General features: G+C 68.9%; 47 protein-coding genes (1 of these 47 cut by a window edge). 22 read left to right on the forward strand and 25 right to left on the reverse strand.

Annotated features, from left to right (window positions below):
• The 11 genes from RCP80_RS25715 to RCP80_RS25765 form a co-directional block, all read right to left on the reverse strand.
• Positions 1 to 545, reverse strand: partial view of a potassium channel family protein gene (locus tag RCP80_RS25715; protein ID WP_308480358.1) — the start only. Its footprint begins 598 nt before the window's first position; only the first 545 of its 1143 coding nucleotides appear in the window; the start codon lies at positions 543 to 545; its stop codon lies off the left edge, out of view.
• Positions 546 to 602: 57 nt separating this feature from the next.
• Positions 603 to 989: a DUF6394 family protein gene (locus RCP80_RS25720; protein ID WP_308480359.1), complete on the reverse strand. Its 387-nt coding sequence runs from the start codon at positions 987 to 989 to the stop codon at positions 603 to 605.
• Positions 990 to 1222: 233 nt separating this feature from the next.
• Entirely contained in the window at positions 1223 to 2314 is a 1092-nt protein-coding gene (locus tag RCP80_RS25725; RefSeq protein WP_308480360.1) for a hypothetical protein, read from the reverse strand.
• 150 nt (positions 2315 to 2464) lie between these two features.
• On the reverse strand, positions 2465 to 3841 hold the full coding sequence (gene dnaB, locus RCP80_RS25730; protein WP_308480361.1) for a replicative DNA helicase: 1377 nt from the start codon (positions 3839 to 3841) through the stop codon (positions 2465 to 2467).
• Positions 3842 to 4367: 526 nt separating this feature from the next.
• On the reverse strand, positions 4368 to 4823 hold the full coding sequence (rplI, locus tag RCP80_RS25735) for a 50S ribosomal protein L9 (protein WP_308480362.1): 456 nt from the start codon (positions 4821 to 4823) through the stop codon (positions 4368 to 4370).
• A 32-nt stretch (positions 4824 to 4855) separates the two neighbouring features.
• On the reverse strand, positions 4856 to 5116 hold the full coding sequence (gene rpsR, locus RCP80_RS25740) for a 30S ribosomal protein S18 (protein WP_308480363.1): 261 nt from the start codon (positions 5114 to 5116) through the stop codon (positions 4856 to 4858).
• Positions 5117 to 5159: 43 nt separating this feature from the next.
• Positions 5160 to 5699, reverse strand: a complete 540-nt coding sequence (locus tag RCP80_RS25745; RefSeq protein WP_308480364.1) for a single-stranded DNA-binding protein — start codon at positions 5697 to 5699, stop codon at positions 5160 to 5162.
• Between the two features lie 90 nt (positions 5700 to 5789).
• The gene (rpsF, locus tag RCP80_RS25750; RefSeq protein ID WP_308483027.1) at positions 5790 to 6080 is read right to left on the reverse strand and encodes a 30S ribosomal protein S6; all 291 of its coding nucleotides are present in this window, start codon (positions 6078 to 6080) and stop codon (positions 5790 to 5792) included.
• Between the two features lie 84 nt (positions 6081 to 6164).
• A complete protein-coding gene (locus RCP80_RS25755; protein WP_308483028.1) occupies positions 6165 to 7805 on the reverse strand; it encodes a glycosyltransferase family 87 protein in 1641 nt (546 codons plus the stop codon).
• Between the two features lie 32 nt (positions 7806 to 7837).
• Positions 7838 to 10390: a transglycosylase domain-containing protein gene (locus tag RCP80_RS25760; RefSeq protein ID WP_373693415.1), complete on the reverse strand. Its 2553-nt coding sequence runs from the start codon at positions 10388 to 10390 to the stop codon at positions 7838 to 7840.
• Positions 10383 to 10817 (reverse strand): DUF5318 family protein, encoded by a 435-nt coding sequence (locus RCP80_RS25765; protein WP_308480365.1) that lies wholly within the window; start codon positions 10815 to 10817, stop codon positions 10383 to 10385. Before RCP80_RS25765 ends, RCP80_RS25760 begins: the two co-directional genes overlap by 8 nt.
• 77 nt (positions 10818 to 10894) lie before the next feature.
• On the opposite strand from RCP80_RS25765, the gene RCP80_RS25770 reads away from it, so the two are divergent.
• The 8 genes from RCP80_RS25770 (at position 10895) to RCP80_RS25805 (ending at position 18514) form a co-directional block, all read left to right on the forward strand.
• Positions 10895 to 11761, forward strand: coding sequence for a DUF1707 SHOCT-like domain-containing protein (locus RCP80_RS25770; RefSeq protein ID WP_308480366.1), 867 nt, complete (start codon positions 10895 to 10897; stop codon positions 11759 to 11761).
• 196 nt (positions 11762 to 11957) lie between these two features.
• Positions 11958 to 12503, forward strand: coding sequence for a PadR family transcriptional regulator (locus tag RCP80_RS25775; RefSeq protein WP_308480367.1), 546 nt, complete (start codon positions 11958 to 11960; stop codon positions 12501 to 12503).
• A 49-nt stretch (positions 12504 to 12552) separates the two neighbouring features.
• Positions 12553 to 13668: an inositol-3-phosphate synthase gene (locus RCP80_RS25780; RefSeq protein WP_308480368.1), complete on the forward strand. Its 1116-nt coding sequence runs from the start codon at positions 12553 to 12555 to the stop codon at positions 13666 to 13668.
• 110 nt (positions 13669 to 13778) lie between these two features.
• Positions 13779 to 14663 carry an Rv0045c family esterase gene (locus RCP80_RS25785; protein ID WP_308480369.1) on the forward strand — a complete coding sequence of 295 codons (885 nt, stop codon included), beginning with the start codon at positions 13779 to 13781 and terminating at the stop codon, positions 14661 to 14663.
• A 110-nt stretch (positions 14664 to 14773) separates the two neighbouring features.
• Positions 14774 to 15439 carry a GntR family transcriptional regulator gene (locus RCP80_RS25790; protein WP_308480370.1) on the forward strand — a complete coding sequence of 222 codons (666 nt, stop codon included), beginning with the start codon at positions 14774 to 14776 and terminating at the stop codon, positions 15437 to 15439.
• A 109-nt stretch (positions 15440 to 15548) separates the two neighbouring features.
• Complete coding sequence (locus RCP80_RS25795; RefSeq protein WP_308483030.1) at positions 15549 to 17261, forward strand: ABC transporter substrate-binding protein/permease; 1713 nt, start codon at positions 15549 to 15551, stop codon at positions 17259 to 17261.
• Positions 17261 to 17995 carry an amino acid ABC transporter ATP-binding protein gene (locus RCP80_RS25800; RefSeq protein WP_308480371.1) on the forward strand — a complete coding sequence of 245 codons (735 nt, stop codon included), beginning with the start codon at positions 17261 to 17263 and terminating at the stop codon, positions 17993 to 17995. Before RCP80_RS25795 ends, RCP80_RS25800 begins: the two co-directional genes overlap by 1 nt.
• A gap of 60 nt (positions 17996 to 18055) precedes the next feature.
• Positions 18056 to 18514, forward strand: coding sequence for a MarR family winged helix-turn-helix transcriptional regulator (locus RCP80_RS25805; protein ID WP_308480372.1), 459 nt, complete (start codon positions 18056 to 18058; stop codon positions 18512 to 18514).
• Between the two features lies 1 nt (position 18515).
• Here the strand turns inward: RCP80_RS25805 and ggh are convergent, their stop codons facing one another.
• Positions 18516 to 19856 carry a glucosylglycerate hydrolase gene (gene ggh / locus RCP80_RS25810; protein WP_308480373.1) on the reverse strand — a complete coding sequence of 447 codons (1341 nt, stop codon included), beginning with the start codon at positions 19854 to 19856 and terminating at the stop codon, positions 18516 to 18518.
• Between the two features lie 76 nt (positions 19857 to 19932).
• On the opposite strand from ggh, the gene RCP80_RS25815 reads away from it, so the two are divergent.
• Positions 19933 to 20598 (forward strand): SDR family oxidoreductase, encoded by a 666-nt coding sequence (locus RCP80_RS25815; protein ID WP_308480374.1) that lies wholly within the window; start codon positions 19933 to 19935, stop codon positions 20596 to 20598.
• Between the two features lie 94 nt (positions 20599 to 20692).
• Here the strand turns inward: RCP80_RS25815 and leuS are convergent, their stop codons facing one another.
• Positions 20693 to 23545, reverse strand: a complete 2853-nt coding sequence (leuS, locus tag RCP80_RS25820) for a leucine--tRNA ligase (RefSeq protein ID WP_308480375.1) — start codon at positions 23543 to 23545, stop codon at positions 20693 to 20695.
• Positions 23546 to 23792: 247 nt separating this feature from the next.
• Between leuS and RCP80_RS25825 the strand changes: the two genes are divergently transcribed.
• Genes RCP80_RS25825 through purU form a run of 3 tightly spaced genes read left to right on the forward strand, consistent with a single transcriptional unit; the run spans position 23793 to position 26057 of the window.
• Entirely contained in the window at positions 23793 to 24761 is a 969-nt protein-coding gene (locus RCP80_RS25825) for an LpqN/LpqT family lipoprotein (RefSeq protein ID WP_308480376.1), read from the forward strand.
• 35 nt (positions 24762 to 24796) lie between these two features.
• Positions 24797 to 25150 (forward strand): hypothetical protein, encoded by a 354-nt coding sequence (locus RCP80_RS25830; protein ID WP_308480377.1) that lies wholly within the window; start codon positions 24797 to 24799, stop codon positions 25148 to 25150.
• Positions 25151 to 25163: 13 nt separating this feature from the next.
• A complete protein-coding gene (purU, locus tag RCP80_RS25835) occupies positions 25164 to 26057 on the forward strand; it encodes a formyltetrahydrofolate deformylase (RefSeq protein ID WP_308480378.1) in 894 nt (297 codons plus the stop codon).
• A 107-nt stretch (positions 26058 to 26164) separates the two neighbouring features.
• Here purU and RCP80_RS25840 read toward each other — a convergent pair whose 3' ends face one another.
• Positions 26165 to 26770: a YqgE/AlgH family protein gene (locus tag RCP80_RS25840; protein WP_308480379.1), complete on the reverse strand. Its 606-nt coding sequence runs from the start codon at positions 26768 to 26770 to the stop codon at positions 26165 to 26167.
• Between the two features lie 102 nt (positions 26771 to 26872).
• On the opposite strand from RCP80_RS25840, the gene RCP80_RS25845 reads away from it, so the two are divergent.
• Positions 26873 to 28150, forward strand: a complete 1278-nt coding sequence (locus RCP80_RS25845; protein ID WP_308480380.1) for an MFS transporter — start codon at positions 26873 to 26875, stop codon at positions 28148 to 28150.
• Between the two features lie 4 nt (positions 28151 to 28154).
• Positions 28155 to 28928, forward strand: coding sequence for a TIGR03084 family metal-binding protein (locus RCP80_RS25850; protein ID WP_308480381.1), 774 nt, complete (start codon positions 28155 to 28157; stop codon positions 28926 to 28928).
• Positions 28929 to 29056: 128 nt separating this feature from the next.
• Here the strand turns inward: RCP80_RS25850 and RCP80_RS25855 are convergent, their stop codons facing one another.
• Positions 29057 to 29563: a pullulanase gene (locus tag RCP80_RS25855; RefSeq protein ID WP_308480382.1), complete on the reverse strand. Its 507-nt coding sequence runs from the start codon at positions 29561 to 29563 to the stop codon at positions 29057 to 29059.
• 7 nt (positions 29564 to 29570) lie between these two features.
• Positions 29571 to 31067, reverse strand: a complete 1497-nt coding sequence (locus RCP80_RS25860) for a CCA tRNA nucleotidyltransferase (protein ID WP_308480383.1) — start codon at positions 31065 to 31067, stop codon at positions 29571 to 29573.
• Between the two features lie 127 nt (positions 31068 to 31194).
• Between RCP80_RS25860 and RCP80_RS25865 the strand changes: the two genes are divergently transcribed.
• From RCP80_RS25865 to RCP80_RS25900, 8 genes are all read left to right on the forward strand, one after another.
• Positions 31195 to 31998 (forward strand): NUDIX hydrolase, encoded by an 804-nt coding sequence (locus tag RCP80_RS25865; protein WP_308480384.1) that lies wholly within the window; start codon positions 31195 to 31197, stop codon positions 31996 to 31998.
• Complete coding sequence (locus RCP80_RS25870; protein WP_308483031.1) at positions 31995 to 34325, forward strand: hypothetical protein; 2331 nt, start codon at positions 31995 to 31997, stop codon at positions 34323 to 34325. Before RCP80_RS25865 ends, RCP80_RS25870 begins: the two co-directional genes overlap by 4 nt.
• Positions 34322 to 37903 (forward strand): murein biosynthesis integral membrane protein MurJ, encoded by a 3582-nt coding sequence (gene murJ, locus RCP80_RS25875; RefSeq protein WP_308480385.1) that lies wholly within the window; start codon positions 34322 to 34324, stop codon positions 37901 to 37903. The genes RCP80_RS25870 and murJ overlap by 4 nt, the downstream gene beginning before the upstream one ends.
• 74 nt (positions 37904 to 37977) lie before the next feature.
• The gene (gene sigM, locus RCP80_RS25880; protein WP_308480386.1) at positions 37978 to 38553 is read left to right on the forward strand and encodes an RNA polymerase sigma factor SigM; all 576 of its coding nucleotides are present in this window, start codon (positions 37978 to 37980) and stop codon (positions 38551 to 38553) included.
• Between the two features lie 4 nt (positions 38554 to 38557).
• On the forward strand, positions 38558 to 39097 hold the full coding sequence (locus RCP80_RS25885; protein ID WP_308480387.1) for an RsmA family anti-sigma factor: 540 nt from the start codon (positions 38558 to 38560) through the stop codon (positions 39095 to 39097).
• Between the two features lie 150 nt (positions 39098 to 39247).
• Positions 39248 to 40219 (forward strand): thioredoxin-disulfide reductase, encoded by a 972-nt coding sequence (gene trxB / locus RCP80_RS25890; RefSeq protein WP_308480388.1) that lies wholly within the window; start codon positions 39248 to 39250, stop codon positions 40217 to 40219.
• Positions 40216 to 40557 carry a thioredoxin gene (gene trxA, locus RCP80_RS25895; RefSeq protein WP_308480389.1) on the forward strand — a complete coding sequence of 114 codons (342 nt, stop codon included), beginning with the start codon at positions 40216 to 40218 and terminating at the stop codon, positions 40555 to 40557. Before trxB ends, trxA begins: the two co-directional genes overlap by 4 nt.
• Before the next feature lie 160 nt (positions 40558 to 40717).
• Entirely contained in the window at positions 40718 to 41929 is a 1212-nt protein-coding gene (locus tag RCP80_RS25900) for an N-acetylmuramoyl-L-alanine amidase (protein ID WP_308480390.1), read from the forward strand.
• Here the strand turns inward: RCP80_RS25900 and RCP80_RS25905 are convergent.
• The 9 genes from RCP80_RS25905 to rpmH all read right to left on the reverse strand — a co-directional run bounded on the left by RCP80_RS25905 (position 41926) and on the right by rpmH (position 48229).
• Complete coding sequence (locus RCP80_RS25905) at positions 41926 to 42678, reverse strand: acetyltransferase (protein ID WP_308480391.1); 753 nt, start codon at positions 42676 to 42678, stop codon at positions 41926 to 41928. The two genes, RCP80_RS25900 and RCP80_RS25905, sit on opposite strands and share 4 nt — an antisense overlap.
• A gap of 206 nt (positions 42679 to 42884) precedes the next feature.
• Positions 42885 to 43874 carry a ParB/RepB/Spo0J family partition protein gene (locus RCP80_RS25910; protein WP_308480392.1) on the reverse strand — a complete coding sequence of 330 codons (990 nt, stop codon included), beginning with the start codon at positions 43872 to 43874 and terminating at the stop codon, positions 42885 to 42887.
• Between the two features lie 2 nt (positions 43875 to 43876).
• Positions 43877 to 44839, reverse strand: a complete 963-nt coding sequence (locus RCP80_RS25915) for a ParA family protein (RefSeq protein WP_308480393.1) — start codon at positions 44837 to 44839, stop codon at positions 43877 to 43879.
• Positions 44836 to 45537, reverse strand: coding sequence for a 16S rRNA (guanine(527)-N(7))-methyltransferase RsmG (gene rsmG, locus RCP80_RS25920; protein WP_308480394.1), 702 nt, complete (start codon positions 45535 to 45537; stop codon positions 44836 to 44838). Before rsmG ends, RCP80_RS25915 begins: the two co-directional genes overlap by 4 nt.
• A gap of 49 nt (positions 45538 to 45586) precedes the next feature.
• A complete protein-coding gene (locus RCP80_RS25925) occupies positions 45587 to 46180 on the reverse strand; it encodes a Jag family protein (protein ID WP_373693416.1) in 594 nt (197 codons plus the stop codon).
• 63 nt (positions 46181 to 46243) lie between these two features.
• Positions 46244 to 47410, reverse strand: coding sequence for a membrane protein insertase YidC (gene yidC, locus RCP80_RS25930; protein ID WP_308480396.1), 1167 nt, complete (start codon positions 47408 to 47410; stop codon positions 46244 to 46246).
• The gene (gene yidD / locus RCP80_RS25935) at positions 47403 to 47714 is read right to left on the reverse strand and encodes a membrane protein insertion efficiency factor YidD (RefSeq protein WP_308480397.1); all 312 of its coding nucleotides are present in this window, start codon (positions 47712 to 47714) and stop codon (positions 47403 to 47405) included. The genes yidC and yidD overlap by 8 nt, the downstream gene beginning before the upstream one ends.
• Complete coding sequence (gene rnpA / locus RCP80_RS25940; RefSeq protein ID WP_308480398.1) at positions 47711 to 48067, reverse strand: ribonuclease P protein component; 357 nt, start codon at positions 48065 to 48067, stop codon at positions 47711 to 47713. The genes yidD and rnpA overlap by 4 nt, the downstream gene beginning before the upstream one ends.
• A gap of 18 nt (positions 48068 to 48085) precedes the next feature.
• The gene (gene rpmH / locus RCP80_RS25945; protein ID WP_005142265.1) at positions 48086 to 48229 is read right to left on the reverse strand and encodes a 50S ribosomal protein L34; all 144 of its coding nucleotides are present in this window, start codon (positions 48227 to 48229) and stop codon (positions 48086 to 48088) included.
• Positions 48230 to 48781 lie beyond the last annotated feature (552 nt).

The raw sequence follows: 48781 nt of genomic DNA on the forward strand, positions 1-48781 counted from the left end.
TCCGCAGTCAGGGCGTCGATGACGACCGAATTCACGCGACGTTGCCGGATGTCGACCACCACGAACCGCCGACGCTGCTCATCCAACCCCAAACTCACCATTCGGCCGGCCTGGCCGTAGCCGAGGATCAGCCAGAACGGCTCCCTGAGTCGGCGGACCTGCCGACGGAACCGCTGCTCCGACACGGCGTCTTGGAACGCTGTGTCCCTGAACGCCGAGAGCAGTGCACCGATCGCGTACGCCCACGCAATCACCAACATGAAGATGGACAAGATGAGCCACATCCGCTGTGGACAGCTGAACGAATACGGGACCTCGCTGTAGCCGACCGTCGTCAGCGTGATCGCCATCTGATAAAAGGAGTCGAATAACGTCAGGTACTGCGGCTTGCCGTCGACCTCCGGGCCCGGCATCAGCATCACGCCCGCGACGTTGAAGCTGAACGTCACGATCACGAAGATGAACGGTGCCCGCATCCGGCGCAGGAGGACGAACACGGCGTCGGTCGTCTCGACCCCGGTCGGTACCTCCACCGGCTTGCGCACGCGCGGCTCGACCTTCCGCGGCCGGAAGTTCAAAAGGTGAATCGGTTGGGCCATCGGTCAACGGCGCCGGAAGGAGGCGGTTTCGACCACCAACAGGACCACGGACACCAGGTTGGCCAACAGTGCCCCACCGGATAGCGAGACCATGCTCGCGGTGTGCTCGACATTGAGTCCCTCAGCGGACACCTGGGTGGCCCACACCCAGACCGCGGCAGCCGCGATCAGTTGCAGCACCGCGACCAGACTGGTGGCCAAGTGGACCGCACCGATCTGGGTCCGGTCTCCGAACTTCAGCACGGTCGCGATCAGATTGACGATCACGGCTGCGAAAAGTTCGAAGACGTTATGGATGCGCGCATCGGAGATGTCGCCCACGAAGAAGCCGAAGTTCAAGGTGGCCGCCAGCACCACGAAGAAGCCGAACACCACCTTCTCGAGGTTCACCCTGCGCAGCCTATCGAGGATTCCGGCAGTTGGGGGGCCAGGGTCCGCCTTCGTAGCTCATCGTCACCGCGTTCAGGATGGCTCGTCGCTGGGCCTCCGAGAGGCTTCGGAGCAGATCGGCACACCAGACGAGGACGTATCCTTGGAGCGATCGCGGCAGCCGCTGTCCGCGGAGGTCACCGGATCCGCGTGTCATCGTCGCCTCCTTCCGCACCTTGCATGACGCCACGGCCTCATCCTGCTCGACTGCCTGCACCATTCCGCGCTCCCCCGCGAAACCGCAACGGGATCGCGTACGTCCTGGCCCACCGCGCCATCGTTGAGGTACTGACCCCATGTTCACAGGCCAGGTCTGGAAGCGGTCGGCCATGGGTCACGTACTCGGTGTAGAGCCAGTCGCGTTCGATGGCGTGCTTGGTTGTTCGTCCGACGTCGCGTAGGTCAATCTTGTAATCGTCCGCAAGGCGGGCCATGGTTTGTCGGCTCACGCCCGCGTCATGGGCGATGTCACGCAAGCTCTTTCGCTGGGTTTCGTAGTGGTCGATGAATCGCTGCCGAGGATAGGCGTGCTTCGCGGCGACTTGCTCGTCGGGCAACCCGAATACTTTGGTGGGTACGAACTTTTCGTAGCTGCGTAGGCCGAATAGACCAAGGCCATCGAGCCATTCTGCTATTGGGTTGCGCTTGCCGTGGTTCAGGCGATAGGGAGCTGGCAGCCGAAGTGTCGTCACGCGTGCAGCTGCGTACTCATCCCGGATCGATGTTATGCCGAAGTGGGCCGCTGCTATGGTCACCGCGGCGAGGTTCGCCTCATCGATGGACGCATACCGGATCGGCTGCCGTCTCACGCAGGACCCGTCACCGATCATGTGCGCCAACATGATCACCTCTGAATCGTACATACGCTGCGGGTGCGTCGGCTCGTCCAACCGGCGTAGAACCGCAATTCTGCTACCAGTGGCCAACTCCGGCACCGGCGCCCAGCCATCGATCTTCAGGATCTGTTGACTCGCCGGCAGTTCCAGCTGACGCCCAGACGCCAGTTTCAGCCGGCGCACTTCTCGATCGCCGACCGAGAATCGGCCCGGCACCTTCTGGCGGATGAGGCGCAACCGCTCGTCTACCGACCACAAAAGTGGTTGCTCACCGGTGCGCATCAAGTCGTGCAGGGGGACGTCAAACCCATTGTCAGCTCGGGCAACTCGCATCTGCAGAGGCATGGTGGCGCATGGAGGTCGCTCCGGGGCGGCGCACGACGCCCGTTCCTCATGTACCGTCTCGAGGTCCAGCTCACCAGCAATGCTCGAATCATCATGCGATGTCATGGCTCGAACTTACCGAGCGCCACCGACAGGATCTGCACCGAAAGCTCAATGCCATCAACTAGTTTCAGTCTCAGACACCGGGTCGGTTGCTGACAAATAGAGCGGAGGGGGCACCCATCTCACCAGCGCCTGCCGTAGCCGCTGCGGCTCCTACCGCGCCATATTCGTAAACCGCGACAAGTGCAGCTGATGCGCCACCGTGATTGTCGCCGTAGGTCCGTTGCGATGCTTGCCCAAAATGATGTCGGCTTCGCCGCCTCGTGGGTCGTCGCGATCGAACGCATCGGGCCGGTGAAGCAGCATCACCATGTCCGCATCCTGTTCCAAACTACCGCTTTCGCGCAGGTCAGAGACCTGCGGACGCTTATCGGTACGTTGCTCGGGCCCACGGTTCAGCTGGCTGATCGCCACCACCGGGACCTCGACCTCTTTGGCCATCAACTTGAGTTGGCGGGAGAAGTCCGAAACTTCCTGCTGACGGGACTCGTACTTCTTGCCGGAGCTCATCAGCTGCATGTAGTCGACCACAATGAGCCGCAGATCCGATTTCTGCGAAAGACGTCGCGCCTTGGCCCGGATCTCCATCATCGTCAGGTTCGGCGAATCGTCGATAAACAGTGGCGCTTCACTGATTTCGCTCATCCGCCGCGCCAGCCTGGTCCAGTCGTCGTCGCTCATCCGGCCCGATCGCATATCGGCGAGCTTGATCTTCGCCTCGGCTGACAGCAGCCGCATGACGATCTCGGACTTACTCATCTCCAGCGAGAAGATGACGCTCGACATCCGGTGCTTGATCGAGCAGGAGCGCATGAAATCCAGTGCAAGCGTGGATTTCCCAACACCAGGTCTAGCCGCAATGATCACCATCTGCCCGGCATGCAAACCGTTGGTGACCTCGTCGAGTTCGGTGAACCCTGTCGGCACGCCCCGGGCGACGCCACCGTTGGAGGCAATCGCGTCGATCTCGTCCATCGTCGGCTGCAGCAGGTCTTCGAGCGGGACAAAGTCCTCGGTGGTGCGCCGGTCGGTGACGTCGTACATCTCGGCCTGGGCGCGGTCGACCACCTCGGCCACATCGGCGCCCTCGGCCCCCGCGTAGCCGTACTGGACCACGCGGGTGCCGGCCTCCACCAGCCGGCGCAGCAGCGCCTTCTCCGCCACGATGCCGGCGTAGTAGCCGGCGTTGGCCGCCGTCGGCACCGTCGAGATCAGGGTGTGTAGATACGGCGCCCCTCCGATGCGGCGCAGCAGGCCGCGGCGGTCCAACTCGGCGGCCACAGTGACGGCGTCGGCGGGCTCACCGCGCCCGTAGAGGTCCAGAATCGCGTCGTAGACGTTCTGATGCGCCGGACGGTAGAAGTCCCCGGGGCGCAGCCGCTCCAGGACGTCGGCGATCGCGTCCTTGCTCAGCAGCATGCCGCCAAGCACCGACTGCTCTGCCGCCATGTCCTGCGGCGGCTGCCGACCGAAGTCCTCGCTGGGAGGCGCGTCCATCCCCTGTTGTCCGCGATCGTCAACTACGGCCATACGGCTTCCGCGCCCCCTACCCTCATGCAACCAAACACCTGTTCGACACCATGGAGTGACGGTAAACCCGGCCGCCGACAGTGTGCACCGCCAGACTCCCTGGGACCCGACCCCGCGCCGCTTCGCGCCGAGTTGACCGTAGACGTTGCTGAGGGGCAGCGGAACCAGGCCTGTTAGCGAACCTGTGCACTGCGTGTGGATAGCTGTGCGCAACCATGTTAGGGGGGTGGGGAGAACCTGTGGAGCAATGTTCAATTTTGGAGCATCACTGCAGTTACGCGCACCATACGACGTGTTCCAGGCTGTGGATGAGAATCGCTACGGCGTGTCGGGTCAGGTTGCGGTCTCGGGCGTGTTGTGTTGCGCGGAGCAATGCGTCAGGTAAACAGCAGGTGAGGTTCGCTGCGCACAACAAGCGAAGGGCAGTTCGCTAGCAGATACAGCAACTCCCCGGTGGTCGGCCACGAGGGCGACCACCGGGGAGTATTGACACTGCAGCTTAAAAGCGGCGACGTCGACGGGTCGATTACCCGGCGACGACGTCCAACGTCACGGTGGCGGTCAGACCCGTGTGCAGGTCCACCTCTACCGGGTAGGTGCCCAGAGTCTTGATGTGGCCCTTGGGCAGCGGCACGGCGCGCTTGTCCAGGCTGGGTCCGCCGGCCTTCTTGATGGCCGACACCACGTCGCCGGCGGTGACCGAACCGAACAGCTTGCCGGAATCGCCGGCGGTCTTCACGGGCAGCGATACCGAGCCCAGGCCCTCGAGCGCGGCCTTGAGTTCCTTGGCGTGGTCGAGGTCGCGCACGGTCTTGATCTCTTGCGCCCGACGAATCTCGTCGGCCTGACGCTGGGCGCCGCGGGTGGCCAGAATGGCCAGTCCGCGGGGCAGCAGGAAGTTGCGGCCGTAGCCGTCCTTCACCTCAACGGCGTCACCCGGCGAACCCAGATGGTCCACCTCAGCGGTGAGAATGAGCTTCATAATCTGGTGTTTCCGTTCCTGACGAGTCGCGCTCAGCGAGTAGTTGAAGTGAAGGGCAGCAGCGCCACCTCGCGGGCGTTCTTCACGGCGATAGCGACGTCGCTCTGATGCTGCACGCAGTTACCGGTCACCCGACGGGCACGGATCTTGCCGCGCTCGGAGATGTAGGTGCGCAGCAGTTGGGTGTCCTTGTAATCAATGATCTGGTTCTTGCCCTTTTTGGAGCAGAAGATGCATTTGCGTGTCTTGATCGGCTTTTCGGGCGCGGGACGACGCTTATTGGTCTTGGCCATCGTTGTTCTCTTTCTTTACTGCTAAAGGTGTACGTGCACGTATTTAGAAGGGGGGCTCGTCGTCGGCCCCGCCGAAGGAACCCGATGCCGGGGCGCTGCCCCAGGGGTCCTCGGCCGGTGCTGACGCGCCGCCGCCACCGCCGTTGGCGGCCGCCGGACGAGACTGTCCGCCGCCACCGCCGCCGCCGAATCCGCCTCCGCCGCTACCGCTACCGCCGCGGCTGGCCTTGTTGACCTTGGCCGTCGCGTAGCGCAGCGAGGGGCCGATCTCGTCGACCTCGAGTTCCATCACCGTGCGCTTCTCGCCCTCGCGGGTCTCGAACGACCGCTGCTTGAGCCGGCCCTGGACAACCACGCGAGCACCGCGGGTCAGGCTCTCGGCGACGTTCTCGGCCGCCTCACGCCAGATGCTGCACCGCAGGAACAGCGCCTCGCCGTCTTTCCACTCGCCGCTTTGACGGTCGAACATGCGCGGCGTCGAGGCCACCGTGAAGTTGGCCACGGCAGCACCCGACGGGGTGAAACGCAGTTCGGGGTCGGCGGTCAGGTTTCCGACGACGGTGATAATGGTGTCACCAGCCACGGGGTCCTCCTCAAGTCCTAATGGAGCATCGGCATGCGTCTAGGCATTCGCAGGCGAGCCTACGGAAGCACGGTGACGCGCACCGGGCGATCAGCGCTTGTCGGTCCGCATCACTTTGGTGCGCAGGACCGCTTCGTTCAGGCCCAGCTGACGGTCGAGTTCGGTCACCGTGGCGGGTTCGGCCTTCACATCGATGATCGCGTAGATGCCTTCGGCATGCTTGGCGATCTCGTAGGCGAGCCGGCGCCGGCCCCAGATGTCGACCTTGTCGACCGAGCCGCCATCCTTGCGGATGACGTTCAAGAACGTTTCCAAAGACGGAGCTACTGTGCGCTCGTCAAGTGTGGGGTCAAGGATGACCATGATTTCGTATTGACGCATGGGAACCTCATCACCTCCTGTGGTCGTAGCGGCCACGGCGTGTTCCGTGGCAGGAGAGTCGCCTGCGTCGGCAACCGGCTCAGGCTACAGGAACGGGCGCTGCGCTGGGAAATCGGCGATCGGCGCCGAATCCTGGCGCACGCGCGGCCGCAGCCGGCGCGGTAGCCAGCGCGGCGGCGCATCGGGCGCGCGGTCGAAGACGCCGCCGGCCGGGTCGTCGACGCGGCCGGACCAGCGCACCAGATCCAGCTCGGGCCGGTAGATCTGCCGGATCACCAACACACACAACGCCAGCACCGCGATGTCGCGCAGCAGCACCGTCGTGGTGAACCACTGCTCGGGTAGCCCCCGGTTGGCCTCGCCGTACAGGTAGTACATCCGCGGCACCCACACCAGCGCGTCGATGGTCATCCACGCCAACAGGATTCGCCGATGCGGCAGCGCGAGCACCGCCAACGGCACCAGCCACAGCGAGAACTGCGGGCTCCACACCTTGTTGGTCAACAGGAACGCGGCCACCACCAGGAACGCCAGTTGCGCGACCCGTGGGCGTTGCGGCGCGGTCAACGCGATGTAGCCGACCCCGACGCAACACAGCACGAACAGCACCGCGACCACGGTGTTGAGCACCACCGGCGGTTCCCAGAACCCCAGGTCCGGGTCGAAGCCCCGCCACCCGGTGAAGGACTTCACCACGTTGTAGAGCGAGTCCATGTCGTCGCCGCGGCGGGTGTTGAGCCGGAAGAACTCCGACCAACCCCGCGGGAACATCACCATGATCGGGAGATTGACCACCAGCCAGGCGGTGATCGCGGCCAGCGCCGCCCGGCCCACCCCGGCGAGCCGGCCGGTGCGAATCCCGAGCACCAACAGCGGCCCCAACAGCAGCAGTGGATACAGCTTTGCGGCCACCCCCAGGCCGATCAGCGCGCCGGCCAGGGCCGGTTTTCGCCGCGCCCAGGCCAGCATCGCCGCCGTCGCGAAAGCCACTGCCAGCGCGTCGAAGTTGGTGAAGATCTGGAAGATCACCAGCGGGGTGGCCGCCACCAGAGCGGCATCCCAGATCCGCCGGCCGGCCAGGCGCGCCGTGGCCCACACCGTCGCGAGCCACGCCAGCGCCAACCCGAGGGCGGCAATGTCGAAGAACACCACCACCTCGGCGACCATCGGCAGCGCGATCGTCGCGCTCAACGCGGTGTAGGTCTTGGCCAACGCCATCGACACGTACTGGTAGAGCCCGGTGAGCACCGGATATTCCATGTAGCGCACGGCCGGGGTGCCGTCGTACTGCACGCGTTGCTCGCCGGTGCTGTCGGTCTCCAGCCAACTGGACTTGTAGGGAAACTTGCCCTGGCTCAACAACTCTGCGCCGTAGAGCGGCACGGTGTCGGAGTAACACAGCTGATAGTAGGCGCGCTGATTGTCCCAATTGGCCACCCGCTGCGCGGGGTTGCCGTCGCCGATGGTCTGCAGGCACGGCGCCTTGGTGGCCCACCCCAACGCCAGGAACACCAGCGCCAGCGCGAACAGCACCCGCAGCGGCGTCAGGAAACGGGCCCGGCCGATCAGCGCGTGCCGGCCCACCGGCCCCCCGACGACATCCGAGAGCGCCGCCCCCAAAGGGTCGGTGCGGCTTGGCAAGTCACGGTCGGCGGCGCTGCGAAGATCGCTGGCCAAGGGCAGCGGTGAAACCGTTGCACCGTCCCGTTCCGGTGGTTCCTGCAGAACGGGTTCGTCAGCGTCCTGGCGCCCCTGGGTCACGGTGGCGGCGGCGGCGGGGGCGGTACGGGGGCGTTCGGGTCAAACGGCGCGCCGGGCGGTGGCGGCGGCAGCGGCGGTCCGGCCGGCACCGTCGTCGGCGGCCCGATCGGGATGGTGATCCCGGGCGCCACTTCGATGCTCGGCTGGATCACCTGCCCCGGCTGCGGTGGCAGCGGCGTCGGCGGCTCGTCGGTGGCCGGGTCCCGGGGCGGCGGCGGGGCCGCCGGCACGCCCGCATACCCCCCGATCGAATCGGGCTTGGGGAACGTCTCCTGGTCGGTGCCCTGCAGCGCGCCGTCCATCGTGTCTTTCCAGATATCGGACGGGATGCCCGAGCCGTACACCGAACCGCCCCACTGATTCACCAGCGGCTTGGTGCCCTCGGTGGTGCCGACCCACACTGCCGTCGACAACGACGGGGTGTAGCCGACCATCCAGGCGTCGCGGTTGTCGCCGGTGTCGCCGAGCTGATTGGTGCCGGTTTTGGCCGCCGACGGACGCCCGCCGGCCAGCGCGTGGCCACCCGAGTACGCGGCGATCGGCTGCATGGCGGAGGTGGCGTTGTCGGCGACGGACTCGTCGATGCGCTGCTCGCCGCTGTTGTCCTGGCCGCCGGCGTCGAAGAGCACGTCGCCGTCGGAGTTGACGACCTTCTGCACGAAGTGCGGGGTGCGGTACACCCCGGATGCGGCCAGCGTGGCGTACGCCGAGGCCATGTCGATGACCCGCGACTGGTACTGGCCCAGCACGACGCCGTTGTTGGGCGGGCCGCCCTGGCCGTCCTCGCTCAGGGTGTGCTCGACGCCGGGAAAGCTGGTGGCGATGCCGGCGCGGTGCGCCGCGTCGGCGACATCCGCGGGTCCGTTCTCGAGTTTGAGCATCAGTCGGTAGTAGCTGGTGTTCAGCGAGCGCTTGAGCGCCTCGGCGATATTGCAGGTGCCGCAGCTGCCGCCCTCGACGTTGCTGATCTCGATGCCGTTGACGGTCAGCGGGGAGCTGTCGATCTGATAGCCGAGGCCCATACCCTGTTCGAGCGCGGCGACGAGCGCGAACACCTTGAACGCCGACCCAGTGGGCAGACCCGCCTGCGCAAAGTCGAACCCGTTGGCGTCCGAACCGCCGTAGTAGGCCCTGACCCCGCCGGTCTTGGGGTCGATCGAGACGACCGCGGCGCGCATGTCCCGGTCCTGGCCCTCCAGCGCATCGGTCACCGCCTCCTCGGCCGCGGCCTGGGCCTGCGGGTCGATCGTGGTGGTGATCTGCAGGCCCTCGGTGTTGAGTTGCTGCTCGCTGATGTTGAACAGATCCAGCAGTTCGCGGATGACCTGGCGTTCGATCAGGCCGTTGGGCCCGGTGGTCTGGTTGGCGTTGCGCGCCAGATCGGGCGGCACCGTCGCCGGGAACACCTGCTCGGCGCGGACCTGCGGCGAGAGCGCGCCGATCTCCACCATCCCGTCGAGCACCCAGTTCCAGCGGTCGGCGGCACCCTCGGGGTCGACGGCGGGGTCCAGCGTCGACGGCCGCTGAATGAGCGCCGCGAACAGCGCACCCTCGGCGATGGTCAGTTCCTCGACGGGCTTGTCGAAGTACGCCCGCGAGGCGGCCGCGATCCCGTAGGCGCCGCGGCCGAAATAGATGATGTTCAAATACGATTCGAGGACCTGGTCCTTGGACCACTCGCCGGACATCTTGGTGGAGATGACGAGTTCCTTGGCCTTGCGCACCAGGCCGCCGACGCCACTGCGCTGATCGCCGACGAGCGCGTTCTTCACGTACTGCTGGGTGATGGTCGAACCGCCCTGCACGTCCCTGCCGAGGATGTTGTTGCGGAAGGCGCGGGCGAACCCGGTAAAGGAGAAGCCGGGGTTGCTGTAGAAGTCCCGGTCCTCGGCGGCCATCACGGCCTGCCGGACGTGGACCGGGATCTGGTCGATCTTGACGTCGACCCGGTTGCCCTCCGGGGGCACGATCTTGGCCAACTCGGACCCGTCGCTGGCGACGATCGTCGACACCTGGTTGGTGCGGATGTCGCCGGGCTTGGGGACCTTGACGATGGTGTAGGCCATCCCGAAGGTGATCAACGGCAACAGCAGGAACAGCACCGCGCACACCGTGGCGCCGCGGCGCACCCAGCGCCAGTTGATCTGCAGGGGCGGGCGGCCCGGTCCACCGCCGTCGCCGCCGGAGCCGCCCCGGCCGGGTCGGTCCTTCGGCGGCTTGGGCGGGGGTGGGGCGCCGTCGAGGGCGGCCTTGACCACGTCGATGGGGTCGCGCCAGCGCGGGTCGGAATCCGCCCGCACCGGGGGGATCACCGCGGTGGGCCGCAGATCCGGCGGCGGGCCCTCGCGGCGCGCGGCGTGCCGCCCACCGCCGGTTCGGGGCGGGCCGGCAGGTTCAGCGGGGCCACGGCGCTCGGCGGGACCGCGGCGCTCGGACGGCGCGGGCTGCTGCCACGGCGGTCGGTGGCTGTCGGTGCGGCGCTCATCGGCAGGCGGTGCCCCCTTGGGAGCATCACTGGCTGACCGGTCGTGGCGCCCTTCGCTATTCACTGGCCGTGCGCGCGCTGTCGCGCGCCGTCCGGGTGCGGCGCTTGGCGGGGGCGCTCTTCGGCGTCCGCGGCGCGCCAAGCACGTACGACTTGACCAAGTGGTTCCAGCTGCAGGTTCGGCATACTTCCACCACGTGTACAGCAAATTCGTCGAATCGCGTAGCCAGCAGCACTAGTTCCTCGGCCGAGCGCGCCGAACCGGACACCGCACCGAGGTGCTCGCCGAACACCCACGACACCAGCGTCAGCTGCTCCTTACGGCAAATCGGGCACATGACCGAGCTGGGTTTTCCGTGATATTTGGCGGCCCGCAGCAGGTAGGGGTTGGCGTCACACACCTCGGTGACGCCGGTACGGCCGGAATACACCTCGGCCAGCAGTGATCGCCGCCGCAAGGCGTAGTCCACCACCTGTCGCTGCAGTCGCACGTTGACCAGAGTACGTCGGCCCGCTATTCGCCGAGGCTCGACGGGCCGCACGCCGCCTCCGCGGACAGCGCGTCAACATGGCGTCGACCTCTTACGATCGTGGGGTGGCGACACGTCAGACGGCCAATACCCGCGCTAAGGACAGTGACCGAAACGACACCTGCAAGGTGCTCGACAGCGCGCTGGCGGACGGCCAACTCTCCGGTGAAGAGCACCGTCAACGCGTCGCGTCCGCGACCTCGGCGGCCACCCTGGGCCAGCTCGCCGCGCTGGTCGACGATCTGCAGAATGCGAACGCTCCGGTTCAGCTGCCCTCGCTGCAGCGGCCGGCGGCGCGCGGCCGGGGCGCCCTGGCGGCGGTGGCCGCGGTGCTGGTGCTGCTGGGCATCGGCATCGGGTGGGGGTTCTTCGGGGGCTCGGGGTCGACGCCGGGGGCCGCGGCCGGCGATCCCGGCGCACGCCCCGACGGCATTGCCCCCGTCGTCCTGACACCGCCGCGGCAGCTGCACTCGCTGGGCGGGCTGACGGGGCTCTTCGAGCAGATGCGGCAGAAGTTCGGCGACACCATGGGATACCGCGCGGTGATCTATCCCGACTACGCGTCGGTGAACCGTCTCGACCCGACCGAGGAACGCCGTGAGCTCTCCTACTCCTACCGCGGCGGGTGGGACGACCCGTCGTCGTCGGCCAAGAGCGACAACGCCCGCCTGGTGGATCTCAGCCGGTTCGACCACCGGGCGATCGTCGGGGTGCTGCGCGGCGCGCCGGAGACGCTGGGCCTCAAACCTGCCGACGTCACGACCAGCTACCTGATCGTTGACCCGTCCGGCGATCCCGCGACGCCGGAGGCGGTGGAGATCTCGGTGTACATCTCCAGTGAATTCGGGTCCGGCTCGATCGAACTGAATCCCGACGGCAGCCAGAAGCGGATTTCCTACCCCTGAGCTGTGCGATTTACCCGCACCGAGCGTGCGTAGTACCGGGGATTTTGCGGCGTGTCGGGCCGGGGACGCGCCCGCTCGCGGAGTTTTTCGGGGGTAGCCACTTGGTTTTCAATATATCGGCGCGATACAGTTTTGCGAGGTGTCGATCCGCCCTAACGGCGTGACGTATCCACAACTGCTGCGGGAGGTGATTTGAGTGCTCGAACTTGCCATCTTGGGCTTGCTGCTTGAATCGCCGATGCATGGTTATGAGCTGCGCAAGCGGCTGACCGGCCTGCTCGGGGCGTTCCGGGCGTTCTCGTACGGCTCGCTGTATCCCGCGCTGCGGCGCATGCAGGCCGACGGTCTCATCGTCGAGGACGCCGCCCCGGAGGGCACCACGAAGCTCCGCCGCGCTCGTCGCGTCTACCAGCTCACCGACACCGGCCGGCAGCGCTTCACGGAACTGGTCGCCGATACCGGCCCGCAGAACTACACCGACGACGGCTTCGGTGTGCACCTGGCCTTTTTCAACCGCACTCCCGCCGAGGCGCGGATGCGGATCCTGGAAGGTCGACGCCGCCAGGTGGAGGAACGCCGCGAGAGCCTCCGGGAGGCGATCGCGCGGGCCAGCAGTTCGTTCGACCGCTACACCAAGCAGTTGCACCAGCTCGGTCTGGAATCCAGCGAGCGCGAAGTGAAATGGCTCAACGATCTGATCGCCGCTGAGCGCAACACCCAGACCCGTACCGATCAACCCTGACCGCTGAGCAGTACCGAACTACGGCAGTACCGGATAAAGGAGAACACTCATGAGTGAGAACAACGCGACTGCGGCGTCAAATGCGTCCCAGGATGTGCGGGTCGCCATTGTCGGCGTCGGTAACTGCGCGTCCTCGCTTGTGCAGGGCGTGCAGTACTACGCCGACGCCGACGCCAACGCCAACGTCCCGGGTTTGATGCACGTCAAGTTCGGCCCGTACCACGTGCGCGACGTCAAGTTCGTCGCCGCGTTCGACGTCGACGCCAAGAAGGTCGGCTTCGACCTCTCCGAGGCGATCTTCGCCTCGGAGAACAACACCATCAAGATCGCCGATGTGCCGCCGACCGATGTCGTCGTGCAGCGCGGTCCGACCCTGGACGGCATCGGCAAGTACTACGCCGAGACCATCGAGATCTCCGACACCGACCCGGCCGACGTGGTCAAGGTGCTCAAGGACGCCAAGGTCGACGTCATGGTGTCCTACCTGCCGGTGGGCTCCGATGACGCCGGCAAGTTCTACGCCCAGTGCGCCATCGACGCCGGGGTGGCCTTCGTCAACGCGCTGCCGGTGTTCATCGCCTCCGACCCCGTGTGGGCCAAGAAGTTCGAGGACGCCGGTGTGCCGATCGTCGGCGACGACATCAAGAGCCAGATCGGCGCCACCATCACCCACCGCGTGATGGCCAAGCTGTTCGAAGACCGCGGCGTGACGCTGGACCGCACCTACCAGCTCAACGTCGGCGGCAACATGGACTTCAAGAACATGCTCGAGCGCGAGCGCCTCGAGTCGAAGAAGGTCTCCAAGACCCAGGCCGTGACGTCGAACCTGACCGGGGCACTGGCCGGCAAGGTCGAGGACAAGAACGTCCACATCGGCCCGTCGGACCATGTCGCCTGGCTCGACGACCGCAAGTGGGCCTACGTGCGCCTCGAGGGTCGCGCCTTCGGCGACGTGCCGCTGAGCCTGGAGTACAAGCTCGAGGTGTGGGACTCGCCGAACTCGGCGGGCATCATCATCGACGCGGTGCGCGCGGCCAAGATCGCCAAGGACCGCGGCGTCGGCGGCCCGATCATCCCGGCCTCGGCCTACCTGATGAAGAGCCCGCCCAAGCAGCTCGCCGACGACGTGGCCCGCGAAGAGCTCGAGCGCTTCATCGCCGGATAATTCTGCGGCGTTGAGCCTGTGCTCACCGATTGCGTCACGCGCTTGAATCCAAGGCGCATTTCTGGACGGTGGGCGCAGCCTCATTGGGCGACACGGGCTATAAAGACGTGGTGTACACCGACGACGATTTGCCGGATCTCGACGAATTCGCCCTGCTGCCGGAGAACGCCGAGCAGCTCGGTATCCGCGACCTCCCGCCCGTGCGGCGCCTCGAGCACGGCCCGATCAGCGCGCTGAAGTTCGGTGACCAGCCGCCGCGCGTGCTGTTCCTGCACGGCGGCGGCCAGAACGCCCACACCTGGGACACCGTGGTGCTGGGTCTCGGACTGCCCGCGGTCGCGGTGGACCTGCCGGGCCACGGCCGTTCCGCGTGGCGCGAGGATGGCGACTACGGACCGAAACTCAACGCCGAGACGCTGCGCCCGGTGCTGCACGAGTGGGCCGCCGGCGTCGACCTGGTGGTCGGCATGTCGCTGGGCGGGCTGACCGCATTGCGCCTCGCTGCCACCGAACCCGCGCTGGTCCCCCAGTTGGTGCTGGTGGATGTGACGCCCTCGGCCCCCGAACGCCACGAGCAGATGACCAAGGCCCAGCAGGGTGCGGTCGCGCTGGTCCGTGGCGAACGGACCTTTCCCAGCTTCGCCGCGATGCTCGACGCCGCGGTCGCGGCGTCGCCGCACCGGGACCGCAAGTCGTTGCGCCGCGGGGTGTTTCACAACTCCAAGCGCCTGGACGACGGCACCTGGACGTGGCGCTACGACTCGTTCCGCAAGGGTGACGGGTTCGAGGGACTCTGGGACGACGTCCCGGCCATCACCATGCCCACCACCCTGGTGCGCGGCGCCAACTCATACTTCGTCAACGACGAGGATGCCGAGTCGTTCGCCAAGGGCGCGCCGGGCTTTCGGGAGACCATCGTGGTGCCCGACGCGGGACATTCGGTGCAAGGCGATCAGCCGCTGCGGCTCATCGAGATTCTGCGCGGCCTGCTCTGATCGGTTGCCGCGGCGCCAAATGCCGTAGCCGCCTGCGGCCGCGCTCGTGCGGTTACCTTGGTGAGGTGATTTGCCCCACCCGCACCATCGCCGAACGCTGAGATCCGGCCATGCCGAAGAACTATGGGATCAAGGACAAGGATCAGGTGGTCGCCCACGTGGTGAACCTGATCCTGACCGGCAAGCTGCGCACCGGCGATCGCATCGACCGCAACGAGGTGGCCGAGGACCTGGGCCTGAGTCGAGTTCCCGTGCAGGAGGCCGTGGTTCAGCTCGAACATGACGGCATCCTCACCACGCGGTACCACCGCGGTGCGTTCGTCGAACCCTTCGACGAGGACACCATCGTCGAACATCACGAGCTTTACGGTCTGCTCAACGGGATGGCCGCGGCACGCGCCGCCGCCCACCCCAACCCGGCGCTGCTCGAACGCCTCGAGTCGCTGCTGCGGCAGCTGCGGCTGCTCGGCGAGAATCGGTCGTTTCAGGAACTCGGCCACGAATACCGCTGCACGATCAACGAGGGCTACGCCGGACCGCGACTGCGCGCGCTGATCCGCTCGTCGCAGAACTTCGTCCCGCGCAGCCTCTGGAGCGCCTACGACGAGCGTCGCGGCGAGCTGATGGGCTTCTACGAGGCCGAGACCGAGGCGATCCGCCGCGGCGACCCCGACGCCGCCCGGGCCGCCAACCACGGCGCCGCCGCGGCCATGGCCGAGATCATGATCGCCGAACTGCGCCGACGCGGCGTCCTGGGCGACTTGCGGTCGCCCTGAAAAGAAGAGCCCGACACCCCGGCGCCCGGCGGGCTACGTTCGTGCCATGAGATTTGCCTTCCCACGACTGCCGGCGCTGGGCGTCGTGGCGCTGCTGGGGCTCGGCCTGATGCTGGCCCCGCCGGCCGCCGCGGACCAGTGCGCCCCGCCCGGTGTCGGCAGCGCCAGCGCGCTGCCCACCAACCTTGCCGCCGCGGCCAAAGGCCCCGACGAGGACAGGTACACGACCGCGACGGTCGCGCCGCTGGACTCGATCGACGTCGCGACCCTGGGCCTCGGCACCCCCGGCACGCTGACCGTCGGAACCCTGTCGGACGCACCGCCGAGCATCTGCATCAACGCCCAGGGCCAGTTCACCGGATTCGACAACGAACTGCTGCGCGCGATCGCCGAGAAGCTGGGCCTGCAGGTCAACTTCGTCGGCACCGACTTCTCCGGCCTGCTGGCACAGGTGGCGTCGCGCCGCTTCGACGTGGGCTCCTCGTCGATCACCACCACCGAACCCCGGCGACGCACCGTCGGATTCACCAACGGCTATGACTTCGGCTACTTCTCGCTGGTGGTGCCCCCCGTCTCCCCGATCACGAGCTTCTCGCAACTGACCGCCGGCCAACGCATCGGCGTGGTGCAGGGCACCGTCCAGGAGTCCTATCTGGTGGACACCCTGGGACTGGATCCGGTGAAGTTCCCCGACTACAACACCGTCTACGGCAGCCTCAAGACCCGCCAGCTCGACGCCTGGGTGGCGCCCTCGCAGCAGGCCGTCGGTACCGTCCAACCCGGTGACCCCGCCGTCATCGTCGAAAACACCTTCAGCCTGGACAATTTCGTGGCCTACGCGGTCGCTCAGAACAACACCCCACTGATCGACGCGCTCAACGCGGGTCTGGACGCGGTGATCGCCGACGGGACCTGGGCACGCCTGTACTCCGAGTGGGTCCCCCGCGCGTTGCCGCCGGGCTGGAAACCCGGCTCCAAGGCCGCCCCCGCGCCACAGCTGCCCGATTTCGCGACGATCGCCGCGGGCCAAGCCCCCGCGGCCGAATCGTCCGCGCCGAAATCCACCCTGTCGCAACTGGGTACGGCGTTCTTCAGCTGGGAGCTCTACAAGCAGGCGATACCCGACCTGTTCAAGACCGGGCTGCCCAACACCCTCATCCTGACCTTTTGGGCAGCCGTGATCGGCCTGGTGTTGGGCATGGTGTTGGCCATCGCCAACATCTCCCGCTCCCGGCTGCTGCGCTGGCCCGCGCGCGTCTATACCGACATCTTCCGCGGGCTGCCCGAGGTGGTGATCATCCTGATCATCGGCCTCGGATTCGGCCCCGTCGTCGGTGGACTCACCGGAAACAACCCCTACCCGTTGGGAATTGCGGCGCTGGGGCTGATGGCGGCCGCCTACGTCGGGGAGATCCTGCGCTCGGGCATCCAGAGTGTGGAAGCCGGGCAGATGGAGGCCGCGCGGGCACTCGGGTTCAGCTATTCGTCCTCGATGCAGCTGGTGGTGGTGCCGCAGGGGGTGCGTCGGGTGCTGCCCGCGCTGGTCAATCAGTTCATCTCGCTGCTGAAGGCCTCTTCGCTGGTGTACTTCCTGGGGTTGATCGCCAGCCAGCGCGAGCTGTTCCAGGTGGGCCGAGATCTCAACGCGCAGACCGGAAGTCTCTCGCCGCTGGTGGCGGCGGGATTGTTCTATTTGTCGCTGACGATTCCGCTGACCCATCTGGTCAACTACATCGACGCCCGGATGCGGCGGGGCCGCACCTCCGCCGAGGCCGAGGACCCATTGGGCCCGACGCCGGCGACCACCCAGGAGATGATCTGATGACCGGAGAGGCAGTCTCGCTGGCGGGCAGGGATATTCATCTGGCCTTCGGGCCCAACAAGGTGTTGCGGGGCGTGCACCTCGATGTGCCCGCGGGCAGCACCACCGCGGTGATCGGGCCGTCGGGTTCCGGCAAGTCCACCCTGCTGCGCACCCTGAACCGGCTTTACGAACCCGACAGCGGCGACATCCTGCTGGACGGCCGCTCGGTGCTGCGCGACGACCCGAACCAGTTACGGCAACGCATCGGCATGGTGTTCCAGCAGTTCAATCTGTTCCCGCACCGCAGCGTGCTCGACAACGTGAGCCTGGCCCCGCGCAAGCTCAAGGGACTGTCCGGCGAGGCCGCCGAGGACCTGGCGTTGGCCCAGCTGGAACGGGTTGGGCTGCGACACAAGGCCGAGGTGCGCCCCGGCACCTTGTCCGGCGGTCAGCAGCAGCGGGTCGCGATCGCGCGGGCGTTGGCGATGTCGCCGCAGGTGATGTTCTTCGACGAGGCGACCTCCGCGCTGGACCCGGAGCTGGTCAAGGGCATCCTGGCGCTGATCGCCGAACTCGGCGCGGACGGGATGACGATGGTCGTGGTGACCCACGAGATGGGGTTTGCCCGATCCGCGGCCGACGCGGTGGTCTTCATGGACCACGGCGCGGTGGTGGAGGAAGGGCCACCGGAGCGGATCTTCGAGGGCGCCGAGACCGACCGACTGCAGCGCTTTTTGTCCCAGGTGCTGTGAGGGCCGCAATTTGACGGACGTGGAGTCCTGTCAGTCGCAGACAGGTTAGACTAGCGAACTATGCCCGAAGGCGATGCCACCCTCCCCGAGGTGACCCAGCTTGCCGAGGGTCTGCACCGTACGCTGGCAAAGCTGTTCACCCTGCTGCGCCGCGGTGATACCCATACCGAAGCGGCCGGTGAACTGACCCTGGCGCAGCTGTCCATCCTGGTCACGCTGCTCAACCAGGGTCCGATCCGGATGACCGAATTGGCGGCGCACGAGCGCGTCCGGACACCGACGACCACCGTGGCGATCCGCCGGCTCGAGAAGCTCGGACTGGTCAAGCGCACCAAGGACCCCTCGGACCTGCGCGCCGTCCTGGTGGACATCACGCCCAAGGGTCACGCCCAGCATCAGGAGGCGCTGGCGCACCGGTATGCCTCGCTGGCGGCCCTGCTGCGGCAACTCAGTCCGCAGGACCTCGAAACGCTCGACGCGGCGCTGGGGCCCCTCGAACGGTTGGCCGGCGGCGAGTAGCTCAACCCAGCCAATCCAGCACGGCCGCAGCGGTCCAGGATTGCTGCATGCTGCCCAGGGGTTCCCCGGTGAACGGTTCGTAGTACTCGGCGAAGGTGCCGTCGCTGGCCTGACGCAGACCTTCCCGGCGCAGCATCGACGACCGCTCGACCCAACCCCGGCGACCGAACGCCCACGAGAACAGCCAGGTCATCACCGGCCACACCGGTCCGCGCCAGTATTCGCGGGCCCGGAAATCGCGCGACACCGGTGACGTCGACGGGATCAGCGCGTACTTGAGGTCCGGGTGTCCGCAGAACCGCGGCCCCTCCATCAGCTTCAGCAGGGCCCGCTCCCGATCGTGCGGCAGCCCGCCGCACAGCAGCGGCGCGAACTGTGCCGCCGTCTCGGTGGCCACCCAGCGCTGCGCATGCACGTCGTAATCGCGGGCGCCGCCGGTTCTTTCGTCGCACCCCTCGATGACGCCGGCCCGGAACCGGTCCGCCCACCCGTACAGTTCCCGCACGTCGCTGCGGGAGCGCTGCTGTTCCTCGCCGATCTCGGCCAACACCGTACAGGCCACCGAGAAGATCGCCGAGACGAACACGTCCTCCACCGCGAAACTCATGACCTTGGGCAGTAATTCGTCGTCGTAGCGAGCGGACTTCATCTCCTCGAGCAGCCACAGGTAGCGGTCGTACTCGCCGTCGGAGGGACGTTGGGTGGCGTCGGTGATGATGCTGTTGTCTTCGCGCTGATACTCGGGCACAGCGCCGGGAATCACGTTGGCGTAGGCGGCATCCCAGCGCGGCGAGTTGTCCATCCCGGATTCCCAACCGTGGTACAGGGTGATCCGGCCGCGCGAGTTCTGATCGCGGCACTCGGCCAACCACCGGTGCCAGCGGACCAGGTCCTCCCAGCGGCGGTCCAGGAACGCGTCAGCCACCGCGCGGCTCGAGCGGCCGCGGCGGCGCGCATGGTCGAGGATGCGCTGCACGGCAATCGCGTGCACCGGCGGCTGGGTGATCCCCGAGGTGTGCCGGGTCCGCGGCGCGTGGGCGGCCAGCGCCGAACAGGCCCACCGCGCCGGGCCCGGGAAGTACCCGTCGACCCCGTTGGCGAACACGATGTGCGGGATCATGCCGTTGCCCCACTGCGCAGACAGCAACGTGTCCAACTCGACGACCGCGCGTTCGACACTCAGCGGGGCCAACCCGACCGCCACGAAGGCGGCGTCCCAGCTCCACATGTGCGGATACAACAGGGGGGCCGCGGTGGTCATGCTGCCCAGATCGTTGCCGCGCAGCAGGTAGGCGGCGCGGGCCGCGAGCTGCGTCGGCGTGAAGCTGGGGTCGGGGGCCATCCGACCATTCTGCGGCGTGGTGCACCGACTCGCGCGTCGAGGGACCCTGCGCGGCGCGCTGGGTAGGGTGGCGCCCATGCCGACCGCATTGATCACCGGTGCCTCCCGCGGCCTGGGTGCGGCGATCGCCTCCGCGCTGGCGCCCACCCACACCGTGCTGCTGGCCGGGCGACCGTCGGCCGAACTCGACGCCGTCGCCGAGCGCCTCGGCGCGCCGACCTGGCCGCTGGAGCTCACCGATTCCGAGAGCATCGAGGCCGGTGCCGAGGTGCTCGCCGAACTCGACGTGCTGGTGCACTGCGCCGGCGTGGCCTACCCGGGCCGGGTCAGCGAATCGTCGGTGGAGGAGTGGCGCGCCACGTTCGAGGTCAACGTCACCGGTGCCGTCGCCCTGACCCTGGCCCTGCTGCCGCAGTTGCGGGCGGCCGCCGGTCAGGTGGTGTTCATCAACTCCGGTTCGGGCCGCAACCCGTCCCCGGGGCTCGCGTCCTACTCGGCGAGCAAGTTCGCGTTGCGCGCGTTCGCCGACTCGCTGCGCGCCGACGAGCCCGGCCTGCGCGTGACCACGGTCTACCCCGGTCGGATCGACACCGACATGCAGCGCGACCTGACCGCCTACGAGGGGCGCGACTACGACCCGGCGCGCTTCTTGAAGCCGGAGACCGTCGCGCAGGTGGTTGCCAACGTCGTCGCCACACCGCCAGACGGCGACGTGCATGAGGTGGTCATCCGACCGCGCTAGTTTGCCCGATCCCGCCGCGCAGGTCGACGAAGGTGCGCAAACCACGTAAATCCCGCGGCGTGTCGGCCGGGGACGCGCACGGTCGCGGTAGAAATTAGGCGACGATGTTGACCAGCCGGCCGGGAACCACGATGACCTTCTTCGGGGTGGCGCCGGCCAGGAAGGCCGCCACCTTCTCCTCGGCGACCGCGGCGGCCTCCAACGCCTTGGCGTCCGCGTCGGCGGGCACGGTGATGTGGCCGCGGACCTTGCCGTTGACCTGCACCGGGTACTCGACGGTGTCCTCCACCAGATAGGACTCGTCGGCAACCGGGAACGGCCCGTGCGCCAGCGAGGTCTCGTTGCCGAGCCGACGCCACAGCTCCTCGGCCAGGTGCGGGGCCAGCGGTGCGAGCATCAACACCAGCGGCGCGATCGCCGCGCGCGCCGTGACGCCCGTCTTGGTGAGGTGGTTGGTGTACTCGATCAGCTTGGCCGCGGCGGTGTTGTTGCGCAGGTTCGCGTAGTCCTCGGACACCCCGGCAATCGCGCGGTGCAGCGCGCGCAGGGTCGCCTCGTCCAGTTCGTCGTCGGTGACCCGGCCCGCCCCGGTGTTCTCGTCGACCACCAGCCGCCACACCCGTTGCAGGAACCGGGAGGCGCCGACGACGTCCTTGGTCGCCCACGGCCGGGACGCCTCCAGCGGACCCATCGACATCTCGTACACGCGCAGGGTATCGGCGCCGTAGTCGTCGCAGATCTCGTCCGGGGAGATCGAGTTCTTCAGGCTCTTGCCGATCTTGCCGAACTCCTGGAACACCTCGATCTCGCCGTCGTCGGTCGCCAGGATGAATTTGCCGTCGCGCTCGACGACGTCGGCGGCGGGCACGTAGGACCCGCGCGCGTCGGTGTAGGCGTAGGCCTGGATGTAGCCCTGGTTGACCAGGCGGCGGTATGGCTCGCTGGAGCTGACGTGGCCCAGATCGAAGAGCACCTTGTGCCAGAACCTGGAGTACAGCAGGTGCAGCACCGCGTGCTCGACACCGCCGACGTAGAGGTCGACCCCACCCGGGTCGTCCGGTCCGTGCTCGGCCGGCCGCGGGCCCATCCAGTAGCGTTCGTTCTCCTTGTCGCAGAACGTATCCGGGTTGTTCGGATCGCAGTACCGCAGTTCGTACCAGGAGCTGCCGGCCCACTGCGGCATGACGTTGGTGTCGCGGCTGTAGGACTTCAACCCGTCGCCCAGGTCCAGGTCCACGTGCACCCAGTCGCCGGCCTTGTTCAGCGGCGGTGACGGCTCGGTGGACGCGTCGTCGGGGTCGAACAGCACCGGCGAATAGTCCTCGATGTCCGGCAGTTCCACCGGCAGCGCCGAATCGGGCAACCCGTGCGCGCGACCGTCGGCGTCGTAGACGATGGGGAACGGCTCGCCCCAGTAGCGCTGCCGGGCGAACAGCCAGTCCCGCAGCTTGTACTCGACGCGCTGCTGCCCGCGGCCGTCGGCCACCAGCTTGTCGGTCATGGCGGCCTTGGCCGTCGCGACGTCCATCCCGTCGAGGAATCCGGAGTTCACCAGGGTCCCGTCACCGGTGTGGGCGCCCTGCGAAATGTCGCCACCGGCAACCACTTCCACAATGGGCAGGCCGAACTCGGTGGCGAAGTCCCAGTCACGCTGATCCCCGCTGGGCACCGCCATGATGGCGCCAGTGCCGTAGCCGGCCAGCACGTAGTCGGCGATGAAGATCGGCACCGGGGCGTCGTTGGCCGGGTTGACGGCCGTGGTCCCCAGGAACACGCCGGTCTTGGTCTTGTTCTCCTGGCGCTCCAGATCGGACTTGGCGGCGATGGCCCGGCGGTAGGCGGCGACCGCCTCGCCCGGGGTGGCCGCGCCGTAGGTCCAGCGTTGATCCACCCCGTCCGGCCAAGTCTGCGCCACCAGGCGGTCCACCAGCTCGTGCTCGGGTGCCAGCACCAGGTACGTCGCGCCGAACAGCGTGTCGGGCCGGGTGGTGAAGACCTCGATGTCGCCGGCCGGCGAACCGAACTGGACATTGGCCCCGGTGGAGCGGCCGATCCAGTTGCGCTGCATGCTCTTGACCTTGTCCGGCCAGTCCAGCACCTCGAGATCGTCCAGCAGCCGATCGGAGTAGGCTGTGATGCGCATCATCCACTGCCGCAACCGCTTCCGGAAAACCGGGAAGTTGCCCCGTTCGCTGCGACCGTCGGCGGTGACCTCCTCGTTGGCCAGCACCGTGCCCAGGCCCGGGCACCAGTTGACCATCGAGTCCGAGCGGTAGACCAGCCGGTGGGCGTCCACCACGTCGGCCCGCGCCCCGGTGTCCAGCTCGGACCACTGCCGGCCGTCCTCGAGAGTCCTTGCTCCGGACTCGAACTCGGCGATCAGCTCGGCGATCGGCCGGGCCCGTTGCGTCTGCGGATCGAACCAGGCGTTGTAGATCTGCAGGAAGATCCACTGCGTCCACTTGTAGTAGTCCACGTCGGTGGTGGAGAAGCTACGCCTAGCGTCGTGACCCAGCCCGAGCCGGCCCAACTGCCGTCGAAAGTTGACGATGTTGGCCTCGGTCCGGATCCGCGGATGCGTGCCGGTCTGGATGGCGTACTGCTCGGCCGGCAGGCCGAACGCGTCGAATCCCAACGCGTGCAGCACATTGCGGCCGGTCATCCGGAAATAGCGGGCGTAGACGTCGGTGGCGATGTAGCCCAGCGGGTGACCGACATGCAGGCCGTCCCCGGACGGGTAGGGGAACATGTCCTGGACGAACATCTTGTCCTCGGGCACCGGTGCGCCGTCGGCCGGGGCCAGCGACCCCACCGGGTTCGGGACATTAAATGTGCCCAGTTCCTGCCACCGCTGCTGCCAGTCCTGCTCGATCCGGCCCGCCAGTTCCGCGTTGTAGCGAAATTGGGGTGCGTCGGATTCAGTTCCAGGTATCTGGGGTTCGGTCACCCAGACAGGGTATAAGGGCAGCGCCGCGGGCCAAAAAGGGCCGAATTCCAGTGATCTTGGCAACAGCTTGGTCTCGGTTGCGTTGCGAGGGCATCAGGGGTTGGTTCCAGGTGTGTTCCAGCTGTCGTCGAGCCGCGTTCGGGGCGCTGAGGCGGGGTTACAGTCGGCCCCTACAGGGGGTGGCGTGCGCCCCGAATTCGAATGATGCGGAAGTCAGCTTCCGCCACCTGGAAGGACGGGCGACATTATGTTCTCCAAGGTTCGTAGCTGGCGAGTGGTGGCGGGCGGTGCCGCCGCCGCCGTCGCCTGCGTAATGGGTTTTGCCGGCACCAACGCCGCCGCCGACCCGGTGCTGCCCGCGCCGCCGGCACCCGCGCCGGTCACCGTCACCCAAACCGTCACCGCGGCGCCCGTGGCCACCGGTTCGACACCCTCGGCGGCGCTCCCGCAGGCACCCGTCTCGATGCTGGCCGCCCCCGCACAGCCCACCCTGGTCCCGGCCGCCTCCGGAACGCTGCGGGAGTACTTCGCCGACCGGGGCGTGGCCCTGGAACCGCAGGATCCGCGCGTGTTCGAGGCGCTGCACATCACCTTGCCGATGCCGCCGGGCTGGACCCAGGTGCCCGACCCCAACGTCCCCGACGCCTACGTCGTGATCGCCGATCGCGCCAGCGGCGGCCTGTACACCTCCAACGCGCAGGTGGTGATCTACCGGCTGGCCGGCGAGTTCGACCCCAAGGAAGCCATCACCCACGGCTTCATCGACAGCCAGCAGTTGCCCGCGTGGCAGTCCACCGACGCGTCGCTGGCCGACTTCGGCGGGTTCCCGTCGGCGCTGATCGAGGGTTCCTACCTGGAGAACGACCTGCCGTTGAACACCTCGCGGCGCCACGTCATCGCCAAGGCCGGCTCCGACCACTATCTGGTGTCGCTGGCGGTGACCACCTCGGTCAGTCAGGCCGTGGCCGCCGCGGATGCCACCGACGCGATCGTGAACGGGTTCCGCGTCACCGATCCGGCCGCGCCGACCGCCGCGCCCGTCGCTGCTCCCGCGGCTCCCGCCGCGCCCGCGGCGGTCGCTCCGGGTGCGGTGGCTCCCGCAGCGGTGGTCCCCGGGGCGCCGGCCGTGGCTCCGGTGGCTCCCGTCCCGGCCGCACCCGCGGCGCCGGTGGCGGCGCTGCCCGGTCTGCCCGTGCTCCCGGCACCCACCGGCTAGCACCGACCCGCCGCCGCCTCGTTAAGGTGGCCCCTATGTTGATCGCCGGTGTGCTGTGCTTGTGCGCGGCCGTTCTCTCGGCGGGTTTCGGGCTGTGGACGCTGACCCGGCCGGCCGGCGAGGACGTATCCCAGCAGGTCCGGCGTGCCGTGGCACCCACCCAGCTGGCCGCCGCGGTCATGCTGGCCGCCGGTGCCGCCGTCGCGCTGGCGGGCCTGGGCTCGACCGCCGTGGTGGTGTTGATCGTCTGTGTCCTCGGCGCGGTCGGCACCGTGGCGGCCGGATCCTGGCAGGGCGCCCGATTCGCGGTCGCGCACGCCGCCACCAGTCCGCCCCCCTCGGACGACTGCGCCGGCAGCTGCGCGGCCTGCACCCTGTCGTGTAGCTGAGAGGCCCGCGGATATGAGCACGGACGGTTTCCCCTCGGCCACCTCGGTGCCCGCCAAGGACGTCGGCCGGCTACTGCTGCGCTGCGACGACCGCCCCGGCCTGGTGGCCGCCACCAGCTCGTTTCTGTCCGACGCCGGGGCGAACATCATCTCGCTGGACCAGCACTCCACGACGCAGACCGGCGGAACGTTCTTCCAGCGCACCATCTTTCACATGGCAGGCCTCGCGGCGGCGCGCGATGACCTGGAGCGGGACTTCGCCGAGCAGGTCGCCGCGAAGTTCGGGATGGACTTTCGGCTGACCGAGGCCGCCAAACCCAAGCGGGTCGCGATCATGGCGTCCCGGGAGGACCACTGCCTGCTGGACCTGCTGTGGCGCAACCGCCGCGGCGAGCTGGACATGTCGGTCGTCATGGTGATCTCCAACCATCCCGATCTGGCGGATCAGGTCCGTCCGTTCGGGGTGCCCTTCATGCACGTGCCGGTGCACAAGGACCGCCGGGCCGACGCCGAGGCCCGGCAGCTGGACCTGCTGCGCGGCAACGTCGACCTGGTGGTGCTGGCGCGCTACATGCAGATCCTGTCCGGGGGCTTCCTCGCCGAGATGGACTGCCCGCTGATCAACATCCATCACTCGTTCCTGCCGGCATTCGTGGGACAGGCGCCGTACCGCAAGGCCCGCGAGCGCGGGGTGAAGTTGGTGGGCGCCACCGCGCACTACGTCACCGAGGAACTCGACGAGGGGCCGATCATCGAGCAGGACGTCGTGCGGGTCGACCACCGGCACAGCGTCGACGATCTGCGTCGCCTCGGGGCCGACGTGGAACGCGTCGTGCTGTCGCGGGCCGTGCTCTGGCACTGCGAGGACCGGATCGTCCAGCACGGGAACCAGACGATCATCCTCTGAGTGGCGCGGACGGTTTCACGAGCGGCACAGCCCTGACCGCGACCGGCCACTGTGGTACGAATCCGGCGGATTCTGCGTACAAGGATCGACGCTCGCGCCAGGAATGCTCAGTTGCGGCTGGTGTCGATCGGGTGCGTCGCCAACATCGACAGCGGCATCGGCTGGCGCCGCAGCACGCGCGACCACAGATCCACCTTGGGTTCGACCAGAACGTCGGAGGGCAGCGCCGACAACACGATCCAGTCGTCGCGTTCGATCTCGCCCTCGAGCTGACCGATCGTCCACCCCGAGTAGCCCGCGAAGATCCGAACGCCCTCGAGCACCGGGGCCAGCACATCCGGTTCGGCGTCGAGATCGACCATCACGATCCGGCCCGACACATGCCGCAGGCCGGGCACGTCCTGGGAGTCCACTCCGACCCGCAGCGTTCCCAGACACAGTGCCGCATCCCGCTTCACGGGGCCGCCGACGAACATCGTCTTGGGCTTGGTGGTGAGCTTGGCCCATTGCGGCAGCACGTTGTAGACCGCCATCTCGCTGGGCCGGTTCAGAATGACGCCCAACGTGCCGCCGTCGTTGTGTTCGACGACGTAGATCACGCTGCGGCGAAACGTCGGTTCCAGCAGATCGGTGTTGGCCAAAAGCAGCGTCCCGGCGCGCACGCGGTGTGCGGCCGGGGCTACGAAGTCCTCCGGATCCTCTGGCTGACCCATCCCACCATCATGGCATCCATCACCCCGGCTGTGGCCAACAAGCGCACCGGCGCGGGCATATTTGTAGGGTGACACTTTGCGGATCGCCAGAAAGTGGTCGGTGTGGGTGACCCTCGTGTCTCGCCGGCCGTTTGGCGTTCCGTCCGCGCCCTCCCGAATTTCCGGCGTCTTCTCGAACTGCGCGTAGTCAGCCAATTCGGCGACGGCCTGTTCTCGGCCGGGCTGGCCGGCGCTTTGCTGTTCAACCCCGAACGCGCTGCGACCCCGTGGGCCATCGCCGGCGCCTTCGCGGTGCTGTTCCTGCCCTACTCGCTGCTGGGACCGTTCGCCGGCGCGCTGCTGGATCGCTGGGATCGTCGGCTGGTCCTGGTGGGCGCCAACCTCGGTCGGCTGGTGCTGATCCTCGGGGTCGGGCTGCTGCTGGCGACCCGCGCCAGCGACCTCGCGGTGCTGTGCGGCGCGCTGTTGGTCAACGGTTTCGGCCGCTTCGTCGGCTCGGGCCTGTCGGCGGCGCTGCCGCATGTCGTCCCCCGCGATCAGGTGGTGTCGATGAACTCGGTCGCGATCGCCGCCGGGGCGTTGGCCGCGTTCGCCGGCGCCAACTTCATGCTGGTGCCGCGCTGGCTGATCGGGGCGGGCGACACCGGTTCGGCGGCCATCATCTTCATGGTCGCGGTTCCGGTGACCCTCGCCCTGCTGCTGGCGCTGAGGTTCCCGGCCCGGGTACTCGGCCCCGACGACACCGTCCGCACCGACCACGGCTCGGCGGTGCGCGCGGTGGCCAGCGGCTGGCTGCGCGGCGCCCGGACCGTGTGGGCCGTGCCCCCGGTCGCCGCGACGCTGGCCGGGCTGGCGGTGCACCGAATGGCGTTCGGCATCAACACCTTGCTGGTGCTGGTCATCGTCCGGCACACCGATGTCCCGACCGTCGGGGTCGCCGGGTTGGGCACCGCGGTGGTGTTCGTGGCCGCCACCGGCACCGGCTCCTTCCTGGCCACCGTTCTCACGCCGGCAGCGGTGCGGCGTTGGGGCCGGTACACCACCGCCAACGCCGCGCTGGCCGCCGCGGCGCTCGTGCAGGTGGCCGCGGCGACCCTGCAGCTGCCCGTGCTGGTGCTGTGCGGCCTGGCCCTGGGCGCGCTGGGCCAGGTGGTCAAGCTGTGTGCGGACAGCGCCATGCAGATCGACGTCGACGACCCGCTGCGCGGACATGTGTTCGCCGTTCAGGATTCACTCTTCTGGGTCTCGTTCATCGCCGCGGTCACCGCCGCGGCCGCCGTCGTCCCGCCCGACGGGCAAGCTCCCCTGCTGGCGCTGGCCGGCTCACTGCTCTATCTCGGCGGGCTTGCCGTGCACGCGGCCGTCGGGCGTTTACGGTGAGGTCATGGGTTCCGCCGGAGCGATCATCGATGACCTCGTCGCCGAGAGCACCGAACTCGACGCCCTGGTGGCGCCGCTGGCAGCGGACGACTGGGCGCGCCCGACCCCGGCGCCGGGCTGGACCGTCGCCCATCAGATCGCGCACCTGCTGTGGACCGACCGGGCATCGCTGGTCTCGGTCACCGACGAGGCGGGTTTCGGCGACGTGCTGGCGTCGGCCGCGGCCAACCCCACCGGGTTCGTCGATGCGGCCGCCGAGGAACTCGCCACAATGCCGCCGCCGGAACTGCTGGCCGACTGGCGCCGCACCCGCACGCTGCTGCACGACGCGCTGCGCACGGTGCCCGACGGCCGCAAGCTGGTCTGGTTCGGCCCGCCGATGAGCGCCGCATCGATGGCCACGGCGCGGCTGATGGAGACCTGGGCCCACGGTCTCGACGTCGCCGATGCGCTCGGGGTCCAGCGCGAGCCCACCGCGCGGCTGAAGTCGATCGCGCACATCGGGGTCCGGACCCGCGACTACGCCTACGCCGTGCACGGCGAAACCCCGCCGGGCGCACCGTTTCACGTGGAACTACGCGCGCCCGACGGCGACACCTGGACGTGGGGACCGCCGGACGCCGCACAGCGGGTGACCGGATCGGCCGCGGATTTCTGTGCGTTGGTCACGCAGCGCCGACCGCGGCGCGAACTCGATGTGGTCGCCCACGGCCCCGACGCCGAGCACTGGCTGACCATCGCGCAGGCCTTCGCGGGGCCGCCCGGGCCGGGACGCTGAGCGCGCCAGCGCGACTGCGGAGCCGGACCGCATCAGGCTCCGCGTGGGCCGCTGAGCGCCCGCGCGAAGCGGAGCCACGCCGCATCAAGCACCGCGCGGGCCGCTGAGCGCGCCAGCGCTCGGCCTCGCTACAGCGCGCCCGCGTCGTCGGCGGCGCCGTCGCCGTCGGAATCCACCAACTTGATGTCCATCCGACCGTCCCCGTCGACGTCGACGAAGCCGACCGATCCGTCCTCGGCGATCACCCGGTCGGCCAACCCGTCCCCGTCGCCGTCCCACAGCCGGTCGTCGGCCAGCCCGTCGGCGTCGAAATCGACCAGCGGACCGCCGGACTGTTCCACGCCGTCGAGGCCGTACCAGCGCAGGCCCGTGCCGGTGCCCGGCGCCGCGGCCGCCACCGCCCAGGTCCCGGAACCGTCATCGGTGAACCACTCGCCGGCCGGTCCGGCGTAGTTCAGCACGGCGTGGTCGGCCAGCCCGTCGGCGTCCAGGTCGACCAGCGCGTCGTCGAACGTCCCGTCGCCGTCGAAATCCACCGCGACCCCGTCCAGGATGCCGTCGCTATCGGCGTCGACGTCGGGTTCGGCGGTCCACATCGAAGCGGTGCCGTCGTCGGCACCCATGCAGTACTCCATACCCGGATCAGACGGGCGAGCCGCCCGCGGCGTTCCACCATTTCAACAATTCGTCGACGGCCTCGTCGTGGCTCAGCGGCCCGCGCTCCATCCGCAGTTCCTTGAGGTGGTTCCACGCCCGCCCGACCTGCGGACCGGCCGGGATGTCGAGCAGCTTCATGATCTCGTTGCCGTCGAGGTCGGGCCGGACCCGCTCGAGGTCCTCCTTGGCGGCCAACTCCGCGATGCGTGCCTCGAGGTCGTCGTAGTTGGCCTGCAGCCGCGCCGCGCGCCGCTTGTTGCGGGTGGTGCAGTCGGCGCGGACCAATCGGTGCAGCCGCTCCAGCAGCGGCCCGGCATCGGTGACGTAGCGACGCACCGCCGAATCCGTCCACCGCCCGTCGCCGTAGCCGTGGAAGCGCAGGTGCAGGTACACCAGCTGGGACACGTCATCGACCATCTGCTTCGAATACTTCAGCGCGCGCATCCGCTTGCGGGCCATCTTCGCGCCCACCACCTCGTGGTGATGGAAGCTCACGCCGCCATTGGGTTCGTGGCGCCGGGTCGCGGGCTTGCCGATGTCATGCAGCAGCGCCGCCCAGCGCAACACCAGGTCGGGCTCGCCACGCTCCAACTCGATGGCCTGGCGCAGCACCGTGAGCGAATGCTGGTAGACGTCCTTGTGCTGGTGGTGTTCGTCGATGGCCATCCGCATCGCGCCGACCTCCGGCAGCACCTGCTCCCCCATCCCCGACTCGACCATCAGGTCGATGCCGTCGGTCGGATGGGCCCCGAGGATCATCTTGTCCAGTTCGGCGGCGATCCGCTCGGCGGTGATCCGACCCAACTCCGGGGCCATCTGCTCGATCGCGGTCCGCACCCGCGGCGCGACCGTGAAACCCAGCTGGGACACGAACCGCGCCGCGCGCAGCATTCGCAGCGGATCGTCGCCGAAGGACACCTCGGGCGCCGACGGGGTGTCCAGCACCCGGGCGCGCAGCGCGGCCAGACCGCCCAGCGGGTCGACGAACTCGCCGATGCCACCGGGCGCGTCGGCCTCGATCCGCACCGCCATCGCGTTGACCGTGAAGTCGCGGCGGATCAGGTCGTCGTCGAGGCGCTCCCCGAAACGCACCTGCGGATTCCGGGACACCCGGTCGTAGGTGTCGGCGCGAAAGGTGGTGATCTCCACCCGGTTCTGGCGGCGGGCGGCCCCGACGGTGCCGAACTCGATGCCGGTGTCCCACATCGCGTCGGCCCACGGCCGGACGATGCCCTGCACCACTTCGGGGTGCGCACCGGTGGTGAAATCCAGATCTGCGTCCGGGCCCAGGCGTCCCAGCAGCGCGTCGCGGACGCTGCCGCCCACCAGGTACAGCTCGTGGCCGGCGGCGGCGAACAGCGCCCCGAGTTCGCGCAGCGGCTCGTCGTGCCGGCGCAACGCCACCACGGCGCGCGCGAGCAGCGCGGCGTCGTCCTCGGTTGGAGGATCGGCGGCGGCGGCGCTCGGACGGGGCTCAGACACGTTCGGTGAGCCTAATGCGCCGCGACGACCTCGGTCTAATACCTCCTCGACTACGGGCCGGTCTCGATATCGCAGCAGCGGCGAGTGGCGGCATGGGGCCACCTCCGTGGCAGCTACTATCGCTTGGGTGTCCGACGGCGAACAGGCCAAACCACGACGGCGCCGAGGTCGGCGCCGTGGTCGTCGTGCCGCCGGACCCGCCCAGCCCGCCGGCGACGGTCATCCCGACAGCCACCTCGACGCCGCTGTCCCGCCCGCGGTGAGCACCCCCAAGACCACCCCGAACATCGCCGCCGCCAAGCGCCCGTCCGCACCGTCGCAGGGCAAGAACCGCCGCGCGCGTCCGCCCCGGCTGCGCACCGTGCACGAGACGTCGGCCGGTGGGTTGGTGATCGACCGCATCGACAGCCCGCCCGCCGAGCAGAGCGCGGCCCTGATCGGACGCATCGACCGGCGCGGCCGGATGCTGTGGTCGCTGCCCAAGGGACACATCGAGCAGGGCGAGACCGCCGAGCAGACCGCCATCCGGGAGGTCGCCGAGGAGACCGGCATCCAGGGCAGCGTGCTGGCCGCGCTCGGCAGCATCGACTACTGGTTCGTCACCGAGGGCCGGCGCGTGCACAAGACCGTGCACCACTACCTGCTGCGGTTCACCGGCGGCGAGCTGTCCGACGAGGACGTCGAAGTCAGCGAGGTGGCCTGGGTTCCGCTGCCGGAACTGCCGGCCCGGCTCGCCTACGCCGACGAACGTCGGCTGGCCCAGGTCGCCGGCGACCTGATCCACCGGCTGCAGACCCATGGGCCCGACGCGCTGCCGCCGCTGCCGCCGAGCGCGCCGCGGCGCCGACCGCAGACCCACTCGCGCACCCGCGACCGCCACAGTGACGAATCCGCTTCGGGACGGACGAACGGTTGCGGACAGTCGCCATGAACGCGCTGCGGCGCCGGCCGAGCGCGGCCTCCCGCATCGTGACCATGCTGGCAATCCTGGCGATGCTGCTACTGCCCGCCGCGCTGCCCGCGGCCGCCGCCCCCGGCGAAGCCTCGGAGCAGCCCGCCCCGTTCCTGATCATCAGCATCGACACCGTCAACCCCGACGTGGTCACCACCGCGAGCAGTTCCACCGTCACCGTCACCGGTTCGGTCACCAATGTCGGTGACCGGATCGTCCGCGACGTGGTGGCCCGCCTCGAGCACGCGCCGGCCGTCGGCGCCGCCGAGGCGTTGCGCACCGACCTGACCGGACCGACCGATCAGTTCGGGCCGGTCGGCGAGTTCGTCACGCTGTCGGACCAGCTGGCGCGCGGGCAGCAGGTGCCGTTCCGGTTCAGCTACCCGCTGCGCTCGGACGCCGAACCGGCGCTCGGGGTCGCCGACCCCGGGGTGTATCCGCTGCTGATCAATGTCAACGGCACCCCCGACTACGGCGCGCCGGCGCGCCTCGACGACGCCCGGTTCCTGCTGCCGGTCCTCGGGGTGCCCCGGGAGGATTCCACCGGCGACACCGGACCCGTCGGCACCGACGCACTCGAAGCCGTCATCCCCCCGGACACCAGCAAGCCGGTGCAGACGACAATGCTGTGGCCGCTGGCCGACCGGCCCCGGCTGGCGCCGGGCGTACCCGGCGGAACCGCCCCGGTGCGGCTGATGGACGACGACCTGGCGACGTCGCTGGCCGCCGGCGGTCGCCTCGACACGCTGCTGGGCGCCGCGGAGTTCGCCACCAGCGATCCGGTGGACCCGGGCGGCGAGGTGACCCGCGCCCTGTGCCTGGCCGTCGATCCCGACCTGCTGGTCACGGTGAACGCGATGACCGGCGGTTACGTCGTGGCCGACGCCGGCGACGGGCTCGGCACCGCGAGCCACCCCGGTACCGGGCAGGCCGCCGCGATCGCCTGGCTCGACCGGTTGCGGGCCCTGGCCGCGCGCATGTGTGTGGTGGCCGCGCCGTACGCCCAGGCCGACCTCGACGCGCTGCAGCGGGTCAACGACCGCGGCCTGAGCGGCTTCACCACCGTGGGCGCCGCCAACCTGGTGGACGGGCTGCTGGGCGTGCGGTCGGTGCGCGGCGCAACACTCGTGGGCGACGGCACGCTGAGCCGCCGCACCGTGGAACTGCTCAGCGCCCAGGGCAATACCGTGGCCATCGCGGCGGGCGATTCGACCGCCACCGATCCGGCCGACCTGACGGTGCGCCGGCTCTCCCCGCAGGTGGTCGTCGCGCCGTTCGACCCGGCCGTCGCGGCCGCGCTCGCCGCCGCGGGCGAAGCGCCGGTGGAACCGAACTACCTCGACGAGTCACTGGCGGTGCCGCCGCGGGACGACTCGCGCACCGCGCGGCGGCAGGACGCGCTCGGCGCCATGCTGTGGCGCAGCCTCGACCCGCAGGCCGAGCCACGCAGCCAGATCCTGATGCCGCCGCTGACCTGGGACCTGGCGCCCGATGACGCCCAGGCGATCCTGACCACGTTGGCGACCACGATCCGCTCCGGCCTGGCGACCGCGCGGCCGCTGCCCGCCGTCGTCGCCGAGGCCGCGGGGCTGCCCGCGACGCCGGATCCCGACGCGGTCTCGCGAATCGACCCGCAGGTCCGGTTCGACGACGGCGTCGTCAACACCATCGCGGGTCAGGTGGGTCGGCTGTGGGGCCTGACCGCGGCGCTGACCACCAACAACCAGACCGGCCTGACGGGGCTGCAATACACCGCGCCGCTGCGCGAGGACATGCTGCGTGCGCTGAGCCAGGCCGAACGCCCCGAGGTGCGCAACGAACTGGCCGCGCAGCGGCTGGCCGTGGTGGGCCGCACCGTCCACGACCTGTTCGGGGCCGTGACGGTGGTGAACCCGGGCGGCTCCTACACGCTGGCCACCGAGCGCAGCCCGCTGCCGCTGGCGCTGCGCAACGACCTGGCGGTGCCGATCCGGGTGCGCCTCGCGGTCGACGCCCCGCCCGGCATGTCGGTCACCGACATCGGCGAACAGGAACTACCGCCCGGCTACCTGCCGATCCACATCCCGGTCGAGGTGCACTTCAGCCAGCGGGTGGCCGTCGACGTGTCGCTGCACACCCCCGACGGGCTGACGCTCGGTGAACCGGTCCGGCTGTCGGTGCACTCCAACGCCTACGGCAAGGTGTTGTTCATCATCACCCTGGCGGCCGCGGCGGTGCTCATCACGCTGACCGCGCGCCGACTGTGGCACCGTTTCCGAGGTCAACCCGACCCCGCCGACCTGGATCGACCAGAACCCACACCATGAACGCACCGCAGGACGCCCGCCGCAGGCGCCCCCGCTCCACACCGCTGCCGCCACCACCGGCGGCCGCCGCGGGCTCGGGTCGGCCGGTGCGCCCGGAGTTGACCGACGCGGCCGTCGTGTCCCGGTCGTGGGGCATGGCCATTGCCACGCTGGTCAGCCGGATCACCGGCTTCATCCGCATCGTGTTGCTGGCGGCCATCCTGGGCGCGGCGCTGTCGAGTTCGTTCACGGTCGCCAATCAGTTGCCCAACCTGGTGGCCGCGCTGGTGCTGGAGGCGACGTTCACCGCGATCTTCGTGCCGGTCCTGGCGCGGGCCGAGCGCGAGGACGCCGACGGCGGCGCCGCATTCGTCCGGCGGCTGGTCACGCTGGCGACCACGCTGCTGCTCATCACCACGGTGTTGTCGGTGGCCGGCGCCCCGCTGCTGGTGCGGCTCATGCTGGGCAGTCACCCGCAGGTCAACGAGCCGCTCACGCGGGCGTTCGCCTATCTGCTGCTGCCGCAGGTGATCTTCTACGGGCTGTCGTCGGTGTTCATGGCAATCCTGAACAATCGCAATGAGTTTCGGGCACCGGCCTGGGCGCCGGTGATCAACAACGTGGTGGCCATCGCGACGCTGGTGCTCTACCTGCTGGTGCCCGGTGAACTGTCGGTGGATCCGGTGCAGATGGGCAACCCGAAACTGCTGGTGCTGGGCATCGGCACCACGCTGGGGGTGGTGGCGCAGACCGCCGTGCTGTTGCTGGCGATCCGCCGGGAACGGATCAGCCTGCGCCCGCTGTGGGGCATCGACGCCCGCCTGAAGCGCTTCGGCGCGATGGCCGCGGCCATGGTGCTCTACGTCCTGATCAGCCAGATCGGGCTGATCGTCGGCAACCAGATCGCCAGTGGGGCCGCGGCTTCCGGGCCCGCGATCTACAACTACACCTGGCTCGTGCTGATGCTGCCGTTCGGGATGATCGGCGTGACCGTGCTGACCGTGGTGATGCCGAGGCTGAGCCGCAACGCCGCGGCCAACGACTCCCCCGCCGTGCTCGCCGACCTGTCGTTGGCCACCCGGCTGACGATGATCACCCTGATCCCGATCGTCGCGTTCATGACCGTCGGCGGGCCGGCGATCGGTTCCGCGCTGTTCGCCTACGGCAATTTCGGGTCGGTGGACGCCAACTATCTCGGCATCTCAATCGCGTTGTCCGCGTTCACCTTGGTGCCCTACGCCCTGGTGCTGCTGCAACTGCGGGTGTTCTATGCGCGGGAGCAGCCCTGGATCCCGATCGCGATCATCGTGGTGATCACCATTGTCAAGATCGTGGCCTCGGTGCTGGCCCCGCACATGACCAGCAACCCGGACCTGGTGGCCGGATTCCTGGGTCTGGCCAACGGCCTCGGCTTCCTGGTGGGCGCGGTGGCCGGCTATGTGCTGCTGCGCCGGACGCTGCGCCCGCCCGGTGGCCGACTGCTGGGCGTGGCGGTGGTCCGCACCATCCTGGTGACCATCACCGCGTCCCTGCTGGCGGGTTTGCTGGGCTATGTCGCCGATACGTTGCTGGGCCTGGCGGAACTGACCGAGGCGTGGGGCGGGGCGGGCTCGCTGCTGCGGCTGGCGATCATCGGCGCCCTGATGCTGCCGGTCGTCGTCGCGGTGCTGGTGCTGGCGAAGGTGCCCGAGGCGCTGGCGGCGAAGACCGCGGTCTTGACCCGGTTACGGCGCGGTCACGCGGTAGCCGCAACTGGATCCGGTGTCTCCCACTCGGATCCGAGCCGTGCCGCGGTCCAGTACCCTGAGCAGAGGAATTCGCCCCCGCCGGCGTCGTGGCCGACCCACGCAGCAACCCGGCCGGGGACGCCGGCAGAGGTTGCCGGGGCTGGAAACGCAGGAGGACCGGTGGTGGACGATGACCCCGCGGGCAGCCCCCTGACCGACGCCGCCGGCGACCGTCCCCGGCAGGCCGCCGCCGATTCCGGAGCCGATGGACCACCGACGGCCGCGGGCCCGTCGTCGGAGCCGCCGCAGCGACCCCACGCCGACTTCGCCGGTGATCCCAGCCGGGAACCCATGGCATTCGATCCGCCCAGCGAACGCTCCGTGGATGCCGGCACCGATGACGTCTACCTGATCCCCGGCGCCAGCATCGCCGACGGCCGCTACCGACTGCTGGTGTTCCACGGCGGCCCCGAACATCTGCAGTTCTGGCAGGCGCTCGACACGGCGCTCAATCGCCAGGTCGCGTTGACGTTCGTCGATCCCGAGGGGGTCCTGCCGCCCGGTGAGGTCCGTGAAATCCTTTCCCGCACAATGCGGTTGAGCCGGGTCGAAGCGCTCGGCATCGCCCGCGTGCTGGACGTCACCGACACCGGTTCCGGTGGTCTGGTGGTCTCGGAGTGGATTCGGGGCGGCTCCCTACAAGAGGTCGCGGACACCTCGCCGTCGCCGATCGGCGGTGCCCGCGCGGTCCAATCGCTGGCTGCCGCAGCCGAATCCGCGCACCAGGCCGGGGTCGCGCTGTCGATCGATCACCCCAGCCGGATCCGGGTCAGCGTGGAGGGCGACGTCGTCCTGGCGTTCCCGGCCACCATGCCCGAGGCCACCCCCGAGGACGACATCCGCGGCACCGGCGCCGCGCTGTACGCGCTGCTGGTGAACCGCTGGCCGCTGCCGGAGACCGGTGAACCCAGCGGGCTGGCACCGGCGGACTTGGACGCCGCCGGCCAACCCGTCGAACCCCGCTCCGTCGACCGCGCGATCCCGTTCCAGATCTCGGCGGCCGCGGCCCGTTCCGTGCAGGAGGGTGGCGGGATCCGCACCGCCCCAACGCTGTTGAACCTGCTGCAGCAGACCACCGCGGTGGCCGACCGCACCGAGCTGATCGAACCGATCGATCAGGACCGGTCTCAGGTCGGCACCGAGGTCACCCTCGACGAGGAGACCGCCGCGCGGCGGCGGCGCGCCCTGCTGATCGGTGGCGGCGTCGCCGGCGCCATCGTGCTGGTCGCCCTGATCGTGCTCGCGACCCTGCTCGGTCGCATCTTCGGCGATGTCGGGGGCGGCCTCGACGGCGATCAGTTGGGCCTGAACCCGCCGACCACCGCCACCGCCGGGGACGACGGCACCACCACCCCGGCCGGCACCGCGGTCAAACCCGCCGGCGTGACGGTGTTCTCGCCCGGCGGCGGTGCCGATGCGCCGAGCCTGGCCGCGCTGGCGATCGACGGCGACCGTTCCACGGTGTGGCCCACCGACACCTACTCCGATGCGGTGCCGTTCCCCGACTTCAAATCCGGCGTCGGGTTGCTGCTGACCCTGCCGGAGCCGACGAAGATCGGTGCGGTCACCGTCGATCTGTCCAGCACCGGCACCCAGATTCAGATCCGGTCGTCGTCGTCGGCGAATCCATCCACACTCGAGGACACCACCGCCTTGACGGACCCGGCCACCATGCGCCGCGGCACCAACACCATCGAGGTCGACTCGTCCGAGCCGACATCCAATGTGCTGGTGTGGATTTCGACCCTCGGCAGCACCGATGGCGAGAGCCGCACCGACATCGCCGAGGTCACCGTCCACGCCGCGGAATGATCTGACCGGGGGTTGTCCACACCCGGCCAGGCGGCGAAGTGCCGCCGGTCGCCGCGGTCCCTACCGTCCACCCGGTGGTCAGCGACAGCTCCGAGAACACCCCGCGCTCCGATGCCGAACTGCTCACGGCGCACGTCGCCGGTGACGCGGGGGCGTTCGCCGAACTGTTCACCCGGCATCGGCGCCGGCTGCACCGCCTGGCCGCCGCGCGCAGCCCGACCCCCGAGGACGCCGCCGACGCGATGCAGGACGCGATGCTGGCCGCGCACCGCGCCGCGGACAGCTTCGGGCACCGCGCCACCGTCGGCAGCTGGCTGTACCGGATCGTGCACAACGCCTGCATCGACCGGGGCCGCGCCCTGGCGGCCCGGCCCGAGGTGTGGTTCGACGAGGACGAGCACCCCGTGGCCGACTGGACGCCCCGGCTGGAGACCACGCTGCTGGTCCGCTCCGCGCTGCGGGGGCTACCCGCCGACCAACGCGCCGCGGTGCTCACGGTCGACCTGCACGGCTACACGGTCGCCGAGGCCGCGCGGCTGCTGGGGGTCCCGGAGGGCACCGTCAAGAGCAGGCGGGCCCGGGCCCGCAGCCGGCTGCGGCAGGCACTGGCCCCCCGACCACACCGGGACGGCGAGGTTACCGGAGACTGATCCGGTGCCGTCCACCCCGCCCCAGCAGGGCGATCCCCGACCGCACCGGGTCACCGGCGTCGGCTCCGGAGGCGCCGGGCACAGCGCGCGGCCGGCGCCCCGCCCGGCCCGGCGGACCGCCGCGCTCCTCGGCGGCGCGGCGGCGCTGGTGGCCGTCGGGGTCGGCAGCGCGGCGCTGCTGATGTCCCCCGGCCCGGTGCCGTCGACGCCGACATCGGCCCAGCACATCACCGTCACACCGACCGTGCCGCTGTCCGAACCGGACATCGTCGCCCTGCTGCACCGCCCGCCCGATTTCGGGGCGCTGACGGTGCCCGGTCGTCGGGCGTCCTGCCTGTCCGGCCTCGGCTACCCGGCCGCCACCCGGGCGCTGGGCGCCCGCCCGATCGAGGTCGCCGGAGCACCCGGAATCCTGCTGGTGCTGCCGGGCGGCAGCGCCACCGAGTTGACCGCCGTCGTCGTCGCGCCGAACTGCAACGCCGCCGACACCGGTTTGTTGGCCCAGACCACGGTGGCCCGGCCCGACCCGGGCGATCCGCCCTGACCGCGGGCGACCAGGCCCGTCACCGCCGCCGGCGTGCGACGATCGATGTGCCCAGCGACGCCGCGGAACAGCCGCGCCTACGCTGGTGTTACTAGACAGTGTTCCGGCCCAGCACCCGAGGCCGCTCCGAGAGAACCCAGAAAGGCCCGCATGAGCGCCAGTCCGACCGTCCACGAGGTCATCATCATCGGCTCCGGCCCGGCCGGCTATACCGCGGCGATCTACACCGCCCGCGCCCAGCTGGCACCCCTGGTATTCGAGGGCAGCGCCTTCGGCGGTGCCCTGATGACCACCACCGAGGTGGAGAACTACCCCGGCTTCAAAGACGGCATCCAGGGCCCGGATCTGATGGACCAGATGCGGGAGCAGGCGCTGCGGTTCGGCGCGGACCTGCAGATGGAGGACGTCGAAGCGGTGTCGTTGACCGGCCCGGTGAAGTCCGTGACCACCGCCGGCGGCGAGACCTTCCACGCTCGCTCGGTGATCCTGGCCATGGGTGCCGCCCCCCGCTACCTGGGGGTTCCCGGTGAGCAGGAGCTGCTCGGGCGTGGCGTCAGTTCGTGCGCGACCTGCGACGGGTTCTTCTTCAAGGACCAGGACATCGCCGTGATCGGCGGTGGCGACTCCGCTATGGAGGAGGCCACCTTCCTGACCCGGTTCGCCCGCAGCGTCACCCTGGTGCACCGCCGCGACGAGTTCCGCGCCTCCAAGATCATGCTCGAGCGGGCCCGCACCAACGACAAGATCACCTTCCTGACCAACACCCAGGTGCTCGCGGTCGAGGGCACCGACACCGTCACCGGCCTGCGGGTTCGCGATACGGCCAACGGCAGCGAATCGGTGCTGCCGGTCACCGGCGTCTTCGTCGCAATCGGCCACGATCCGCGCTCGGAGCTGGTCCGCGACACGCTGGATCTCGACGCCGACGGCTACGTGCTGGTGCAGGGTCAGACCACCGCCACCTCCGTCGAGGGCGTGTTTGCCTCGGGCGACCTGGTGGACCGCACCTACCGGCAGGCGATCACGGCCGCCGGCAGCGGCTGTGCGGCGGCCATCGACGCCGAACGCTGGCTCGCCGAGGCCAGCGACGAGAACATCGATCTGATTGGAGCTCAGCAATGACAACTTCCGACAAGCACGCCACCATCGAGGTCACCGACGGCTCGTTCTCCGAGACCGTCCTGAAGAGCAATACCCCTGTGCTGGTGGACTTTTGGGCCACCTGGTGCGGTCCGTGCAAGATGGTCGCGCCGGTGCTGGAGGAGATCGCCGCGGAGAAGGGCGGCCAGCTGACCGTCGCCAAACTCGACGTGGATGCCAATCCGAACACGGCCCAGAGCTTCTCGGTGGTGTCGATTCCGACGCTGATCCTGTTCAAGGACGGCGAGCCGGTAAAGCGGATTGTCGGGGCCAAGGGCAAGGCTGCGCTGCTGCGCGAAATCGCCGACTTCGTTAGCTGACCGTTTGCCAGCGGCCGCGGCCACCCGGCCGCGGCGACGCTCGCATTGGCCTGGCGTTTTCCCGATTCCGGCGCAGGTCTGCGACAATAATCGCAGTCTGCCTTGCCATGGTCGGCGTCCCCGAGGGACTCCGACCGCCGTGACCGAAGGGCCCTAACTCATGTCGAGTCCCCGCCACGGAGCCGCTCCTGACGTGCTCCGTCTCGGAGACCGCGGCCTCGCTGTGACCGAGATCCGCGCCGCGTTGGCGGCGCTGGGTCTGATCGACAGCCCGGACGCCGACTTGACCACCGGAAAGCATGTCGCGGTGGACCTGTTCGACGCCGAGTTGGATGAGGCGGTGCGCGCCTTCCAGCAGCACCGCGCCCTGCTGGTCGACGGGATCGTCGGCGAGGCCACCTACCGGGCCATCAAGGAGGCGTCCTATCGCCTGGGCGCCCGCACGCTCAACCACCAGTTCGGCGCCCCGATGTACGGCGACGATGTCGCGACGCTGCAGGCTCGCCTGCAGGACCTCGGTTTCTACACCGGTTTGGTCGACGGGCATTTCGGGCTGCAGACCCACAACGCCCTGATGTCCTATCAGCGCGAGTACGGCCTGGCCGCCGACGGTATCTGCGGCCCGGAAACCCTGCGTTCCTTGTATTTTCTGGGCTCGCGGGTCACGGGCGGTTCCCCGCACGCGATCCGCGAGGAAGAAATGGTGCGCCGGTCCGGCCCGAAGCTGTCCGGGAAACGCATCATCATCGATCCGGGCCTCGGCGGGCACGATCTGGGCGTGCTGACCCAGGGTGCGGGCGGCCCGATCAGCGAAGCAGACATTTTGTGGGACTTGGCAAGTCGGCTCGAGGGCCGCATGACCGCCATCGGCATGGAGACCTTCCTGTCCCGGCCGGCCAACCACGGTCCCTCCGATGCGCAGCGCGCCGAGACCGCCAACGGCGTCGGCGCCGACCTGATGATCAGCCTGCGCTGCGCCACCCAGCCCAATCCGGCCGCCAACGGTGTGGCCTCCTTCTACTTCGGCAACTCGCACGGGTCGGTGTCCACCATCGGGCGCAATCTCGCCGATTTCATCCAACGAGAAGTGGTCGCGCGCACCGGTTTACGCGATTGCCGCAGCCATGGCCGCACCTGGGAGCTGCTCCGGTTGACCCGGATGCCCACGGTGCAGGTCGATGTCGGCTACATCAGCAATTCGCGGGACCGCGCCATGCTGGTGTCGACCCAGACCCGGGACGCGATCGCGGAGGGCATTCTTGCCGCCGTGAAGCGGTTGTACCTGCTCGGCAAGAACGACCGGCCGACGGGCACCTTCACGTTCGCCGAATTGCTGGCCCACGAACTGTCGGTGGAGCAGGCCAGCCGCTAGACCGGTACCTGCTGGGCGCCGCCGCCGGCGGCTGCCGCCCCGACGGGCTGTTGCAGCTCCGCGGAATTCAACAACCGCTCCAGCGCCGCCTCGACCTCGGCCTTCCAGCCCAGGCCCCGGTCCAGCTCGAGCCGCAGCCGCGGGAAGTACCGGTGCGGTGCGACCTCCACGAACCCGACCTCCTGCAGGAAGTCGGCCTCGATCATGCAGTGCTCGAACGAGCAGTCGCCGAGAGCCTCGATCGCCGACCGCGTCTCGGGGTCGGCGGTGGCGAGATCGATCAGATCCGCGTCGGCGGTGCGGCCGAAGGCCTCCAGTGCGCGCACCCCGCGTCGGATGAGTTCGGCAATGACCTGGGCGATCAGCGTGTGCGGCAGACCGTCGGACTCGTAGCCCGGTTCCAGGCCCATCGAGGTGAGCAGCACGGCGTCGGCGCTGACCGGTCCCGTCGGCAACCGCTGCGCGCGCGGCACCGCGTGCGGCGGGGCATAGAGGATGTAACCGACGCACGGTGCCTCCTCGGCACCGCCCGCCTCGACCGGCGGCGGCCCGACGGAGGCCACCTGTCCGCAGGAACCCCACTCGAGCATGACCATCGACAGCCAGGCTTCCTTCTCGAATTCGGGGTCGGTGAGATGGTCCTCGCGTCCCACGATGTCCGGATCGACCTCCCAGAACACACACCGGCGCGCGTGCTTGGGCAGCAGCTCGAAAGCTTCGAGCTGAAGCGGCGAGATGCGAGCAGACACTAGGTTGTCGGACCTTTCTGCGGTGCCGCGGTGTGCGGCAGCCCCTTCAGAATAGGAGAGGAACCGTCATCCCCACCAGTAGCGCGGATTTGTACCGAACTTCTATGGCGCACAACAACATTGACTGAAGTGCGCACTCGTGGCCCGCGGCTGGTGCGCCGCTGTGTCACAGTGACGTAATTCAACGGTATGCCTGGACCTGGAATTCAGCGGGCCGTTTTGTCCATCAGGTCGACAATCCGTTGCAAGTCCTCCACCGAGCCGAACTCGACCACGATCTTGCCCTTGCGTTTGCCAAGGCTGACCATCACGCGGGTATCGAAGGCTCCCGACAGCCGCTCAGCAACGTCCTGCAGGCCCGGCATCTGGATCGGCTTGCGGCGCTGCGGCGCGGAACCCGGCCCGTCGGCGCGGTTGGCCAGGGTGACGGCCTCCTCCGTCGCCCGGACCGACAACCCCTCGGCGACGATGCGCGCGGCCAGTTCCTCCTGCGCCTCCGGGCCCGCGTCCAGCGACAGCAGGGCGCGGGCGTGCCCGGCCGAGAGCACTCCGGCCGCGACGCGCCGCTGCACCGGGATGGGCAGCCGCAGCAGCCGGATCATGTTGCTGATCAGCGGGCGGGATCGGCCGATCCGCGCGGCCAGTTCGTCGTGGGTGACGCCGAACTCGTCGAGCAACTGCTGATAGGCCGCCGCCTCTTCCAGGGGGTTCAACTGCACCCGGTGGATGTTTTCCAGCAGCGCGTCGCGCAGCAGGTTGTCGTCGGCGGTCTCGCGGACGATGGCCGGGATGGCCGCCAGCCCGGCCGCCTGGGCCGCCCGCCAGCGCCGCTCCCCCATCACCAACTGGTAGCGCGCGGGCTCGGTGGCCACCTCACGCACCACGATCGGTTGCATCAGGCCAAATTCGCGGATCGAGTGCACCAGCTCGGCGAGCGCCTCGTCGTCGAACACCTGGCGGGGTTGCTTGGGATTGGGCTCGATGGTCGCCGGATCGATCTCGCGGTACACCGCGCCGATGTCACTCTCGGGCACCGCCGGCGGCGTCGGGGCCGAGGCCGTGCCGCCCCCGAGAACCACGTCGGCGGCCGCCGATCCCATCCTCGGTGCGGTCGAATCCCCGTCGGTCGGACCGGTCGGAATCAGCGAGGCCAACCCGCGACCCAGGCCACCCTTGCGCTTCGATGGATTCGTCATGACTATCCCTTTCCGGTGGGCTTCGCGCCCCGTTCGGCGATCTCGCGGCTGGCATCCAGATAACTCATCGCGCCCCGCGACCCAGGGTCGTAGTCGATGATCGTCATGCTGTAGCCCGGCGCCTCGGAGACCTTCACGCTGCGGGGAATCACGGTGCGCAACACCTTGTCCCCGAAGTACCGCCGCACTTCCTCGGAGACCTGGTCCGCGAGCTTGGTCCGCCCGTCGTACATCGTCAGGAGCACCGTGGTGACATTGAGTGCGGGGTTGAGATGGGCGCGCACCATCTCGATGTTGTTCATCAGCTGCGAGACGCCCTCGAGGGCGTAGTACTCGCATTGAATCGGGATCAGCACCTCGGGCGCGGCCACGAGGGCGTTGATCGTCAGCAGGCCCAGCGAGGGCGGGCAGTCGATGAACACGTAGTCGAAGTCGGACTGATCCAGTTCGGCCAGCGCGGTGCGGAGGCGGTTCTCCCGCGCCACCATGCTGACCAACTCGATCTCGGCACCGGCGAGGTCGATGGTCGCCGGCACGCAGTAGAGCAGTTCGTTGTGCGGGCTGCGGCGCAGCGCGGCCTGCAGCGGGATCTCGCCGATCAGGACTTCGTACGACGACGGCGTCCCCGCCTCGCGGCGGTCGATCCCCAGCGCGGTGCTCGCATTGCCCTGGGGGTCGAGGTCGATCACGAGGGTCTTGATCCCCTGGACGGCCATCGCCGCGGCGAGGTTCACCGCCGTGGTGGTCTTGCCGACGCCACCCTTCTGGTTGGCGACGGTGAAGACGCGGCGGCGCGTCGGCCGGGGCAGGCGCGCATTGGTGTGCAGCACCTCGGTGGCGCGCTGCGCGGCGGCCCCGATGGGGGTGTCGTATTCACTGCTGACGGCGCCCGCCGGTTCCCATGTTTCACGTGAAACATTGGCGCGTTGTGGCCGCGGGCGGTTGGTGCGTGGTTGTGAGGTCATCGTCCCCTCCTGGTTGGTGGACGAGTGCGCCGTCCGGACTTCGACTCCGACCGGCGCGCGACGACGACGGTTGCCGGTGGTTCCAAATACGTCACGCCACATTTCATCACCCTCACATCGTCGGCGCCCAACGATGTCATCACACGCCGATGCTCGGTCACTTCCGTCTCGGCCCGCTCGCCCTTCAGGGCCAACATCATGCCGCCGGTCCGCAGCAGCGGCATGCTCCACCGCGTCACCTTGTCCAGGGCCGCCACCGCACGCGAGGTCACCACATCGGCCTCCCCGTGGTCGCCGATCACGGACCGCTCCTCGGCGCGCCCCCGCACCACTGTCACGTTCTCGAGTCGGAGCTCGGCCACGGCCTCGCCCAGGAAGGATGCCCGGCGCAGCAGTGGTTCCACGAGGACCACGGTGAGGTCCGGGCGCGCGATCGCGAGCGGGATGCCGGGCAGGCCGGCCCCGCTACCGATGTCGACAACGCGGTACCCGTCGTCGACGAGTTCACCGATCGCGGCGCTGTTGAGCAGATGCCGGTCCCACAGCCGGTCGGTCTCACGTGGACCGATCAGGCCCCGTTCAACCCCGGCCGTGGCGAGCAGCTCGACGTAGCGCTGGGCGGTGGGCAGCCCCGCCCCGAAGACGTCGGGTGCTGCGGGCGGTACCGCAGTCACGCCGTCATGTTTCACGTGAAACATCCTCCGATGGTCGGGGCGTCGGCGCAGAACTACATCGATGTAACTCAGGTCAGTCGGGCAGGATGACGACGCGGCGCGACGGCTCCACGCCCTCGCTCTCGCTGTGCACACCGTCGACGGCGGCCACGGCGTCGTGGACGATCTTGCGCTCGAACGGCGTCATCGGAGCCAGCTGCTCGCGCTCGCCGCTCTCGACCACGCGCCGCGCCAACTTGTCGCCCAATGCGGCGAGCTCCTCGCGGCGGCGTCGACGCCAGCCCGCGACGTCCAGCATCAGCCTGCTGCGCTCCCCCGTCTTCTGGTGCACGGCCAGCCGGGTCAGCTCCTGCAGCGCGTCGAGCGCCTCGCCCTTGCGGCCAACCAGCTTCTCGAGATCGTCGCCGCCGTCGATGCTGACCACCGCGCGGTTGCCCTCGACGTCCAGATCGATGTCCCCGTCGAAGTCGAGCAGGTCGAGAAGTTCCTCCAAGTAGTCGCCGGCGATCTCGCCCTCGGCGACGAGGCGGTCCTCGAGGTCCGCGCCCTTCTCCTCGGGCGCGTCGGCGGTCAGCTCGTCGGCAGGCTGCCCCGGCTGCTCGGCGGTCTCCGCGGCGGGGGTGCTCTCAGCGGCGTCGGCGGCGGGGGTGTCAGCGGTGTCGGTCATGTCAGTCATCTGTTTTCGGGTCCCTCTCGAATCACTGTGGGGTGGGATCAGTGGCGCTGGGGATCAGCGCTTGCGCTTCTTGGGTTTGGCACCGGGGCCGGGCTTGCGGTTGCCCGCCGCGCCCGCCTTGGGTTGCGCCTTGTTCGGCGGCTTGGCGGGGGCCTTCGCGGCGGGCTTGGCCGCTGCTCCGGTGTCGGCGTCGTTGCCCGCGGGGGCCGTGTCGTCGGCCGCGGTCTCCGAACTCTCGACGGTGCCCTCGGCGACGGTCGTGGCGGCGTTCCCGGCACCGGCGGCGTCGCCGCTCTTCTTCCGCTTCGCGGGCTTGGCGCCCGGGGCCGGAGCGTTGGCCGCGCGGCGCTCGAGTGCCTCCTGCTTCTGGGCTTCTTCTTCCTGCTCGATCTTGCCGAACACGTAGTGCTGCTGACCGAAGGTCCAGACGTTGTTGGCGAACCAGTACAGGATGATCGCGAGCGGCAGGAACGGGCCGCCGACCACGACGCCCAGCGGGAAGACATACAGGGCGAGCTTGTTCATGATCGCGGTCTGCGGGTTGGCCGCGGCCTCGACACTCTGGCGCGAGATCGACGCCCGGCTGTTGAAGTAGGTGGCGATGCCGGCGGCGATCATCACCGGGACCCCGACCGCGATCAGCGCGGGCCGGCTGAAGGCGCCGTACTGGGTGAAGGCCTCCAGACCGGTCTGCTGCGTCATCCAGGCACCCAGCGGCGCACCGAACAGGTTCGCGTCCAGGAAGTGCCCGACGTCGGTGGCGCTGAAGACGTAGTTGGCCAGCGAGCGGTTCAGGTCCGGATCCAGGTGCTGGGCACCGATCCCGAAGCCGCCGGTGCGGTTGAACGAGCGCAGCACGTGGAACAGGCCGATGAACACCGGGATCTGCGCCAGCATCGGCAGGCAGCCCAGGATGGGGTTGAACCCGTGTTCCTTCTGCAGCTTCTGCATCTCCAGCGCCATCCGCTGGCGATCCTTGCCGTACTTCTTCTGCAGCGCCTTGATCTGGGGTTGCAGTTCCTGCATCTGCCGCGTGGTGCGGATCTGCCGGACGAACGGCTTGTAGAGGATCGCGCGCAGGGTGAACACCAGGAACACCACCGAGAGCGCCCACGCGAAGAAGTTCGTCGGGCCCAGCACGAACGCGAAGAGCTTGTACCAGACCCACATGATCGCCGACACCGGGTAGTAGATGATGTCGAGGCTGAACCAATTAAACATGCAACTCGTTCCTGCCGTCGTCGGCGTGAAGGTCGGGCGACTGTCGCGGATGGGGATGTCGCTCGGGTATTGGATCCCATCCTCCCCGATGCCACGGACCGCATTTCGCGAGCCGGACCATGGCCAGCCAACCACCGCGGATCAACCCGAACTCGCTCAGGGCTTCGACGGCGTACTGGCTACAGGTGGGCATGAATCGACACGTCGGCAGCCGCAGTGGGGAGACCATGTGCCGGTAGAGCTGGATGACGAAGATGACCGCGCGCACTGGCGCGCTGCGAAGGTCGGCGAGCAGAGTCCTCATCGACGTGCATTCATCAATTTGTGCGATCGCCGCAGCCCGGAGAGCAGCTCCTGGCGCAGCCGCGCCGACGCCGCGTCGCGGCTGCCGGGCAGGGCGCGGATCACCACCCGATCGGCGGAATCCAACTCGTCGAGGAGAGAACGGGCCACATGCCGAAGCCGGCGGGCCACGCGGTGTCGCTGGACGGCGGAGCCGACGGACTTACCGACGACCAGGCCGATCAAGGGACCAGCTACACCGTCGGGATCGCGACGCACATGCACGACGAGATCCGGCTGTGCAGCTCGCACTCCTTGTTTGACCGTCGCACCGAATTCGGTTGACCGGGTCATCCGGTGCTGCGCGGGGAGCACGTCACTGCCCGAGCAGACTCAGGCCGTCAGCGAACGACGTCCCTTGCGCCGCCGGCCGGTCACGATCGCGCGACCCGCGCGCGTCCGCATCCGCAGGCGGAATCCATGCACCCGTGCGCGACGCCGATTGTTCGGCTGGAACGTCCGCTTGCCCTTGGCCACGGCTGTATCTCCTCATCGTGTGGCCACCACATCTGCGCTCAGGCACATCCGGCAGCCGTTGGTAAGTTCTGCTGTCTTGCTCGTAACCGGCGCGCTCCGCCCGATCTCCGAATGGAGACCTTCGGGTTCGCAGCCGTATCGCCGACTTCCGGGCGACTGTTCGAGGGTACTGACAGGGATTCGCTGGGTCAAACCTGCTATCGGCCGGTCACCCCGTGGTCGGGGACCGGTGGGCGGCCCCCGATCCTTACCACGCCCGGGCCCGCTGACCACAAACAACGCGGGTCCGCCGCGATCGCCACCGAAACCTTTACCTCAATGTTGCCGAACGGTTGGAACTCCGAGACAAAACTGTTAGCTTCTGGGCGAAGCTGTTCCCGACGGAACGGCACCCAGGCCAACGCAACGACAACTAGGGCTGCCACTCTCTGTGCAACCCGTGAGACATTCGCCGGTAGGCTGCCTACGAAGGCAGTCCGTCTGTCCACACCTGTGGATAACTATGTGGACAGACTGCCCTCGTTGCGTTATCTATTGCTTGTGTCCAGCGTC

The sequence above is a fragment of the Mycolicibacterium sp. MU0053 genome, assembly GCF_963378095.1.
Taxonomy (GTDB): domain Bacteria; phylum Actinomycetota; class Actinomycetes; order Mycobacteriales; family Mycobacteriaceae; genus Mycobacterium; species Mycobacterium burgundiense.

Bases quoted from the DNA above. Each gene is read 5' to 3' on its own strand.
- RCP80_RS25725 (WP_308480360.1), bottom strand. From the start codon at position 2,314: ATGACATCGCATGATGATTCGAGCATTGCTGGTGAGCTGGACCTCGAG.
- dnaB (WP_308480361.1), bottom strand. From the start codon at position 3,841: ATGGCCGTAGTTGACGATCGCGGACAACAGGGGATGGACGCGCCTCCC.
- rplI (WP_308480362.1), bottom strand. From the start codon at position 4,823: ATGAAGCTCATTCTCACCGCTGAGGTGGACCATCTGGGTTCGCCGGGT.
- rpsR (WP_308480363.1), bottom strand. From the start codon at position 5,116: ATGGCCAAGACCAATAAGCGTCGTCCCGCGCCCGAAAAGCCGATCAAG.
- rpsF (WP_308483027.1), bottom strand. From the start codon at position 6,080: ATGCGTCAATACGAAATCATGGTCATCCTTGACCCCACACTTGACGAG.
- RCP80_RS25770 (WP_308480366.1), top strand. From the start codon at position 10,895: ATGGCGTCGACCTCTTACGATCGTGGGGTGGCGACACGTCAGACGGCC.
- RCP80_RS25780 (WP_308480368.1), top strand. From the start codon at position 12,553: ATGAGTGAGAACAACGCGACTGCGGCGTCAAATGCGTCCCAGGATGTG.
- RCP80_RS25790 (WP_308480370.1), top strand. From the start codon at position 14,774: ATGCCGAAGAACTATGGGATCAAGGACAAGGATCAGGTGGTCGCCCAC.
- RCP80_RS25795 (WP_308483030.1), top strand. From the start codon at position 15,549: ATGCTGGCCCCGCCGGCCGCCGCGGACCAGTGCGCCCCGCCCGGTGTC.
- RCP80_RS25800 (WP_308480371.1), top strand. From the start codon at position 17,261: ATGACCGGAGAGGCAGTCTCGCTGGCGGGCAGGGATATTCATCTGGCC.
- RCP80_RS25805 (WP_308480372.1), top strand. From the start codon at position 18,056: ATGCCCGAAGGCGATGCCACCCTCCCCGAGGTGACCCAGCTTGCCGAG.
- ggh (WP_308480373.1), bottom strand. From the start codon at position 19,856: ATGGCCCCCGACCCCAGCTTCACGCCGACGCAGCTCGCGGCCCGCGCC.
- RCP80_RS25815 (WP_308480374.1), top strand. From the start codon at position 19,933: ATGCCGACCGCATTGATCACCGGTGCCTCCCGCGGCCTGGGTGCGGCG.
- RCP80_RS25825 (WP_308480376.1), top strand. From the start codon at position 23,793: ATGTTCTCCAAGGTTCGTAGCTGGCGAGTGGTGGCGGGCGGTGCCGCC.
- RCP80_RS25830 (WP_308480377.1), top strand. From the start codon at position 24,797: ATGTTGATCGCCGGTGTGCTGTGCTTGTGCGCGGCCGTTCTCTCGGCG.
- purU (WP_308480378.1), top strand. From the start codon at position 25,164: ATGAGCACGGACGGTTTCCCCTCGGCCACCTCGGTGCCCGCCAAGGAC.
- RCP80_RS25840 (WP_308480379.1), bottom strand. From the start codon at position 26,770: ATGGGTCAGCCAGAGGATCCGGAGGACTTCGTAGCCCCGGCCGCACAC.
- RCP80_RS25850 (WP_308480381.1), top strand. From the start codon at position 28,155: ATGGGTTCCGCCGGAGCGATCATCGATGACCTCGTCGCCGAGAGCACC.
- RCP80_RS25855 (WP_308480382.1), bottom strand. From the start codon at position 29,563: ATGGAGTACTGCATGGGTGCCGACGACGGCACCGCTTCGATGTGGACC.
- RCP80_RS25870 (WP_308483031.1), top strand. From the start codon at position 31,995: ATGAACGCGCTGCGGCGCCGGCCGAGCGCGGCCTCCCGCATCGTGACC.
- murJ (WP_308480385.1), top strand. From the start codon at position 34,322: ATGAACGCACCGCAGGACGCCCGCCGCAGGCGCCCCCGCTCCACACCG.
- trxB (WP_308480388.1), top strand. From the start codon at position 39,248: ATGAGCGCCAGTCCGACCGTCCACGAGGTCATCATCATCGGCTCCGGC.
- trxA (WP_308480389.1), top strand. From the start codon at position 40,216: ATGACAACTTCCGACAAGCACGCCACCATCGAGGTCACCGACGGCTCG.
- RCP80_RS25900 (WP_308480390.1), top strand. From the start codon at position 40,718: ATGTCGAGTCCCCGCCACGGAGCCGCTCCTGACGTGCTCCGTCTCGGA.
- RCP80_RS25910 (WP_308480392.1), bottom strand. From the start codon at position 43,874: ATGACGAATCCATCGAAGCGCAAGGGTGGCCTGGGTCGCGGGTTGGCC.
- RCP80_RS25915 (WP_308480393.1), bottom strand. From the start codon at position 44,839: ATGACCTCACAACCACGCACCAACCGCCCGCGGCCACAACGCGCCAAT.
- rsmG (WP_308480394.1), bottom strand. From the start codon at position 45,537: ATGTTTCACGTGAAACATGACGGCGTGACTGCGGTACCGCCCGCAGCA.
- RCP80_RS25925 (WP_373693416.1), bottom strand. From the start codon at position 46,180: ATGACCGACACCGCTGACACCCCCGCCGCCGACGCCGCTGAGAGCACC.
- yidC (WP_308480396.1), bottom strand. From the start codon at position 47,410: ATGTTTAATTGGTTCAGCCTCGACATCATCTACTACCCGGTGTCGGCG.
- yidD (WP_308480397.1), bottom strand. From the start codon at position 47,714: ATGAGGACTCTGCTCGCCGACCTTCGCAGCGCGCCAGTGCGCGCGGTC.